This is a genomic window from Streptomyces acidicola (assembly GCF_009377235.1).
In the GTDB taxonomy this organism is placed as follows: domain Bacteria; phylum Actinomycetota; class Actinomycetes; order Streptomycetales; family Streptomycetaceae; genus Streptomyces; species Streptomyces acidicola.
In genome coordinates, this window is sequence record NZ_VMNX01000024.1 from 1 (window position 1) to 56730 (window position 56730).

General features: G+C 70.8%; 50 protein-coding genes and 2 pseudogenes (1 of these 52 only partly in view). 21 read left to right on the plus strand and 31 right to left on the minus strand.

The annotated features are described in order from the left end of the window. The 18 genes from FPZ41_RS09810 to asnB all read right to left on the minus strand — a co-directional run. Positions 1-2560: type I polyketide synthase (locus tag FPZ41_RS09810; protein ID WP_152861099.1), on the minus strand; the 2560-nt coding region annotated here is incomplete at its 3' end. A 146-nt stretch (positions 2561-2706) separates the two neighbouring features. Next, positions 2707-4317, minus strand: a complete 1611-nt coding sequence (locus FPZ41_RS09815) for an FAD-dependent monooxygenase (protein WP_322620028.1) — start codon at positions 4315-4317, stop codon at positions 2707-2709. 128 nt (positions 4318-4445) lie between these two features. Then, positions 4446-5981, minus strand: coding sequence for a multicopper oxidase family protein (locus FPZ41_RS09820; protein ID WP_152861101.1), 1536 nt, complete (start codon positions 5979-5981; stop codon positions 4446-4448). A gap of 143 nt (positions 5982-6124) precedes the next feature. Further along, entirely contained in the window at positions 6125-7615 is a 1491-nt protein-coding gene (locus tag FPZ41_RS09825) for a peptide MFS transporter (protein ID WP_322620029.1), read from the minus strand. After that, positions 7612-8652, minus strand: a complete 1041-nt coding sequence (locus FPZ41_RS09830) for a ketoacyl-ACP synthase III family protein (RefSeq protein ID WP_407698768.1) — start codon at positions 8650-8652, stop codon at positions 7612-7614. Before FPZ41_RS09830 ends, FPZ41_RS09825 begins: the two co-directional genes overlap by 4 nt. Then, on the minus strand, positions 8649-8972 hold the full coding sequence (locus tag FPZ41_RS09835) for an antibiotic biosynthesis monooxygenase family protein (RefSeq protein ID WP_152861103.1): 324 nt from the start codon (positions 8970-8972) through the stop codon (positions 8649-8651). The genes FPZ41_RS09830 and FPZ41_RS09835 overlap by 4 nt, the downstream gene beginning before the upstream one ends. Further along, positions 8969-9307, minus strand: coding sequence for an antibiotic biosynthesis monooxygenase family protein (locus FPZ41_RS09840; protein ID WP_152861105.1), 339 nt, complete (start codon positions 9305-9307; stop codon positions 8969-8971). Before FPZ41_RS09840 ends, FPZ41_RS09835 begins: the two co-directional genes overlap by 4 nt. A gap of 2 nt (positions 9308-9309) precedes the next feature. Next, positions 9310-10062 carry an SDR family NAD(P)-dependent oxidoreductase gene (locus tag FPZ41_RS09845; RefSeq protein ID WP_152861107.1) on the minus strand — a complete coding sequence of 251 codons (753 nt, stop codon included), beginning with the start codon at positions 10060-10062 and terminating at the stop codon, positions 9310-9312. After that, on the minus strand, positions 10059-10529 hold the full coding sequence (locus FPZ41_RS09850) for an SRPBCC family protein (protein ID WP_322620030.1): 471 nt from the start codon (positions 10527-10529) through the stop codon (positions 10059-10061). The genes FPZ41_RS09845 and FPZ41_RS09850 overlap by 4 nt, the downstream gene beginning before the upstream one ends. Further along, a complete protein-coding gene (locus FPZ41_RS09855) occupies positions 10526-10789 on the minus strand; it encodes an acyl carrier protein (RefSeq protein WP_131559523.1) in 264 nt (87 codons plus the stop codon). The genes FPZ41_RS09850 and FPZ41_RS09855 overlap by 4 nt, the downstream gene beginning before the upstream one ends. Positions 10790-10921: 132 nt before the next feature. Further along, the gene (locus FPZ41_RS09860; protein ID WP_152861109.1) at positions 10922-12136 is read right to left on the minus strand and encodes a ketosynthase chain-length factor; all 1215 of its coding nucleotides are present in this window, start codon (positions 12134-12136) and stop codon (positions 10922-10924) included. Continuing rightward, positions 12133-13404 (minus strand): beta-ketoacyl-[acyl-carrier-protein] synthase family protein, encoded by a 1272-nt coding sequence (locus FPZ41_RS09865; protein ID WP_152861110.1) that lies wholly within the window; start codon positions 13402-13404, stop codon positions 12133-12135. Before FPZ41_RS09865 ends, FPZ41_RS09860 begins: the two co-directional genes overlap by 4 nt. Then, the gene (locus tag FPZ41_RS09870; RefSeq protein WP_322620031.1) at positions 13401-13880 is read right to left on the minus strand and encodes a cupin domain-containing protein; all 480 of its coding nucleotides are present in this window, start codon (positions 13878-13880) and stop codon (positions 13401-13403) included. The genes FPZ41_RS09865 and FPZ41_RS09870 overlap by 4 nt, the downstream gene beginning before the upstream one ends. Beyond that, a complete protein-coding gene (locus tag FPZ41_RS09875; RefSeq protein ID WP_152861112.1) occupies positions 13877-14203 on the minus strand; it encodes a TcmI family type II polyketide cyclase in 327 nt (108 codons plus the stop codon). Before FPZ41_RS09875 ends, FPZ41_RS09870 begins: the two co-directional genes overlap by 4 nt. Positions 14204-14277: 74 nt before the next feature. Then, positions 14278-14769 carry a PNPOx family protein gene (locus FPZ41_RS09880; protein WP_152861114.1) on the minus strand — a complete coding sequence of 164 codons (492 nt, stop codon included), beginning with the start codon at positions 14767-14769 and terminating at the stop codon, positions 14278-14280. Continuing rightward, complete coding sequence (locus FPZ41_RS09885; RefSeq protein WP_152861117.1) at positions 14766-15680, minus strand: hypothetical protein; 915 nt, start codon at positions 15678-15680, stop codon at positions 14766-14768. The genes FPZ41_RS09880 and FPZ41_RS09885 overlap by 4 nt, the downstream gene beginning before the upstream one ends. A 69-nt stretch (positions 15681-15749) precedes the next feature. Continuing rightward, positions 15750-16793, minus strand: a complete 1044-nt coding sequence (locus tag FPZ41_RS09890) for a methyltransferase (RefSeq protein WP_152861119.1) — start codon at positions 16791-16793, stop codon at positions 15750-15752. A gap of 54 nt (positions 16794-16847) precedes the next feature. Beyond that, positions 16848-18710, minus strand: a complete 1863-nt coding sequence (asnB, locus tag FPZ41_RS09895; protein ID WP_152861121.1) for an asparagine synthase (glutamine-hydrolyzing) — start codon at positions 18708-18710, stop codon at positions 16848-16850. Between the two features lie 333 nt (positions 18711-19043). Between asnB and FPZ41_RS09900 the strand changes: the two genes are divergently transcribed. Together FPZ41_RS09900 and FPZ41_RS09905 are read left to right on the plus strand one after the other, a co-directional pair. Next, positions 19044-19499, plus strand: a complete 456-nt coding sequence (locus FPZ41_RS09900) for a DUF1772 domain-containing protein (RefSeq protein ID WP_152861123.1) — start codon at positions 19044-19046, stop codon at positions 19497-19499. Beyond that, positions 19496-20968: an MFS transporter gene (locus FPZ41_RS09905; RefSeq protein WP_152861125.1), complete on the plus strand. Its 1473-nt coding sequence runs from the start codon at positions 19496-19498 to the stop codon at positions 20966-20968. Before FPZ41_RS09900 ends, FPZ41_RS09905 begins: the two co-directional genes overlap by 4 nt. Positions 20969-21044: 76 nt before the next feature. Here the strand turns inward: FPZ41_RS09905 and FPZ41_RS09910 are convergent, their stop codons facing one another. Both FPZ41_RS09910 and FPZ41_RS09915 read right to left on the minus strand, forming a co-directional pair. Then, positions 21045-21920, minus strand: coding sequence for a DUF6410 domain-containing protein (locus FPZ41_RS09910; protein ID WP_152861127.1), 876 nt, complete (start codon positions 21918-21920; stop codon positions 21045-21047). A 76-nt stretch (positions 21921-21996) separates the two neighbouring features. Further along, complete coding sequence (locus FPZ41_RS09915; protein WP_152861129.1) at positions 21997-22467, minus strand: DUF1772 domain-containing protein; 471 nt, start codon at positions 22465-22467, stop codon at positions 21997-21999. A 199-nt stretch (positions 22468-22666) separates the two neighbouring features. Here FPZ41_RS09915 and FPZ41_RS09920 point away from each other — a divergent pair, with 199 nt between their 5' ends. From FPZ41_RS09920 to FPZ41_RS09930, 3 genes are all read left to right on the plus strand, one after another. Further along, the gene (locus FPZ41_RS09920; protein ID WP_322620032.1) at positions 22667-23926 is read left to right on the plus strand and encodes an acyltransferase domain-containing protein; all 1260 of its coding nucleotides are present in this window, start codon (positions 22667-22669) and stop codon (positions 23924-23926) included. Positions 23927-24249: 323 nt separating this feature from the next. Continuing rightward, the gene (locus tag FPZ41_RS09925; RefSeq protein ID WP_228022645.1) at positions 24250-26298 is read left to right on the plus strand and encodes a multicopper oxidase family protein; all 2049 of its coding nucleotides are present in this window, start codon (positions 24250-24252) and stop codon (positions 26296-26298) included. A gap of 58 nt (positions 26299-26356) precedes the next feature. Beyond that, positions 26357-27367 carry a methyltransferase gene (locus tag FPZ41_RS09930; protein WP_152861133.1) on the plus strand — a complete coding sequence of 337 codons (1011 nt, stop codon included), beginning with the start codon at positions 26357-26359 and terminating at the stop codon, positions 27365-27367. Here FPZ41_RS09930 and FPZ41_RS48125 read toward each other — a convergent pair. The 5 genes and pseudogenes from FPZ41_RS48125 to FPZ41_RS09960 form a co-directional block, all read right to left on the minus strand. Continuing rightward, positions 27264-27626: pseudogene (locus FPZ41_RS48125) on the minus strand (hypothetical protein); the annotation flags it as partial. The gene FPZ41_RS09930 and the pseudogene FPZ41_RS48125 overlap by 104 nt on opposite strands. A 205-nt stretch (positions 27627-27831) precedes the next feature. Continuing rightward, a pseudogene (locus FPZ41_RS09940) lies at positions 27832-28092 on the minus strand (SDR family NAD(P)-dependent oxidoreductase); the annotation flags it as partial. Continuing rightward, positions 28089-28964, minus strand: a complete 876-nt coding sequence (locus FPZ41_RS09945; RefSeq protein WP_152861135.1) for an NmrA family NAD(P)-binding protein — start codon at positions 28962-28964, stop codon at positions 28089-28091. The gene FPZ41_RS09945 and the pseudogene FPZ41_RS09940, both read right to left, overlap by 4 nt. Positions 28965-29490: 526 nt before the next feature. After that, positions 29491-30084 carry a carbonic anhydrase gene (locus FPZ41_RS09955; protein ID WP_152861137.1) on the minus strand — a complete coding sequence of 198 codons (594 nt, stop codon included), beginning with the start codon at positions 30082-30084 and terminating at the stop codon, positions 29491-29493. A gap of 533 nt (positions 30085-30617) precedes the next feature. Beyond that, a complete protein-coding gene (locus FPZ41_RS09960) occupies positions 30618-31283 on the minus strand; it encodes an HD domain-containing protein (RefSeq protein ID WP_228022643.1) in 666 nt (221 codons plus the stop codon). A gap of 97 nt (positions 31284-31380) precedes the next feature. On the opposite strand from FPZ41_RS09960, the gene FPZ41_RS09965 reads away from it, so the two are divergent. The 3 genes from FPZ41_RS09965 (at position 31381) to FPZ41_RS09975 (ending at position 34231) form a co-directional block, all read left to right on the plus strand. Beyond that, positions 31381-32313: a GlxA family transcriptional regulator gene (locus FPZ41_RS09965; RefSeq protein ID WP_322620033.1), complete on the plus strand. Its 933-nt coding sequence runs from the start codon at positions 31381-31383 to the stop codon at positions 32311-32313. Positions 32314-32640: 327 nt separating this feature from the next. Beyond that, positions 32641-33258 (plus strand): EF-Tu/IF-2/RF-3 family GTPase, encoded by a 618-nt coding sequence (locus FPZ41_RS09970; RefSeq protein ID WP_152861141.1) that lies wholly within the window; start codon positions 32641-32643, stop codon positions 33256-33258. Positions 33259-33553: 295 nt separating this feature from the next. Continuing rightward, entirely contained in the window at positions 33554-34231 is a 678-nt protein-coding gene (locus FPZ41_RS09975) for a GntR family transcriptional regulator (protein WP_152861143.1), read from the plus strand. A gap of 564 nt (positions 34232-34795) precedes the next feature. Here FPZ41_RS09975 and FPZ41_RS46980 read toward each other — a convergent pair. Beyond that, complete coding sequence (locus tag FPZ41_RS46980) at positions 34796-35368, minus strand: GNAT family N-acetyltransferase (protein ID WP_194236043.1); 573 nt, start codon at positions 35366-35368, stop codon at positions 34796-34798. Positions 35369-35875: 507 nt separating this feature from the next. Between FPZ41_RS46980 and FPZ41_RS09985 the strand changes: the two genes are divergently transcribed. From FPZ41_RS09985 to FPZ41_RS10045, 13 genes are all read left to right on the plus strand, one after another. Beyond that, complete coding sequence (locus FPZ41_RS09985; protein ID WP_152861145.1) at positions 35876-37054, plus strand: NAD(P)/FAD-dependent oxidoreductase; 1179 nt, start codon at positions 35876-35878, stop codon at positions 37052-37054. Beyond that, positions 37051-37308: a (2Fe-2S)-binding protein gene (locus tag FPZ41_RS09990; RefSeq protein WP_152861147.1), complete on the plus strand. Its 258-nt coding sequence runs from the start codon at positions 37051-37053 to the stop codon at positions 37306-37308. The genes FPZ41_RS09985 and FPZ41_RS09990 overlap by 4 nt, the downstream gene beginning before the upstream one ends. Then, positions 37298-38692: an FAD-dependent oxidoreductase gene (locus FPZ41_RS09995; RefSeq protein WP_152861149.1), complete on the plus strand. Its 1395-nt coding sequence runs from the start codon at positions 37298-37300 to the stop codon at positions 38690-38692. Before FPZ41_RS09990 ends, FPZ41_RS09995 begins: the two co-directional genes overlap by 11 nt. Positions 38693-38694: 2 nt before the next feature. Next, positions 38695-39624 carry a dihydrodipicolinate synthase family protein gene (locus tag FPZ41_RS10000; protein WP_131559560.1) on the plus strand — a complete coding sequence of 310 codons (930 nt, stop codon included), beginning with the start codon at positions 38695-38697 and terminating at the stop codon, positions 39622-39624. A 1-nt stretch (position 39625) separates the two neighbouring features. Next, the gene (locus tag FPZ41_RS10005; RefSeq protein ID WP_152861151.1) at positions 39626-40627 is read left to right on the plus strand and encodes a proline racemase family protein; all 1002 of its coding nucleotides are present in this window, start codon (positions 39626-39628) and stop codon (positions 40625-40627) included. A 9-nt stretch (positions 40628-40636) separates the two neighbouring features. Further along, complete coding sequence (locus tag FPZ41_RS10010; protein WP_152861153.1) at positions 40637-42082, plus strand: aldehyde dehydrogenase (NADP(+)); 1446 nt, start codon at positions 40637-40639, stop codon at positions 42080-42082. A 99-nt stretch (positions 42083-42181) separates the two neighbouring features. After that, a complete protein-coding gene (locus tag FPZ41_RS10015; RefSeq protein WP_152861155.1) occupies positions 42182-43207 on the plus strand; it encodes a sugar ABC transporter substrate-binding protein in 1026 nt (341 codons plus the stop codon). 5 nt (positions 43208-43212) lie between these two features. Next, positions 43213-44760, plus strand: coding sequence for a sugar ABC transporter ATP-binding protein (locus FPZ41_RS10020; protein WP_152861157.1), 1548 nt, complete (start codon positions 43213-43215; stop codon positions 44758-44760). Further along, on the plus strand, positions 44757-45758 hold the full coding sequence (locus tag FPZ41_RS10025; protein WP_152861159.1) for an ABC transporter permease: 1002 nt from the start codon (positions 44757-44759) through the stop codon (positions 45756-45758). Before FPZ41_RS10020 ends, FPZ41_RS10025 begins: the two co-directional genes overlap by 4 nt. A gap of 30 nt (positions 45759-45788) precedes the next feature. Then, complete coding sequence (locus FPZ41_RS10030) at positions 45789-47828, plus strand: hydantoinase/oxoprolinase family protein (protein WP_152861161.1); 2040 nt, start codon at positions 45789-45791, stop codon at positions 47826-47828. Beyond that, the gene (locus FPZ41_RS10035) at positions 47825-49537 is read left to right on the plus strand and encodes a hydantoinase B/oxoprolinase family protein (RefSeq protein WP_322620034.1); all 1713 of its coding nucleotides are present in this window, start codon (positions 47825-47827) and stop codon (positions 49535-49537) included. The genes FPZ41_RS10030 and FPZ41_RS10035 overlap by 4 nt, the downstream gene beginning before the upstream one ends. After that, positions 49534-50730 (plus strand): metal-dependent hydrolase family protein, encoded by a 1197-nt coding sequence (locus FPZ41_RS10040; protein ID WP_322620035.1) that lies wholly within the window; start codon positions 49534-49536, stop codon positions 50728-50730. The genes FPZ41_RS10035 and FPZ41_RS10040 overlap by 4 nt, the downstream gene beginning before the upstream one ends. Continuing rightward, positions 50727-51599, plus strand: coding sequence for an LLM class flavin-dependent oxidoreductase (locus tag FPZ41_RS10045; RefSeq protein ID WP_152861163.1), 873 nt, complete (start codon positions 50727-50729; stop codon positions 51597-51599). The genes FPZ41_RS10040 and FPZ41_RS10045 overlap by 4 nt, the downstream gene beginning before the upstream one ends. A 367-nt stretch (positions 51600-51966) precedes the next feature. Here FPZ41_RS10045 and FPZ41_RS10050 read toward each other — a convergent pair whose 3' ends face one another. The 5 genes in view from FPZ41_RS10050 to FPZ41_RS10070 are tightly spaced (at most 46 nt apart) and all read right to left on the minus strand, a layout consistent with a single transcriptional unit that may run on beyond the window. Beyond that, positions 51967-53232: an aminopeptidase P family protein gene (locus tag FPZ41_RS10050; RefSeq protein ID WP_152861193.1), complete on the minus strand. Its 1266-nt coding sequence runs from the start codon at positions 53230-53232 to the stop codon at positions 51967-51969. Positions 53233-53278: 46 nt separating this feature from the next. After that, positions 53279-54571: an alpha/beta fold hydrolase gene (locus FPZ41_RS10055; RefSeq protein WP_152861165.1), complete on the minus strand. Its 1293-nt coding sequence runs from the start codon at positions 54569-54571 to the stop codon at positions 53279-53281. Beyond that, positions 54568-55389 carry an ATP-binding cassette domain-containing protein gene (locus tag FPZ41_RS10060; RefSeq protein WP_322620037.1) on the minus strand — a complete coding sequence of 274 codons (822 nt, stop codon included), beginning with the start codon at positions 55387-55389 and terminating at the stop codon, positions 54568-54570. Before FPZ41_RS10060 ends, FPZ41_RS10055 begins: the two co-directional genes overlap by 4 nt. After that, positions 55386-56246 (minus strand): ABC transporter ATP-binding protein, encoded by an 861-nt coding sequence (locus FPZ41_RS10065; protein ID WP_152861167.1) that lies wholly within the window; start codon positions 56244-56246, stop codon positions 55386-55388. The genes FPZ41_RS10060 and FPZ41_RS10065 overlap by 4 nt, the downstream gene beginning before the upstream one ends. Positions 56247-56260: 14 nt before the next feature. Next, positions 56261-56730, minus strand: the final stretch of a protein-coding gene (locus FPZ41_RS10070; protein ID WP_152861169.1) for an ABC transporter permease. 520 nt of this gene lie beyond the right edge of the window; 470 of the gene's 990 nt are visible here — the last part of the coding sequence; the start codon falls outside the window, past its right edge; the stop codon is at positions 56261-56263.

A 56730-nucleotide genomic window follows, 5' to 3' on the forward strand; every position in this document is an offset into this window, starting at 1 on the left:
GACAGCGGGCGGCCTGGGGGGTGAGGGCCGGTTCGGGGCCGAGCTCCACGTAGGCGCCGGTCCCGTGCGCGTCGAGCGCGCTCACCGCGTCGGCGAACCGGACGGTGGCCCTGACGTGCCGGGTCCAGTAGTCCGGCGAACACAACTGCTCGGGGGTGGCCAGGGCACCGGTGACGTTCGACAGGACCGGGAGCCGCGGCGGCCGGTAGTCGACAGTGCGGGCCACCCGCCGGAACTCCTCCAGGACGGGCTCCATCAGCGGCGAGTGGAAGGCATGCCCGACGCGCAGCCGCCGGGTTCTGCGGCCCCGCGCGGTCCAGTGCGCGGCGACCTGCTCGACCGCCTCGACCGTGCCCGAGACGACCACGGACCCGGGCGCGTTGACAGCGGCGATGTCGACGGCGCCGGCGGGCAGGGCGGCCCGTGCCTCCTCCTCCGTCGCCTGGACGGCGAGCATCGCTCCCTCGCCCGGGGCCCCGTGCATCAGCCGGCCCCGGGTGGCGACCAGCGCGGCCGCGTCCCGCAGCGAGAACACGCCCGCCGCGTACGCGGCGGTCAGCTCGCCGACGGAGTGCCCGGCGAGCACGGCCGGTCGCAGGCCCCAGGACTCCAACAACCGCAGCAGCGCCGTCTCCAGGGCGAACAGGGCGGGTTGGGCGTGGTCGGTCCGCTGGACGAAGTCGTCCGTGTCCGCAGGGTGGAGCAGCAGGTCGCGCAGTGGCCGGTCGAGATGCGGGTCGAACTGCTCGCAGACCTCGTCCAGGGCCCGCGCGAAGGCGGGGAAGGCCGCATACAGGCCGCGGCCCGCGCCCGGCCAGTGAACCCCCTGGCCGGTGAACAGCACCGCGAGCCCGGCCCCGGCACGGGCACGGGCCCGGAGAACCGACGGATCGGGGCGCCCCTCGGCGAGCGCGTCGAGCGCGTCCGTGGGCAACAGCCCGGCGGGCACCCGCAGTACGGCCCGTTGATCGTGATGGGCGCGGCCGGTGGCCAGTGTGCGGGCGGCCGCGGAGGGGTCGGTCGCAGGGCGGCGGCGCAGGTGATCGGCCAGGGCACGGGCCTGGGCCCGCAGGGCGGATGCGGTACGGGCGGACAGCAGCCACGGCACCGGCGTGGGGCCGGGGCAGGGCATGCCGGGCGCCGCGCCAGGGGCGTGCGGTCGAGGGCGTGTCTCTTCCGACGGCGTGTCCGAGGCCGCGTGCGGCGCGTCCGCTGTGCTCTCCTCCGCCACGAGCCCCTCCTGGGCCGCGCCGGGCGCGGCCTGGACGGGCCCCCTGCCGGTGACCGCCTCCGGTGGCGGTGCGCCGAGTACGACATGGCAGTTCGCTCCGCCCATCCCGAAGGAGGACACGCCCGCGAGCGGGGGTTCGTCCGGGCGGGGCCAGTCCGTGAGGGTCGTCTGGACGCGCAGGCCCAGGTCGATGAGGGGAATGGCCGGGTTCGCGGTGCCGAAGTGGAGGCTGGGAACGAGCTGCCCGTGGCGCAGGCACAGGGCCGTCTTGAGCAGGCCCACCATGCCGGCGGCACCCTCCAGATGCCCCACGTTGGTCTTCGCCGACCCCACACGCAGCGCGTCGGCGGGTTCGCGGCCAATACCGAGGACGGCGCCCAGAGCCGCGGCCTCCACAGGGTCGCCGACCCGCGTCCCGGTGCCGTGCAGTTCGACGTACCGCACCCGGTCGGGGGCGACGCCGGCCGCCGCGCAGGCGCGGCGCAGCACCTCCTCCTGGGCCCGGCGGCCGGGCACCGTCAGCGGGTCCGGACCGCCGTCGGTGGTCATGGCCGAACCGAGGACGACGCAGTGCACGCGGTCGCCGTCGGCGAGGGCCCGGGTGAGCGGCTTGAGCACCACCAGGACGCCGCCCTCGCCCCGCGCGTAACCGTTGGCCCGGACGTCGAAGGTGTGGCAGCGGCCGTCCGGCGACAACGCCCCGGAACGCTGGGCCGCGAGGAGGCCCCCGGCAGCGAGGTTGAGGTGCACGGCCCCCACGAGCGCGGCGTCGGTCTCCTCACGCCACAGGGACGCGCAGGCCACGTGCACCGCGGCGAGGCCGGACGACTGGCCGGTGTCCACGGTGAGACTGGGCCCGCCCAGCCCCAGGACGTGGCTGATCCGGTTGGCGATGAGGCCGCGGAGCAGGCCCGGCAGGGTGTGCGGGGTGACGGCGGCGCCGCCTCGCGCGTGGGACAGCTGTGCGTAGTCGTCGGCCATCGCACCCACGAAGACACCGGTGTGCGTGCCGCGGAGCCTGTCGGGTACGACGTACGCGTCCTCCAGGGCCTCCCAGGCCAACTCCAGCATCAGCCGCTGCTGGGGGTCCATGGCGGTGGCCTCACGCGGGGAGATTCCGAAGAAGTCGGCGTCGAAACCGGCCACGTCGGACAGGAAGCCGCCGCGCGGCGCCGTGCCCGGACCGCCGTACCGCTCCGGCGGCGCTTCGGTGAGGGCGTCGCGGCTCTCGCGCAGCAGCTCCCAGAAGGCGCCGGGGTTCGGCGCGCCGGGCAGCCGGCAGGCCATGCCGATCACTGCGATCGGGTCGGGACGCACGGAGGTGCTCATGGTGGGTGCTCCCTCGTGGGTCGGGTCGCTGTGCCAGCCGATCGTGGGGGCGGGACATGGAAGACGCCTGAAGAATCGTTGGTGTGCACGGGCGCGGACGGCCCTGCGGGCGCCCGTGGCCGGCGCCCTCCCGAACACGCCGTGGTTCAGCTGCCGTCCCGGGCGAGGACACGGGTGAGGACCGTCTCCAGGGCGTGCTCGGGGGAGGGGAGCGCGGCCGTCGTACGCCAGGCGACGAAGCCGTCGGGGCGCAGCAGGACCGCGCCGGTCTCCGTCACCCCCATGGCGTCGTGCCAGGACCGCTCCCGCTCCGTGACGTCCTCGCCCAGACGCAGGACGTCGAGGGCGACACCGGTCCTCCGGGCCACCGCGTGCGCGGCGTCGTACCACTCCGCGGCCTTGGCGCCCGCCATGAGCAACGGCCGACGGCCCACCAGCGAGAGCGTGGAGACCGTACGGCCGTCCTCCGTGCCCAGCCACAGGTGCGGTGCCCGGGTGCCGGGGGCGCCCGACAGGGTGCGGGGCTCGGTGAAGTCGGCCGCGGCGTCCGTCTGTTCACCCTCGTCGGCGATCACCGCAGCCGACCGGTAGCGGTATCCGAACATGACGCTCAGGGTGTCCGCGACGGCCGCGCCCCCCGGTGCCCCGCCGTTGCCGGCCCGGGCCGCGAGCCGCAGCGCCGCCTGGCGCATGGTCGCCCGCCCCACGGGGAGGCGCTCGGTGTCGTAGGTGTCGAGCAGTGCCTGCCCGGCCTGTCCCTGCAGCACGGCGGCCAGCTTCCAGGCGAGGTTGTGGGCGTCCTGGATCCCGGTGTTGGCGCCGTAGCCGCCCACCGGTGGTATGACGTGGGCGGCGTCGCCGACGAGGAAGATCCGGCCCTCGGTGTAGCGCTCGGCGACCAGGGCGGCCATCTCCCACGGCAGCGTGCTCACGATCTCCACGGGCAGGTCGGGTACGCCGACGGCGGCGCGCACCAACTCCGTGCAGCGCTCGGGGGTGTAGGACGCGAACGGGTCGGTGCGCGGGTCGTGGGTGACGATGAGTGTGCCCCTGCGCAGGGTGTCGTCGTGCCCCAGCACCCCGTCCACCAGCGGGCTGGCGATCCGGCACACGGCGAAGCGGCGTTCGCCCAGCGGGCCGCGCAGGTCGGCGCGGAAGACGATGCTGATCTGGTGGCGCAGGGTGCCGCGGCCCTGCCGGGCGATGCCGAGGCGTTCGCGCACCGGGCTGTGGGCGCCGTCGGCCGCGACCAGGTACCGCGCCCGCACACGTCGCTCGGCGCCGGTGTCCCGGTCGTGCAGCGTGGCGGTGACGCCGTCGGCGTCCTGCTCCGGTTCGCGCAGCTCGGTGCCGAAGCGCACCTCGGCGCCGAGCTCGCGGGCGCGGCGCAGCAGGATCGGCTCGATGCGGTCCTGGCTCAGCGAGAGGACGCGGGCCACGGGGCTGATGTCGCCGACGTCCTCGGGTTCCGGGATGCGGGTCACCGAGATCTCCCGCCCGGTCAACGACTCGACCTTGCCGTTGAGGGTGTGTCCGGCGAACCCGGCCGCCTCGGCCAGCAGATCGTCGCTCGCGCCGACGGCATCGAGCAGTTCCAGGGTGCGCGGGTACAGCCCCCACGCGCGGGGATGGACGGAGGTGCCGGCGTGCCGCTCGACCAGGATGTGCCGCACGCCGTGCCAGGACAGGAACAACGACGCGGACAGTCCGACCAGGCCGCCGCCGACGACCAGAACGGGAGTGGTGTCCTCGTGCACGTCAGGCCCCTTCCGCGAGTGCCGGGCCCCGGCCGGGGCCCCAGGTCCCGGCGAGCCTGACAGCGCCCTGTGAAGGACGGCTCGAACCGCGCTCGCGCGCCGGGACCCGGGGCTCGGGCCCGGGGGCTTCACATCACCCGGAAGTTGGCCATCATCCCCATGTCCTCGTGCTCCAGGTTGTGGCAGTGGAAGACGTACCTGCCGCGGTAGCCGGTGAAGCGGGCGATGATCTCCATCTCCTTGCCGGACTCCAGGTCGATGGTGTCCTTCCAGCCCGAATCGTAGGGGCCCGGGTCGTTCTGGTTGCGGCTGAGCACCTGGAAGTGGGCGAGGTGCAGATGGACCGGATGGTGGGCGTCGCCGTCGAAGCGCCAGATCTCGGTCGCGCCGAGTTCCGGTGCGGCGTCGTCCCGCTCGGGGTCGTACGTCTTCCCGTTGATGTCCCAGCCGTCGTCGCTGCGCTGGTTGAAGTCGAACTTGCGGGTCACGGTGGCGGAGGAACGGCTGAGCGGCTCGAAGTCGACGAGTTTCGTGGGCACCCGGCTGTTGTCGGAGGCCTTGCGCACCACGTGGAACTGCATGACCTTGCCGGTGTCGCCGTCGTCCAGCTTGTTGACCATGGCTATCCGGGTGCCGACGGGGAACTTGGAGAAGTCCACCACCACGTCGAAGCGTTCGGCCGGGGCCATCTGGATCTCGTCGTGCCCGATGGGCCGGCCCAGCAGCCCCACGTCGCTGCCGACCTGCACGAAGGCGTTGCCCGACTGCGGGCCGGGGTCGAGGGCGAGCCGGTAGCGGCGGGCGTTGGAGGCGTTGAGCAGCCGGAAGCGGTAGCGGGCGGCGTCGACCTCCAGGACCGGCCAGGGCGCCCCGTTCACCAGGATGACGTCGCCGAGGACGCCCTCCATGAAGTCCTCGGTGACACCGTGCTCGCCCTTCGGACTCGGGTCGACGGCCGGGTAGTCGAAGGCGCCGTCCGCCGTGAACGAGCGGTCGCATATCAACAGCGGGATGTCGCGCTCGCCCTTGGGCAGCGGGAGGTTGTCCTCCGCCTCGTCGTGGACGAGGTGGAAGCCGGCGAGGCCGTGGTAGACCTGCGGGCCGGTGAAGTCCATCCGGTGGTCGTGGTACCAGAGGGTCGCGGCCGGCTGCTCCAGCGGGTAGTGGTACTCCCGGCTGCCACGGGAGATGTCGCCGCCGTGGGCGTCGTGCCCGTCCCAGCCGCTGCCCGGCAGGATCAGGTCGGTCGGGAAGCCGTCGTGCTCGGGCGGGGTCTTGCCGCCGTGCAGATGGACGGCGACCGGCACCTCGAGCTCGTTGGTGTGGCGTACGACGATCGGCCGACCGCTGCGGGTGGTGAGCGTGGGCCCCGGGAACTGGCCGTTGTAGCCCCAGATCTCCGTCTTGATGCCGGGCAGGATCTCCACTTGGGCGGGCTTCTGGACGATGTCGTAGTAGTCGACGCCTCCCTGTGTTCTGGAGGGCTTCAGGACGGACGGGACGGGCAGCGGTGTCTTGAAGGGGGCGGGGGTGCGGGCCCGGCTCTTGCGCAACGCGCCCGTGCTCCCTCCCTCGTCGCTGCAACCGGTCAGGGCGGACGCGACGGGCAGTGCCACGGCGGCGCCCCCGGCGAGCCGCAGCATCTTCCGACGGGTCAGGGACATCCCAGGCTCCTCACTGATGGTGGGAGCGGCCGCCGGTGTGCGTCCGACCGGTGCGCGTGCCGACGGCCGGCCCCCGCGTCACTAGACATTCTACATATAGCGCTTCTACCTATGGAGAGCCGCGGCGTATCCAGGCACTGTCCTCAGGACACGCTCCGGGTGGGTGCCGGCGCTCCGGCGTCGGCGTGCACGGCGAGCCGGGCGCGCAACGGTCCCGAGGCGGCAGCGAGCGCGGTGCCCGCCAGCAGCCCCAGCACGGCCAGCAGCAGGTAGTAGACGGCGTCCGGGACGACGTCGACCAGCTGTGCCAGCCGGCCGCCGGCGGCCGCGCCCACGGCGGCGAAGAGCCAGAACAGGCCGAGCATCCGGCCCGCGTAGCCGGGCGGGGCGACCTCGGCCGCCAGACTCAGCCCGATCGGCGCGACGGCCAGTTCACCGCAGACCAACAGCAGATAGACGACCACCAGCCACAGCGGCGACACCCGACCCTGGGCCGCGGCGGACGCCGCCGCGGCCATCGCCACGAAAGCCGCGCCGCCCAGCAGCAGTCCGGCGGCGAACTTGGCCGGCGCGCCCGCCCGGCGGCCCAGCAGCACCCACAGCGCGGCCGCGACCGGCGACAGCAACAGCAGGAACAGCGGCTGCACGGACTGGAACCAGCTGGCCGGCACCTCGAACGTCCCCAGGGTGCGGTCCACGTCGTCCCGCGCGAACAGGTTGAGCAGCGCGGGCCCCTGGGCGAACAGCAGCCAGAACACCGAGGACGCCGACAGCATCCAGGCCATCGCCCGCAGCCGTACCCGCTCCACGGGGCCGACCGCCGGTGCCCGCAGCAGCGCCCGGTAGTACAGCACCGGGACCGCCAGCACGACCAGCCCGACCAGCATCAGCACCCGCTCCAGCGGCAGCGCGCCGCTCACCGCGGCGACCGTCACCGCCGCCACGGGCAACCCGCCGAGCAGTCCGGCGTGGCACAACACCCGCCGCAACTCCCCGTCGGCCAGCGGTCGTTCCGGCCGTGCGCCCACGTCACCGAAGTGCGACCACCCGGCCGCGTAGCAGACCACGCCGATGACCATGCCCAGCGCCGCGGCGCCGAACCCCAGATGCCAGTGGACCGTCTCCCCGAGGAAGCCCGTCACCAGGGGCGCGAGGAGCGCGCTGACCTGGATGCTCATGTAGAAGAGGGAGAACGCCGCCTCCCGGCGCTCCGGGCGTCCCTGGTACAGGCGGCCGACCATCGCCGCCATACCGGGCTTGACCAGTCCGCTGCCCACGATCACCAGCCCGAGCCCCGGATACAGCCACCCCTCGGACGGCACGGCCAGCAGGCCGTGTCCCGCGGTGATCAGCAGCCCGCCGTACAGCGTGGCCCGGCGCGCGCCGAACAGCCGGTCGGCCAGCCAGCCGCCCGGCAGCGCCGACATGAAGACGAGGGCCATGTACAGACCGGACAGCGCCGCGGCGTCGGTCTCCGGCAGACCGAGGCCGCCCTCGTCCGGGTCCGCCACCAGATAGAGGTAGAGGATGGCCAGCATCCCGAAGAAGCTGAACCGCTCCCACAGGTCGACCACGAACAGGGTGCCGAACCAGCGCGGCTGTCCCAGGAATCCGGTACGCGCCCGCCCGCTCACCGCGTCTCCTCGCCGCCGGCCGTCTCCGGCCGGTGCAGCAGCTCCACGACCGCACAGGACCAGGAGAAACCGGCGCCCACCCCGGCCAGCAGGCACAGCTGACCCGGTGCCAGCGTGCCGGAGTCCACCAGGTGCCCGAAGCCCGCGAACTGGTCCCCGGCGCCCAGGTGTCCCACGCGCCGGCCCCACGACCACGTCGTCCTGTCCACGTCGATGCCGAGCGGCCCCAGGAAATGGGCCTCCAGACGGGGACGGCCCAGGTGCGGCAGCACGAACCAGTCCAGGTCCGCCGCCGTCACCCCGGCGTCGGCCAGGCAGCGCTTGAGCACCGCGCGCTGGCCGTCGTCGATTCGGCCGAGCACGGTGTCCAGGCCGGTCGCGGCCACGAAGTCGCGGCGCGGCGGCTCCAGGTCGACCGGCCGGCGGACCGCGAACGGCGCCTCGCTGAACGGGTCGTCACCCCGGTGCATCCGCTCCAGCCCCGGATCGGAGTGCGTCGCCAGGGCCCGCACCCGCGCGAAACCGCCCCGCCGCGACAGCACCAGGGCCGTCCCGCCGTCGCCGTACGGGGTGCCTGCGTCGCTGCGCCAGCGGTCGAAGCCCGGCGGGCAGAACCGGTCCCCGGTGGTGATCAGGGCCCCGGAGCGCTCCGGGGCGCCGGCGAGGTAGCCGGCCGCCAGGTCCAGGGCGGCCATCCCGCCGTTGGACATCTGGCGCACCTCGATCGCCGGGCAGGTGTTGCCCAGGGCCGTCCGTTGCACATAGGACGCGGGCGCCCACATGTCGTGGCCCTGATGGAAGGTGGTGGCGTGCAGCACCAGGTCGATGTCGGCGGGGGCGGACCCGGACTGCGCCAGGGCCGCCCGGGCCGCCCGCGCCGCCATCTCGGGCCCGGACTCCCCGCGGGAGACCCGGACCGACTCGACCTCGGTACGCCACAGCGCCCGTCGCCGGCGCGGCCCGGCGGCCTCGGCCACGGTCATCGCCGGCGGGAGCCGACGGCCGACGCCGGCGATGTAGAGGTCGGTGAGGCTCACGTGGGCGCCTCCACGAAGGCGGCGACGACCTCGTACACCTCGAAGAACCTCTCCCGCGCACGGTCCTGGTAGGGGCGCAGCGGCGAGGTGGACGGCCGGTGCTGAGTGGTCTCCTCCCAGGCCCGGAAGGCCGCGAGGCTCTCCCACTCGCTCATCACGACCAGGCTGCCCGGATCGTCCGCGGACCGCAGCAGCTCATTGCCGAACAGCCCCGGCGTGCCCGAGAGATGGCGGCTGATCTGCTCGTACGCCTGTTCCACCGCGCCCGGGTCGTCCGCGGGGGCCCGGTGCCACAGCAGCACACGGGCCCGAGCGGTCATCGGGCGCCCCCGGCGGAGGCCGAGGGCAGGAAGTGCACCCCGCTCATGATGTGCATGGCGCCGCCGCGCCGGTACGGATGCAGCTTCGTACGGTGCTCCACATGGGCGTCGCTGTGCTCGAACTCCCTGAAGTGCTTCTCGTCGACCCAGTCGCTGATCACGTAGTACACCGACTCCTCCTCGGCGCTGCGCATCAGCCGCTGGCCCAGGTTGGCCGGGTGCCCGGTGATGACGTTGCCGATGGACAGCCAGGTGCGCTCGAAGTCCGCCTCCATCCCCGGGTTGATCTCGAACCGCAGCAGGACCCGGAAGAGCTCGCCGTCGTTGTCCGGCATCCTCAGATCCCCCCGTCCACTGCGATGGCACCGCCGGTCACGTACCGGGACAGGTCGCCGACGAGGAACAGCACCACGTCCGCGACCTCGTCGGGGGCGCCGAGCCGCCCCAGCGAGGTCAGCGCCCGGTACCGGGCCTGCAACGCCTCGTACTGCTCGGGCGGGAGTTCGGCCGCCGCCTCCGTCTCGATCACGCCCGGGTCGACCATGTTGACCCGGATTCCGCGTCCGCCCAGCTCCTTGCAGAGCGACCGGGTCAGACCGATCAGGCCGGCCTTGGCGGCCGTGTAGTGAGCCCGCTGCGGGAGACCGACCGTGGCCACCCGGGAGCCCACATTGACCACCGACGCGCCCTCGCCGAGCAGCGGCAGCGCCTGCTGCGTCACCAGGTAGGCGGCCGTGAGATGGGTGTCGAGCACCCGGTGCCACTCGCCCTCGGGAAGCTTCTCGAAGGGGATGTGGCTGATGACACCGGCGTTGTTGACAACGGCGTCCAACGAGCCGTACCGGGAACGCGCCTCCTCCAGCAGCCGCCGCACCTGCGCCGGATCCCCGACGTCCGCACGGACCAGGTGGTGCTCGCCCGGTATCTCCTTCAGCTCGCGGGCGAGCGAGGAGGCCGCCTCGTTCTTCTGCCGGTGGCAGGTCAGGACGTTGGCCCCGGCCCGCGCCAGAGTGAGCACGATCGCCCGCCCGATGCCCCGGGTGCCGCCCGTCACCAGCACGTTCCGGTCCGTCAACTGCACGCTCGTCATGACCTCTCCACAGTCCGTGCGGCGGCGGCCGCCTCGACGCGTTCCTTGATGTGCGCCATCTGCACGGCGCTGTTCTTCTCCAGGTGCGCGGCCATCGCCCGGTCGTCGAAGGGCATCTCCTCCTTCACGTGGAACTCCTGGACCCAGCGCATCTCCACGCCGCCGTCGGTCTCGCGGTAGTCCCAGAACAGGCGCATGAACTCGAACGGGCCGGTCTCCACCCGGTGCGCCCGCACCGTGCGGGTCGCCGGGTCGGCCGTGCGCAGCGAGACCCAGCTGTTCACCTCGCCGTTCTCGTCCGGGTACATCGTCAGGCGGAACCGCACGGTGTCGCCCTCGCGCTCCAGGACGTCGACCCGGGCGTACTCGGTGAACAGCCGCGGCCACGACTCCACGTCGTTGGTCATGTCCCAGACCAGGTCCATCGGCGCGTCGATGCGCACCGAGCACTCGGTGCGGGCGGTCACGAGGCCACCGCCCCGGGCAGCCGGCCGCGGACGTACTCGGCCAGCTTCCCGGGCGTGGTCAGGTCCTGGACCGCGTCCTCGGGGATGGCCGTGCCGTACTCTTTGTCGATCTTGGCGACGATCTCCAGCAGGGCCAGCGAGTCGTAGCCCAGGTCGGTGAACTCGGTGCCGGCGATGTCCGACTCCAGGTCCACCGAGTCGTCGACGCCCACCGACGCGCGCATCACGCGCCGCAGGTCGTCCAGGGTGAAGTCCTGCATGGGTTCCTCCAGTTGGCGTGCCAGTGGGTGTTTCGAAAGTCCTGTGCGGTGCCCGCGGTGTCCGGTGCGCGCTCTCGGCGTGCCGGGCGCCGTGGGTGCTGTGCGGGACCTTCGAAACACCCCTAGGTGGGTTCAGTCCTGCACGGCCCGGACCACGAGGGCGGAGTTGAAGCCGCCGTGCCCCCGGGCGAGCACCAGCGCCGTGGAGACGGGCGCGCGCCGGGGGCGTTCGACCACCAGATCGATGTCGTAGTCCGGGCCGGGCTCGGTGACGTTGGCGGTGGGCGGGACGACGCCGTCGCGGATCGACAGCAGCGCCGCCACCACGTCGAGGGCGCCGGCCCCGGCGTACAGCCGTCCCGTCATCGACTTGGGCGCGGTCACCGGCACCCGGTGCGGGCCGAAGACCGCCGAGATCGCCTCGGCCTCCGCGCGGTCCAGGTGCGGGACCCCGGAGGCGTCCGCGAACACCACGTCCACATCGGCGGGGGCCACCCCGGCGTCCGCCAGGGCCCGTTCCATGGCGACGCGCAGCGTCGGCGGCCGCCCGCGCCCGGGGGCCGGGTCGAAGGTGGCGGCGTATCCGGCGATCTCGCCGTAGCGGTGCGCGGCACCGCGCTCGGCGGCCCGCCGCGCGTCCTCGACGATCAGAATGGCGCCGCCCTCGCCCGGCACATGGCCACAGGCGTCGGCGGCGAAAGGCAGATAGGCGCGGGCCGGGTCGTCGCGCCGGCTGAGGTGCCCGGGCAACTGGGCGACCAGGCCCGCCGGCGACATGGCCGACTCGGTCCCGCCCACCATGACCATCCGGTGCCCGCTCCGCAGCAGCCGGCGGCCCTGACCGATGGCGTCGAGGCCGCCGGCCTGCTCGCTGACCACGACACCGCACTGCCCGCGCAACTTGTGCCGGATCGACAACTGCCCGGTGGTCGCCGCGAAGAACCAGGCGATCGACATGTAGGCGCCCACGTCCGAGGGCGAGCCGTTCCACAGGTTCTGCAGCTCCCGCTGGCCGAACTCCACGCCGCCGGTGGCGTTCGCCGTGACCACGCCCATCTCGTACTCGGGCAGCTCGGCCGGCACCACACCGGCGTCCTCGATCGCCATCTGCCCGGCCGCCAGTGCCAGATGACTCATGGCGGAGGTTTCCACCAGCAGCCGGCTCGGCACATGGTCCGCCGGATCGAATCCGCTGACCTCGCCGGCCAGCGTCACCGGGTACGACGAGGGGTCGAACCGCTCGATTCGGTCGATGCCGCTCTTGCAGTCCAGCGTCGCCGCCCAGTACGCCTCGGTGTCCGTTCCGTTGGGGGCCATCACGCCCAGTCCCGTGACCACGGCCGTCATGCGGGCACCGCCTCGGGGTCGGCCACCACGATGGCGCTCTGGAAACCACCGAACCCGCTGCCGACGGACAGCGCGACGTCCGTGCGGTGCTCACGCGCCGTCACCGGCACGTAGTCCAGGTCGCACTCGGGGTCGGGCCGGGTCAGGTTGGCGGTGGGCGGCACCACGTCGTGCGCGACGGCCAGCGCGCAGGCAGCCACCTCGATGGAACCGATCGCGCCGAGCGAGTGCCCCACCATCGACTTGATCGAGCTCATCGGTACCCGGTAGGCGTGCTCGCCCAAGGTCGTCTTCACCGCCGCGGTCTCGTGCCGGTCGTTCTGCCGGGTGCCCGAGCCGTGGGCGTTGACGTAGTCGACGGCGTCCGGGTCGAGCCGGGCCTCGTCGAGGGCCACCCGGATTGCCTCCGCCATCTCCCGGCCGTCCGGCTTGAGCCCTGTCATGTGGTAGCCGTTGGCGCGCCCGCCGTAGCCGGCGATCTCGCAGTAGACGCGCGCGTCCCGGCGGCGGGCCGCCTCCAGCGACTCCAGGACGAAGAAGGCGGCGCCCTCCCCGAGGACCAGCCCGCGCCGCTCCGCGTCGAAGGGGCGGCAGGCCGCGTCGGGCTGGTCGTTGTAGGTCGAGGTGGCCTTGATGGCGTCGAAGCAGGCCAGGGTGATGGGGGAGATGGGCGCGTCGGTCGAGCCGGCGATCACCACATCGGCGCTGCCGTCGCGCAGTAGCGCCGTCGCGTGCCCCAGCGCGTCGATGCCCGAGGTGCACCCGGACGAGACCACCGCGGTCGGTCCCTCGGCCCCGCACGCCCAGGCCACCTCCCGCGCCAGCGAACTGGGCGCGAAGTAGTCGTACAGATGGGGCACCGCGTACTCGTGGTCGACGAGCCACTTGCGGCCGCCGTCGCTGACCACCCGGTACTCCTGCTCCAGGCCCATCGTGCAGCCCACCGCGTTGCCCACGGTGACCGCGGTGCGGGTCGGCTCCCGGGCGTCCAGGTCCAGCCCGGAGTCCAGCAGGGCCTCGCGGGTGGCCACGACGGCGAGCTGGGCGGCGCGGTCCATCCGCCGGATCTCCTGCGGGCTCAGCCCGTGCGCGGCCGGGTCGAAGTCGGCCTCGGCGGCCACCTGGCAGCGGAAGCCGGCCGGATCGAAGAAGGTGATGCGCCGGGTGGCGGTGCGCCCCGCCGTGAGCATCGACCAGAAGGCGTCACGGCCGACGCCTCCGGGCGCCACCACGCCGATGCCGGTGACGGCGACACGCGGGGCGTTCATCGCGCGCCACCGACAGGCGGGGCCGGCTCGTCCGACCGCTCCGGCAGGAACTCCGTGTCGACGTGGCCCAGTTCGGGCCGCGGCGCCAGCGGTGCCAGGTGGAAGATGACCCGGGCCGGCTCGCCGCACAGGTTGACCATGCGGTGCCGCACGCCCTTGGGCACCATGACCGAGTCGTCCGCCGCCAGGTCGATCAGCTCCTCGCCGATCCGGATCTGCAGCCGGCCGGTGATGACGTACACGAACTCCTCGGAGTACGGGTGGAGGTGCTCGCACACGTACTCTCCGGGCTCCAGCGTGAGCGAACCGCCGAAACCCGACGTCGAGTGGACGGTGCGCGGACTGAGCAGGATGCGGACGTCACCGCCGCGCTTCCGGTTCGGTTCGACCGCGGCGCGGCTGACCTTGCGCACCACAGGTGGGGGAGTCACGTTCTTCTCCTCGTCGCCGGGGACGCCGGCACCGGTGGCGTTCACCGGTTGGGCGTCCAGGTGTAGAAGGCCTCGGCCATGGCGTCCTTGGGCTCGCGCCAGTCGGGGTCGTACGGCGTCATGAACCGGGCGAGCTTGGTGTGGATGTCCTGGTAGAGGGGGTGACTGCGGGCCCGGTAGAGGTTCTCGGTGATGTCCTGCTCGGCCTCGACCAACTGGAAGTACAGGCCGTGGAACCGGAACAGGGTGCGGCGCGAGACGCCGACCATGTACGGCAGTTCGGTCGCGTCCGACTCGGCCCAGATCTTGGCCACCGCCTCGGTGTCCTCCGGGTTCATCTTCGCGACGACGAGGGTCCTGTGCGCCATTGATGCCTCCTCGTTCCTGTGGGTCGATCGTGCTGGTGGGGTCTCGAGCCCGTGTGAAGGGCGGCTGAAAGCCGTCAGCCGGTGATCCGGAACCGTCCGACCCGCACCCGCGAGCCGGCCAGCAGCAGCTCGTCACGGGTGGGCTGGCGGTCGCCGGGCAGCCCGACCCGCAGGGCGGCGACCGCGCCCGGGCCCTGCCGGCCGGCGAGGTCGCCGAGCAGGTCGGCGACCTGTGCCGGGTCCTCCACGACCCGCGGTTCGGCCGTCCGCCAGCGGCCCCGCAGGCGCAGCCGCACCGGCCGGCCTCCGCGCAGGTTCACGGGCCAGCCGGTGCCGACGCTGGTCGCGAGGATCTCGTCGCAGTCGTCGCCCCAGGGCCGGTAGGCCACCGGGATCCGGTAGCGGGTCCCGGTGCGGCGGCCGGTGTACTCGAGCAGCATCAGCCGCCGGCTGACGAGGACGTGCAGGGGCGACATCAGCAGCGGCCGCACGATCCGGTTGGCCGCGCGGGCGATCGCGACCGGCGGCGGTTTCCAGTCGTCGACGGTGTCGGCTCTCCCGCTCATGCCAGTGTCACCAGCTTGTAGAAGCCGTCGAACGCCCTGGGCCGGCCGGTGGTGGTGCTGGTGATCCACGAGCTGAGCACATAGCCACCGGGCCGCAGCGGCAGCCCCACCCGCGCCGAGCGGCCCGGGGACAGCGGCGGGGACCCGGCGGCACCGCCGATGATCGGGTACGACGGCGGTGGGGTGCCGTCGCGCAGCGCTGCGAAGAACGCGTCCACCTCGGCGGCGGTCGTGCCCGGCCGCACGGGCAGCAGCACGGCCTCGTTGAGCACACCGGAGTCGTTGACGCACAGGTGCGTGCCGTTGGCGTGCAGTTGTCCGCCGCCGGACACCCAGAACCCGGACGGGGTGTGCCGGATCACGTCCACGGGCACGGGAGGCTCCCCGCGGCCCACCCCCTCGACGGTCAGCCGGTGCGCGACCGGACGCTCGCTGCTGTCGAAGTCGTAGGCGATGAAGTAGTACGTGCCCGGCCACAGGATCTGGGTGAACACCGCGTCGATGCCGGGCTGGACCGCGGCACCGCCGAGGTTCACCGCCTCGCTCTCGACCACGGCGGCGGCCGCGGCGGCCTCGTCGGGCGTGGGCGCGTTCGTCATCGTGGTCAGGTCGTCGAGGTACTTGTCGATGGGGACCCGCAGCTGGACGAGCGGCAGCCCCATGCCGCCCTCCGTGGGCGTGCTGACCCGGAACGACACGGGTCCGGCGGGCACCTTGGCCGGCGCGGTGACCGAGCCCGCGGCGACGACGACGTCGTACACGGAGGCCTTGCCGGACCGCGCGGCTGGGGCCGCGGCTGCCCGGGAGGCGCCGGGCAGCGCGCCCAGCAGGGCGCCCGCGGTCAGGCCGGCGCCGAGGAGCATCCGCCGCCTGGACAGGCCGGTGTCGGTGCTGAGGGGCAGAGAGGTCACGGTACGGGTCTCCTTACGGGGTGGGGCATACGGCGATGGGTGACAGTCGGGGCAGGGGCTGCCGTACGGCTAGCCGGCCGTGCCGCCCTTGTGGCCGACGATCAGGGAGTCGGCGTCCGTCAGCGGCAGCGTCTCGGTGCGCTCGAAGCCCGCCTGCGCGAGCCAGCCGCGGCAGTCGGCGCCGGAGTACTCGGAGCCGCCCGCGGTGACCAGTTGCATGTTCAGGCTGAGCAGCAGGTTCTTCGGGTCGCGCCGCTCGTCGTCGATGAGGGCGTCGTAGATGAGGACCGCACCGCCTGCGGGCAGCGCGTCGTAGGCCTTGCGCAGCAGGGTCAGGCGCTGTTCGTCGTTCCAGTCGTGCAGGACGTGGCCGAAGATCAGCACGTCGGCGGAGGGCAGCGGGCCGGTGAAGAAGTCGCCGGCGTGGAAGTCGAGCCGGTCCGCGAGACCGAGCCGGGCCACGTGCTCGTCGAAGAACGGCTCCACCGGCGGGAGGTCGAAGCTGGCGCCCCGCAGGTGTGGGTGCTCCTTCACGATCGCGGCGGCGAGGTTGCCCCGGGCGCCGCCGATGTCGATGAACGAGGTGCGGCCGCTCCAGTCGAACTCCTTGGCCAGCGCGGGCCCGACCAGCGCGTTGGCGCCGTCCATGGCGATCATGAAGCCGCGGACCGCCTCCGGCTTGGAGTAGAAGTCGTCGAAACGCGTGGGCCCCTTCGTCTGCGGCGCGCCGGTGCGCAGCAGGTCCGTCAGCTGCGCCCACAGGTTGAACTGCCAGTTCAGCATCTTCAGGAAGCCGCCCCGGTAGGGCAGCTTGGCCTGGTCGAGGTAGAGGTCGGCGGCGGGGCTGTTGCGGTAGACGTCGCCCTCGCGCTCCAGCGCGCCGAGACCGACCAGCGCGTCCAGGAAGTCGCGGGTGGCGCGAGGGTGCAGCGAGAGCCGCTCACGGATCTCCGGCTCCGCTGCCGGCTTTTCGGCCAGCAGGCTGAACAGTCCGAGTTCGACGGCGCTGAGCAGGGTCTTGGACGCCCAGTAGCTCTGCCCGAGCTCCAGCAGGGCGGCGGCGTCGGGGGCGTCCGTGGCGTCGGACGCGCTGGGGGCGTGCGTGTCGGGCATGCGGAACTCCCTGGGATGTGGGGCGGATGGAAGAACGGCGGGCGGCCTGAGGGCTCACAGGGCCAGGCGGACCCGGTAGCGGTCCAGCCAGTCGTTGAGCTGGAAGAGCATCTCGACGTGGGTGCGGGCCACCCAGGCACGAGGTCCGGTGACCAGGGCCTCGGGGTCCTCGGTGAACACCCGGGCCGCCTCGGTGTCGATCAGTCCGGCGGCCGGCGCGTCACGGTCGGCCGCCAGGCGGCGCAACCCGTCGCACAGGGCGCGCGCGTACGCGACGTCCTGCGTCACCGGGTAGGGCGACTTGCGCCGCTGCAGGATCGACTCGGGCAGGACGTCGGTGAGCGCCGCCCGCAGCAGGCTCTTCTCCCGGCCGTCGAAGCCCTTCATCGACCACGGCGCGTTGAACACGTACTCGACCAGTCGGTGGTCGCAGTACGGCAGGCGCAGGGCCAGGCCCAGCGACTGCGCCACCGACTCGCTGTGCGGCAGCAGGGTCTCCAGCCAACTGGTGACGTTGAGGTACCAGATCTCCCGCATCCGGCGCTCCTCGCCGGAGGCCCCGGGCACGTGCGGGACGCGCGCCATCGCCTCCTGGTAGCGGTCGGAGCAGTAGCCGGGCACATCCAGCTTGGCCAGCAGGCCGGGCTCCAGCAGGTCGGTGCCCATCCCGTTGCGGCCGCCGCTCCACTGCGCCATCGCCGTCCACGGGAACGTCCGCGCCTTGAGCAGCGGCGGCATGGACATCCACATGGTGCCGCCGAAGATCCCGTCGGCGGCGTCGCCGAGGACCGCCACGTCGGCGTGCTCCCGGATCGCCCGGAAGAGCACGTACAGCGAGGTGTTCATGTTGCCCAGCGGGCTCGGCACGTCCTTCGCCCGCAGGGTGTTGGCCTTCACCACGGGATCCAGCAAGTCCTCCGTGCCGAGCACCACGTCGGTGTGCTCGGCCCCGACCTTTTCGACCAGTTCCCATGCGTAGGGGGCGTCCGGCGTCGACCACACCTCGTCGGCCTGGAACTCCTTCTCCTCGCGGAAGGAGGCGGTGAACGTCCTGAGCGGCGGCGCGCCCCGCTCGCGCAGCACCCGGGCGGCGAGCGCGGTCACCCCGCTGGAGTCGAGACCGCCCGACAGCATCAGGCACAGCGGCACGTCGGCGTCCAGCTGCTCGGCCACCGCCTGCTCCAGCAACTCCCGTACGGTGCGCACGGTGGTGTCCAGGTCGTCGGTGTGCTCCCGGGCCTCGAGCGCCCAGTACGTCTCCTCGCGCAGGCCCGCGCGGCTGACCCGCACCAGATGGCCGGGGCGGACCTGGTGCATCCCGCGGAAGACACCGTGCCCGGGCGTCCCGGCGTAGGAGAGGATCTCCCGCAGGCCGTCCAGGTCGACGACCGGTTCGACGAGCGGATGGGCCAGGATCGCCTTGCGCTCCGAGCCGAAGACCACTCCGTGCTCGGTGGGGTGGTAGAACATCGGCTTGTTCCCGAGCCGGTCCCGGGCCAGCAGCAGTTCCTGGGCGCGGTGGTCCCACACGGCGATGCCGAAGACGCCCACCAGCCGCCGTACGCAGTCCGCGCCCCAGCGCAGGTAGGCGGCGAGGACGACCTCGGTGTGACCGTCGCCGCGGAAGCGGTGCCCGGACGCCTCCAGCTCCCGGCGCAGCCCGGCCGCGTTGTAGATCTCCCCGTCGAGCGCGGCCACCGCCACCGTCTCGCCGTCGGAGAGGAACGCGACCGGTTCGGGCGGCGCCTTCGGGGCCACGGTGATCTGGCGGCGGTGGCCGAGCACCGCGCGCTCGCTGGACCACAGTCCCTCTCCGTCGGGGCCGCGGCAGGCCATGGTCGCGGTCATCGCGCGGACAGTGGCCCGCTCGCGCGTCAGGTCGCGACGGTGGTCGACCCATCCGGCGATACCAGACATGTGCGCTCCTCGTGTTGGGGTGTCGGCCGGGGCGGTGAAGTCGCACCGCACGCCCGGCGGCGGAGGGCGGGACGCGCTCTCCGGCGACGTACGGCGCGTACGGCGGACGCGGGCCGCACACGGCTCGGCGCGACCGGTGCCGACAGGCTGTCCGGCACCCCTCGGGCGTTTCTCGAGCCACGATGGAGCGCACCGGCCCCGCCCGGACGCGGGGCCGCTGTCGAGCCCGGCTCGAATGGGTCTTGAGGCCGCACGGGCACTGTCCAGCGACGTCGTGTCATCCGTCGCCATCAGTCGTCGTCCGCCGTGGGGCGGGCGCAGAAGTGAGGGCCCATGATCGAACTGCTGGGCACGGCTGCCGTCATCGGCAGCGGCATCGTGGCGGGAGTGTTCTTCGCCGTGGCGGTCAGTGTGCTGCCGGCGGTGCAGACGCTGCCCGCGGACCGGTACGTGGAACTCCACCGCAAACTCGGCGAGGGCTACCACCCGGTGATGCCGCTGGTGGTCACGGTGGGAGTCCTCGCCGACCTCGCCCTGCTGTTCGTGGCCGACGGCGGCACCGTCCGCGCGCTGTTCGGCGTGGCGCTGCTGGCCATGGTCGGAGTACAGGTCGTCTCCCAGTTCGGCAACGTGCCGATCAACAAGAAGGTGCACGCCCTGGACCCGGCGGCCCTGCCGGCCGACTGGCAGGACCCGCGGCTGCCCTGGCGCTCCTGGCACCGGCTGCGGACCGTGTTCGCGCTGGCCGCGCTGGCCGTCAACGCCCTGGCCGTGGCGCTGCTGTCATGAGCGCCACGCCCAGGCCCCCCGTGGCCCCGGAGGGCCCGCCGACCGCACCCGCGACCCGGCGCCCGATGCGGGCGCTGGCCGTGGTCCTGCTGGCCGCGTTCATGAACCAGTTCGACGTCATGGGCGTCAACGTCGCAGTGCCCGAGATCCAGCACGATCTCGGCGCCGGGGAGGCCGCCGCGCAGTGGGTGCTCGCCGGATACGCCCTGCCCTTCGCCCTGCTGCTGGTCACCGGCGGCCGGCTGGGCGACCTCGTGGGGCGCCGCCGTGTCTTCCTCGCCGGGACCGTGGGGTTCACCCTCGCCTCGGCGCTGGCCGCGGCGGCCGGCAGCGTGCCGCTGCTGGTGCTCGCCCGGGTCCTGCAGGGGGCCTCGGCCGCCCTGATGGGACCTCAGGTCCTCACGGTGCTCCAGCTGATGGTGCCGCCCGCCCGCCGCGGCCCGGCGATGGGCCTGTACGCTGCCGTGATCGGTCTGGCCAGTGTGGCCGGACCCGTTCTGGGCGGGGTTCTGGTGCAGGCCGACCTGTTCGGCTGGGGCTGGCGCGCCCTGTTCCTCGTGAACCTGCCCGTCGGCGTGCTGGCCGTGATCGGCGGGCTCCGCTACCTGGGGGAGTCCCGGGAACCGGACGGCCGCCGCCTCGACCTGGCCGGGGTGGGGCTCGCGGCCGTGGCGCTGCTGCTGTTCCTGTGCCCACTGACCTACGGCAGGGAACTGGGCTGGCCCTGGTGGGCGTGGGCGGCGCTGGCCGCCTCGGCACCGGCGCTGGGACTGCTCGTGGCACACCAGCGACGGCGCGAACGGGCGGGCGGTGCCCCGCTGATCGCCCTGCACCTGTTCGGCGGGCGGGTCTTCACGGCCGGCGTGCTGGTGACGTTCAACCTCGCCGCGCTGATGACCGGGTTCTTCTTCGTCTTCGTCCTGTTCCTCCAGCACGCCCTCGGCTTCGACGCCCAGCGGGCCGGACAGTGCCTGCTGCCGTGGGCGCTCGGCACCGCGCTCTCCTCCTTCCTGGCGATCCCCCTGGCCCGCAGGCACGGGCGGCGGGTGCTGATCGGCGGCAACCTCGCGGCGGTGGCCGGCGTGACGCTGCTGACGGTCACCGTCGCGGCCGCGGGACGCTCCCTCACGGTGCCTGCGGTGGTGCCGGGACTGCTGCTGTTCGGGATCGGCATCGGCCTGGTCAGCACACCCGTCCTCAACGTCACGCTCAGCGGTGTCGCGCGGGCCGACGCGGGCTCCGCGTCCGGGGTGTTCTCCACCTTCCGGCAGGCGGGCGCCGCCGTCGGCGTCGCCGTCACCGGCGGGGTGTTCTACGCGCTCGTGGACGACCCGGCCGCCGCGCGCCCGGGCGACTACGTGGACGCCGTCGTCGTGACCATGCTGGCCCAACTCGCCGTCGTCCTGGTCACGTTGGGCCTGGTGTTCCTGCTGCCCCGGGAGGACGGCGCCTCGCACGGCCGCAAGTGAGCCCCGCGGACGAACGTCGGCCCCGGCCGCCGGACGAACCGGCGGCCGGGGCCGCGGCGACGGGGGAGGAGGCGCCTCAGCCCGCCGCCGGCGTACGGCGCCGCAGTCGCCGTACGCCCCGGACGACGGCTGTGACGATGCCGATGAGCATGATGCCGCCCCACAGCATGTCCGGCACGTTCGTCCCGGCCGGGACGGCGCACACCAGGAACAGCGCGGCCAGCCCCCAGGTCCGCCGGTCCGGGCCCGGACCGGCGCGACGGGCCCGCAGCGCGAGACAGGCCGCCGGCAGCAGCAGGACCAGGGACCACCACATGGGCGGCTCGTAGCCGTCCACCGCGTCCTTGACCGGGGTTGTCACCAGCATCAGCGGCAGCACCCAGACCGCGACGAAGTAGCAGCCGGTCACCACCGCGGCAACCGTCCACCACTTCCCGCCGGGAGAGGTGCGGAAGGCGATGTCGGCCCGGTCGGCGATGTTGAACGGCGAGTACAGCCGGTGCCTGCGCCGCCCGGTCACCAGCGCCGGCAACGCCGTCACCTCGGCGCCCGCGTACCGGGTCAACGGGCACAGCACGAACCCGAGCAGCGTGTACAGGCCCAGCCCGTCGTGCAGGGCGGCCGGGCCGATGTCCAGTGGGTAGAGCAGCGACGGCAGCAGGAACAGCGCGGTGCCCGTCCACGGGCTCACTCGGTCCAGCAACCGTGCCGACAGCAGCCGGTAGGCCACCGTGTAGGCGACGGCGACCAGGACGAAGCACAGCACCGTGCGCAGGAAGTAGGCCCCGTCGAACCGGCTGTCACGGTCCACCCGGTACCACACGGCGACGGCCGCGAACAGCAGCCGCAGCGCCCGTCCCGCCGCCGGCATGTCCAGGCCGACGACGGGACGGCCGTCCGCGTCGGGGACGTTCTCGGGCGGCCGCAGGGCCGCCCGTGGTTCGCTCGTCATTGCGCACACCTCCGGAGTGCGGAAAGGGAAGAGCCCCGCGGCAGAGGGGGCGGGGCCCGGAGCGCGGCGACCGGGCCTAGACCAACACGCCGATCGCCACGCCGTTGACGCCGAGCGCGACGAGGGTGAAGGAGGCGCGCACCAGGTTCCAGTTGCGCCAGCGCACCCGCCGGTGCACCAGCCGGTCGAAGTCCGGCGGCAGGGAGTCGGGGTCGAGCGTCTTGAGCCACTTGTTGATCGGGACGTTCCGCGTCAGCGAGACGAGGACGGTACCGGTCAGCAACACGACCGCCACGGCGTACAGCGCCTGCGCGGCGTCCCGGGGGGCCACCACCGCCAGCGCCAGGTTCGCCGCCAGCGCGGTGAGCAGACACGCCGGCATGAAGGGGTCGAACCGTGTCACCAGCAGCTGGTGCAGGGCGACGTATCGCTGCGGCGGCAGCGTCAGCAGAAGGGGCGCGCCGAGCACGGCGATCATCATGCCGCCCGCCGCCATGCCGCCGGCGACCACGGCCACCGGCACCAGGATGTGCGTCCACCAGTCCATGACTCAGACCTCTCCGTCCACCCGGGCCTCACGGCCGCCGACCTGGGCGCCCAGCCTCGGGGGGCGATCTCGAGCACGCGCGGAGGATCGCTGGAGAGACGCGCCCCCGGGCCGCCCGAGCCGGGGGTTCAGGACGCCTCCACGGGTATTCGAGAGGCCGTGCCCAGGCTTCGTCCGGTCGAGCCTGGAGGTGAGCGCGGTGGAACCCACGCGAACGGCCCCGTATCTGCTGCTGTGGTCGGCGCCGGACGAGAAACGCGAGAGCCGTCGGCGGTACGCGATGCGCCGGTACCTGACCCTGGACGACACGCCGGACCGGCTGCCGCGTGCGGTCCGGCTCGTCGCCGACCGGCGCGGCACGGGCCTCGTGCGGGGCGCCGCCGTCGCCGGCACCGTCGACGAGGCCGTGGGGGCCCTGAGCGGCGGTCACCCGCCCCGCCCCCCGCGGCACCGCCCCGTCGTCCTGCTCTTCCCCGGCCAGGGCACGCAGCACCTCGGCATGGCCACCGGGCTGTACGGCTACGAGCCGCTGTTCACCCAGGCACTTGACCGGGTCTTCGCCGCACTCGGACCCGAGGGACACCGGCTGCGCGACGAATGGCTCTCGGGTGACCCGGACGTGCCGCTCGACGACGCGACCCGCGCCCAGCCGCTGCTCTTCGGCATCGGGTACGCGCTGGGCCGCATGGTGCTCGGCTGGGGCGTCACCCCCGCCGCGCTCCTCGGACACAGCGTCGGTGAGCTCGTGGCGGCCACCGTCGCGGGCGTGTTCACCCTGCCGGACGCCGTCCGTGTGCTGCGCGACCGGGTCGACGCGGCGGTCGCGACCGGGCCGGGCGGCATGCTCGCGGTCGCCGCGTCCGTGGACGAACTCGCCGGATACCTGCCGACCGGCGGCCAGGTGGTGGCCGCCGCCGTCAACGCGCCCCGGCAGACCCTGCTGGCCGGCCCCGACCCGCAGTTGCGGCAGGTCGAGGAGAAGCTGCGCGCCGACGGCCTGACCTGCCGTCGGGCGGCCGCGCGGCAGGCGTTCCACAGCCCCGTCATGAAACGGGCCGCAGAGCGGGGCCGCGACCTGGTGGCGGCGGTCCGGCCCGGGGCACCGGCCTGGCCGCTGTACTCGGGCTACACCGGCGGTCCGCTCGACGCCGCCCACGCGGTCCGGCCGGAGTTCTGGGCCCGGCAGCTCGCGGACCCCGTGCTGTTCTGGCCCGCCCTCGACGCGCTGCTCGCCACCGGCGGCCACCTGCTGCTGGAGGCCGGCCCCGGGCAGGGCCTCACCGCCATCGCCCGCCAGCACCGCTCGGTCCGCTCCGGCGCCAGCACCGCCGTACCCCTGCTTCCGGCCCGGCCGGGCCCGCCGGAACGCGACCGGCGCACACTGCTGACGGCGGCCGGACAGCTGTGGACCGAGGGCCACGCCCTGGAACCGCTCGCCCCGGACACGGTTTGCCCGTGACACCGGTACGGACGCGGCGGTGCCGTCGAGGTGAGTACGGACGGGCGGCAGGCGGCCGGGGCGAACGTACGGGTCACGTTCGTGACGCCGGTGCCGACACGACGGCGTGTTGCGGCACCGGGCGCGCGCGTGTGGCTGACCGGCCCGCGTCTGCGCGCGGCCGGTGCGCGACCGTGCCGCCCTTCCGCCCGTGCCGTCCGGCCGGTCCTTGACCGTCCTCCTTCCGCCCCGTTCCGGTCGGCTCTTGACCGTCGGCCCCACCGTCCCGTCCGGTCAGCCTTCGACCGTTCCGCCCCGCTTCAGGAGAAGCCACCGTGTTCGAGATGCTGCTCAACGCCGACATGCAGGCCGCGGCGCTCAACGTACTGATCTGGACGACGGCCGCGCTCTGCGCGGGGCGGTGGCCGGTGGAGCGGTCCCGGCGGCGTGGCCGGGCGCGGGCCGTGACGCTGCTGGCCCTCGTGGGGATCGGCATGCTGGTCGTCCTGATGAGGATCACCACCGTCACGCTGATGGGCCGGGAGGCCTGGCTGTTCGCCGTCGACCGGGTCGCCGTGGCCCTGCCGGCGCTGGCCGTGCCGGCCGCCGCGGCCCTGGTCGGCACCCTGCCGCGCCTGGTGACCTGGGTCCGGCGACCGTCCCTGGAGACCCGTATCGCGGCCTTCGCGCCGACGGCCGTCGTGCCCCTGCAGACCGGCGCACTGGGAGCACTCGTCGGGCTGTGGACGGCGCTGTTCACCGTCCTGGCCCCGCCCCTGCTGGGGCCCGCGCTGCTGATCCACTCGGCGGTGGTGCTGTTCGCCGCCCTCGCCTGGTTCTGCCAGACCCGCCGCTGGCTCGCCGCCCGCTCCCGACCGCGCCGCCGGGCCTCCCGCCCGGTGCGGGCGTTGCGGGCCGTGGCCGCGGTGACCGCGGTCGCCGTCGCCGGCACCGCGACGGTGAACCTGGCCGCCGCGAGCAGCAAGCTGCCGGACAGCATGAGCATGGCGCCCGCCGACGGCGCGGCGGGCGGACACCACGACGGCGGGGAGTCCGCGGCCGCAGGCGGCACGACCTCCGTGACCGCCCTGACCGGCCCCCGCGACGAGCGCCCCGACCGCCGCTTCACGCTGGTGGCCGCGGAGAAGACCGTACGACTCGCCTCCGGCCGAACCGTGCGTGCCTGGGCGTTCGACGGCCAGCTCCCGGGGCCGACCCTGCGGGTGCGGCAGGGCCAGCTGGTGGAGGTCACCGTACGGAACGAACTGCCCGGTGCGAACGTTGCCGTCCACTGGCACGGGGTCGACGTGCCGAACGCCGAGGACGGTGTCCCCGGCGTCACCCAGAACGCGATCCGTCCCGGCGGCACCCATGTCTACCGCTTCCGTCCCGACGAGTCCGGCACCCACTGGTACCACTCCCACCAGCAGACCTCCGTGCAGCAGATGAAGGGGCTCTTCGGCGCGCTGATCATCGACCCGCCGAAGCCCGCTCCGGTGGACCACGACTGGTACCTCGCCATGCATTCCTGGAAGACCGAGGACGGCGCCACCGTGCCCGCGCTCGGCCTCGCCGACCGCCTGGAGCGCCGCCGGGCAGCGCCGGGCGAGCGGGTGCGGCTGCGGCTGCTCAACTCCGACCGTCTCACCCACGAGTTCTCCCTCACCGGCACCTCCTTCCGGGTCACCGCCCTCGACGGCAACGCCGTGCGCGGTCCCACGCCGGTGAGCGACCGGAAGCTGGCCATCGGCGCGGGCGGCCGCTACGACGTCGAGTTCGTCATGCCGGACCGGCCCGTGCGTCTCACCGAGATCCAGGACTTCGTGGGAGCCCGCGACCGGGGCCTGCTGATCAGCGCGGACGGGCGCGGCGAGGTGACACCGGACCTCCCCTCGCGCGAGTTCGACCCCACGCCCTACGGCACGCCCGCGCCGACGCCGTTCGGCCCCGGCAGCCGCTTCACCCGTACCAAGACGATGGTGTTCGACAACGAGATCGGCTTCTACGACGGCCGGTTCCGCGTCACCTGGACGGTCAACGGCATGGCCTTCCCCGATGCCCCGAACCTCACCGTCCGCGAGGGCGACCTGGTCCGGCTGCGGTTCGCCAACCGCAGCCACTTCGACCATCCCATGCATCTGCACGGCCATCACGTCCTGGTGCTGAGCCGCAACGGCCGTCCGGTGACCGGAAGTCCGGTGTGGCTGGACACGGTGAACGTCCGCGTCGGCGAGGTCTGGGAGGTCGCCTTCCGGGCCGACAACCCCGGCATCTGGATGGACCACTGCCACATCGGCGACCACGCCGTGCTGGGGATGATGATGCATCTGTCGTACGAGAACGTGACCTCGCCCTACCGGGTCGGGCGGGCCACTGGCAACCGGGCCGAATGACCGGCCGCGCGGACCGCATGCCCACGATGCCCACGAGACGAGAATCAGGAGAGCGGACGTGACGGATACGCACGACGGGCCCCGCGACGCCGGCCGGCGGTTCTCGCCCGGTGCCCTGCCCGGCATGACCTCCGGCCACCAGCTGATGTTCTTCCCGGTGGCTGCCGCGGTCAGCCGCGCGATCTGGGCGCTGGCCCGGCTCGGCGTCGCCGACCGCCTGGCCGACGGCCCGCGCGACGCGACCGACTTGGCCGAGGCCGTCGGCGCCGACCCCGACGCGCTCGCCCGGGCGCTGCGGGCGGCCGCCGCGCTGGGCGTTTTCACCCAGGGGCCGGACGGCCGCTTCGGCCTCACCCCGGCCGCGGAACTGCTGCGCTCGGACGTGCCCGAGTCCCGCCGCGACCAGGTGCTGCTGTACGGCGACCCACTCACCTGGCTGCCGTACCGCGACATCCTCGACACCCTGCGCACCGGCGAACCGGCCTTCCCGAAGATCTTCGGGCAGCCGTACCACGACCATCTGCGGGCAGACGCAGACGCCGCCGGACGCGTCGCCCGGGCCGTGGCGAGCACCCACCGTGGCAACCTGGACTACCTGACCTCGCTGATCGACCTGGGCCCCATCTCCCGCGTGGCCGAACTGCGCGGGGACGGCCTGTTCCTCCAGGCGCTGCTGGACCGCCACCCACACTGCTCCGGGACCGTGGCCGACGACACCGCGACCGTGCCCCCGGACACGCAGGCCCTCGTACTCAAGCAGGTGCTGCACGACCTGCCCGACGCGGACGCGGTGCGTGTGCTGCGGACCGTGCGGGAGGCATTGGGACAGGATCCCGAGCGGCGGCTGTTCGTCCTGGAGCGGGTGGTCGGCGCGGCCTCCCCGGATCTCGCGGCCGTCGTGGACCTGGACATGCTGCTGATCACCGGCGGTCGCGAGCGCACCGCCGTGGAATGGGGCGAGTTGTTCACTGCCGGCGGCTTCGACCTGCTCGCGGCCCCGGCCGGGAGCGGCTGGACAGCCTTCGAGTGCCGACCGGTCCACGGTCCGACCACCGCCCCTGCGGGCTGACTCGGCGAAGGACTGAGCCTGAGCTTGACTCTGTAGGGATCTTGCATCGATCGGGGAACTTGTATCTGTCGGTGTCAGTCGCTGACGGCTCGCGGCAGCGGCGCATGCCCTGTCCATGGGCGAATTCGTTGACGGTCCCCTCCACTTTGGAGCGAACCGCATACCGGGCTTGCCACTTGGGCGTCTGCTGCTCGGCACGGACGCATACGCGCAGATCGCGGATTTCTCGCGGCGGGAAGCCCACATTCCGGGCACTTTCGCGGGAGGTTGTGCACCGGGTTCGGACCGCGCACGGTGGGCACTGCCCCTTGGTGAAGGTGGACGCTCAGGGGCGCCAGTTCCGCGTGGAGGGTCTCGGTGCATCCCTTGACGGCGAACTTCGTGGAGGCGTGGATGCCCCAGCCCGGCACGGTGGCGAAGCCCGCGATGGAGCTGATGGCGGCGAGCAGGCCGGCGCCGGCGTTGTTGACCAGGATGTCGATGCATCCGAACCGTTCGACTGCTGCGTCGACAGCCGCCTGGTCACTTTCGAGGTCGGTCACGTCCAACGGCACGGCCGGCAGCGCGTCACCGGCGTCGCGGAGTTGCTCGCGGACGGCCTTCGCCTTCCGTGCGGTTGCCACCACCTGATGTCCTGCCGCGAGCGCCGCGCGCGTGATTTCCAGGCCGAAGCCCCGGAACGATCCAGTGATGCACCAACGCTCATTGTCCTGTCCAGCGTTCAGGCAGTGTGCAGGTCGAAGGCCGCGCGGTTCCGGGCGATGAAGCCCTCGACGTCGAGGGGGTCGCTGCCGCCGATCGTCTTCACCAGGTCGTCGGTGCCGGCGAAGACGCCGTTGCGGTAGTCGACGGCCACGGCGAGCAGGTGCTGGATCAGGTGGTCCGGCGCGCCGCGCCCGCGCAGGATGGCGGCGAATTCGTCGAGTTCGATGGGAACGTAGGTGACTTCACGGTCCAGAGCCCGCGACATCTTCTCGGCGATCTCGTAGTGGTTGAGCTCCTCGGCTCCGTACAGCGGGTAGATCTGGCCGGCGTGCGGGGCGGGGTCTTCCAGGATGGCCGCGATCACCTTCGCCTGGTCGCTTTCCGCGATGGGGGCGTGGCGTCCGTCGGCGAACGGCAGGCGCAGTTCGCCGGTTCCGTCGGCCCAGGTGTCGATCAGCCATTGGGCGAAGAACGTCGGGCGGATGTGGGTGACGGGGACCGGGAAGTGGTCCAGGACGCGTTCGGCCACCCAGTGCTGGCGTGCCGCGTTGCTGGCGGTTTTGCGGCGGGCGGAGACCTGCGACATGTTCACGATCGCCCGGACCCCGTTCTCCTCCGCCGCCTGGGCCACGTTCGCGGTGGCGTCCATCAGGCCGGGGCGGATCGGATAGGTGAAGTACAGGGCGTCGATCCCCTTGGTCGCCTGGGCCAGGGAGTCCAGGTCGAGGACGTCGCCTTCCACGACGTCCGCTCCGAGGGCGGTGAGCCGCTCGGCGCGGACGTCGAGACCGCGGACGAGTGCGCGGACGCGGTGCCCACGCTGGAGCAGGAGTTCGCTGGTGTGGCCGCCGGTTTTACCGGTGGCCCCGATCACGAGGAGGTTGCGTTCCATGATGGTGATCTCCCTTTCTTGAGAGGGAGCTGGTGGGAACTCCACTGTCACTCCTTCGAGTGGGTGCCGCACGAAATGAGTGAGAGGCGGTGCGATGCCCGTCCAGCAGGAGGCTGTGGTTGTGGGCCCGCCCTGAGCAGCAGCGGCTCTGTGGTCAGGGTGTGTGGCGGGGCCGGAGCGCGAACAGCGCGGTGGCAGCGGCCAATCCGGCGCGAGCACGGCGCTGCCGGTGGCTGCGTGTTCGGGTGCGAGGGTGCCTCCGGCGGCGAACAGCCGCCGGAGGCCGAGCCAGTCGCGCTCGCCCACCTGCGCGCCGCCGCGTTCCGGGGCGGAGAACTGCTGGACCAGGCAGCCTGCGAGTCCACACCCCTGCGTGACGCGTACTGCGGAGTGCGGACCCTCTCAAGCAAGCTCCGGAGCTTCTGGCCGACGGAGACCTGCGCTTACTCAACTTCTTGCCGACCCGCAGCCCCGTTCCACCTCGTCATGCCCGGTTTACCCTCCCGCTGCACCTGCCCACGGATTGCTACGCAACCTTGGCAGGAACGTCGCGAACGACCTCGGTCAGCTCGCCGGAACCGATGTCGTAGAAAAGGCCGTAGATCTCAATGTGCTTCGGGGTGCCCGGGCTGTTGCGGATCAGGCTTACATCGTAGTTGAGTGATTTTTCGAAGTCGGCGATGGAGATGCCGTCCCAGTCGTACAGTGACGAGATGTCGGTGTGATGCTCATGTTTCCACGCAGCGGAGATTCCCTCTGCCGTGAAAGAGGTGGCGCCGCAGAAGGAGTGGTGTACGACGACAACCCGCTCGATTCCGAAGAGGTGCTGGGAGACCGTGATCGAGCGAAGAGCGTCCGCTGCGCGTCCACCCCCGACGATGAGGGGGAACACCGTCGCTGTGGAACCTATCTTCCTGTCGGCCTCGTCGAGAACAAGGTCACCAGGGTAAACCTCGTCACCGAAGTAATCGGCCACCGCTTGCGCGGCGTCAGCCGCCCGAGGGTCAAAGCAGTAGATAGCGATCGTCCGGACGGGAATTGAACTGGTGATGACCTCCCGAGCTGTCGGCTCGCTGTAGCCTGGCTGCCCTCGGAAAGTGAATTCGACAAAATTCGACATAATTAACTCCGATTCTCGCGATACAGTCCCGCGCTTTTCACGCAAAGCGCGGGATACTCAAAATGTGCGATAGAGGTATAGCGCCGCCTCTGTGACCTTCCGGTGGGCGATGCCGACTGAAGTGCGTGCAATGGCGCGCCAGGCGATGCCGATGCATCGCTCCTCGACGCCACGCCCACATGACCTGACTGATACCCGAGCCGTGCTGGGCTTTCCTGGAAACAGGACACGCAGCGCCGGACGATTGCGGCGGGTGGACGCCGGGATACTGGGGACAGAGGCGCCGACGGTCACTTGGATTGGAGGTCGCCTACGACGTCGAGAGCGTACGGCCACCGGCCACCGGCCTGCTGCCGATGATGGTCAGAACGTTCGTAACCAGGGCGACGCCTTCGGCAAGGTGAATGCTGCGCAGGTCGAGCGTCACCCGGGGCTCAGAATCGAGGAGTCCGGTCGGGGCTACGCGGATGGCGTCGGCGCCGTGCAGGTTGCTGACCCAGCCGACGAAGAGTGACTTAGCGAGGGCCTCTCACCTACTCCCCCCACGGGCCATTGGCTACGCCACGCTCCATGAAGGTGACTCCATCTGCTTCCCGCTCACGCGCCAGGTGGTAGGCGAGCGCGTAGGGGGGCGCGGCGGTCTCGGAGCGGGCTCCGTGGGCGAGGACTTCGTCGGCAAAATGGCGGACCCATTCGAGCCGTGGGTAGGCGGCATGGATCTGCCTCTGTTCCTTGGCCACGAGGTCGAAATGTTTGCCGAAGTCTATCCAGATGCCTTCGTAGGTGAGGTGGGTCAGCAGTCCCATTCGTTCGGGGATCTGCGGAGTGCTGTGAAGAGCGATCGCCTCCCAGACCCGGTCGACGTCCCGGGCGGGAGTGCCGAGATCGGTCAGCAGCGTGGCGGCAAGATCGGCGCCTTCCATCTCGAACCGGAGCCGGCCGGGTGCGTCGGGGCCTGTTCCCAGGTCGTGCATCACATGGGCGGCGAAGAGGAGTTCCTCGTCGTAGTCCGCGTCGTTCAGGACGCCTTTGTGGGCGGCGAACAGACGGGCCCAGTAGAAACCGCGAATGCTGTGGTTGAGCACAGACGGATGCACCGCCGCACGTGCCGCGGCGAGGCTTGCCTCGATCAGCGGCCCAGTAGGAAGAGCGAGTACCTCGTTCTGCAGCCCTTCCGAGAGGGCGGGAGTGCCGGTCATGTCTCGACGTTATGAGACCGGCCCTCCTGCCGAAAGTGGCACGGATGCCAACCAGCGCTACAGTCGTGCCACTATGACAAACAGACACCACGTTGCAGTGCTCGTATTGCCCGGTGTGCTCCCGCTCGAGTTCGGTACCGCGACGCAGATCTTCGCAATGGACCCCCACTATGAGATGACCGTGTGCGGTGACACCGACACCGGCCTGGTGCCGGGGTGCGGCTTCGCGATCACCGTCGCGGCCGGCCTCGAGGCGCTGGACGATGCAGACACTGTGATCATTCCGGGTTATGACGACATTGACGCGACCCCGTCAGCTGAGCTTCTTGTGGCGCTACGAGCAGCTCACGCCCGAGGCGTCCGACTCGTCTCCATCTGCACCGCGGCTTTCGTCCTTGCCGCGGCCGGGCTGCTCGACGGGCGCCCCGCGACCACACACTGGCGGCACGCCGGGCAATTGCGTCAGCGCTACCCACACGTCGATGTCGTGCCAAATCAGCTCTATGTCGACGACGGAGATATCCTCACGTCCGCCGGCGTGACTGCGGGAATTGACTTGTGCCTGCACCTGATCCGCACCGACCTGGGCGCCGCAGCAGCGAACACACACGCACGCGGTCTCGTCGCGCCGCCACGGCGACGGGGAGGCCAAGCACAGTTCGTCGAACAATTCCGCCCCGAAGCGAGCGCAGATGAACTTGCACCTCTGCGGGAGTGGATGCTTGACAACCTTGCGAAGCCCCTGACCATCGGCCACCTCGCAGAACGCGCCCATATGTCGCGGCGGACCCTGATCCGCCGCTTCAGCGAGGAGACCGGCACTCCGCCCATAACCTGGCTGACCGACGCACGCATTGACCGAGCACGCGAACTCCTGGAGGCGACCACCGTGCCCATCGAGCAGATCGGCCGCCTGACCGGTCTCGGTGCCCCCGCTTCCTTGCGGGCCGCATTCCATCGGCGCGTTGGCACCTCCCCTCAGGAGTACCGGACCCTGTTCCGCCACAAGGACGTGATGGCGGACGCATGACCGTCAAACCTTGGCCGCAAGACGGGCATGCATCACTCCTGCCTTCACTTGAGTCCTCGTAGATTCGCCGAAGGTGACGGCTGCCCCCAGACACGTTCCCTGCCAACCAGTCATCCGCTGACTGGACGGCGAGTTGCCGAAAGGCACGTCGGTAGGCGGCTGGGGTAGTGCCGAGAGCCAAGTGGAAGTGTGCGCCTCGACGACTGCCGGGTCCACGGAACGGATCCCAGAAAGGGTCGGGGTCATCCCCCAGGGCAGGGTCCCACGTCATGGCCCGCCGCCTCACCGGCACGAACCCCCCACCTGACGCGAAGTGGCGGTGAGCGCATGCCACGGCCGCGGGCCGGCGGGGAGACGGCCCTGCGGTCCGAGGTGGAGGCAGCGGAAAAGCCGTTCCTGATGTGTGTCGAGGATGTCTTCCAACGGCACCAGGGCCGGATGGTCATGCTGACGGGCCGGATCGAGCGCGGGTGGGTACGCGAGGGTGACGAGGTGGAGATCGTCAGTTTCGATGGCGGCGCGACCGCCACCGTGGGAGACATTGAGACGAGCTGTCGGCGTATCGACGAGGCGAGCGCAGACATGAACGTGGGCCTGTTGCTACCTGGCGTGGCGGCGGGCGGGGTCTGGCGGGGACAGGTGATCGCAGCGCCTGGCTCGGTCAGCGCGCATGTCGGCTTCACAGCAGAAATCTCGCTGCTGTCCGGGGACCGTGGCGCTGCCGAAGCACGTACCGGTGAGCGTCTTCAGCTTCATCTCCGCGCCGCTGTGGTTCTGGGGGCTGTAGCGCCGGCTCAGGAAGGGGACGCGCTGCAGCCACTTCACAAGGGCTTGGTGACGGTCGCGCCTGATCGGCCCGTCGCGCGGGAGGAAGGCCAGTCATTCGCTTTCCGGCACCACGGTCGTGCCGCTGGCTGCGGGATCGTGACCTGGCTCATGCTCTGAGTCTCATCAGCAGAGTCACAGCGGGATCGCTGCGACGGTGACCGCGCCGTGGAAGACATGGACGGGCTTGTCGAAGCGTGTCGAGGTAGGGCCGGCGGACGGCAGTGTGGCCGTCGTGCCCGCAGGGCGGGGAGGCGTACGGGCGCCGTCGACCTGGACCGGCGCCGACCGGCGGCCGTTGAGTCGCAGCGTGCCGAAGCTCGTCCAGGTGGCAGGCGTCCCCGCGGCAGGCCTATAGAATGTGCTATTGCACTGAGGAGGGTGCAAATGGCCGTTGGTGACAAGGGGGAAATTCATGGCGAACGCGAACCACGGGCCTCTGGGGTCCGTCGTGCCCGCCAGCAGTCTGCGTGAGCAGGCCGAGGAGGCGATCGCCGCTGCCATCGTTTCAGGTCAGATGCCTCCGGGTGAGGTGTTCTCCGCCCCAAGCCTGGCCGCCCGCTTCGGTGTCTCGGCCACGCCGGTCCGTGAGGCGATGCTCAACCTCTCCAAGCGCGGCATGGTGGACATCGTGCGCAACAAGGGGTTCCGTGTTACCGCGGTCAGTGAGGACGAAATGCGCGCGATCGTCGACGTGCGCCAGTTGTTGGAAGCCCCGGCTGTCGGGCGGCTCGCGGGGGTGCTCTCCGGGGCCGAGCTGGGCCGTTTGCGGGGTTTGGCCGAGGAGATCGTACGCGGTGCCCGCGACGCCGACCTGGCCCGCTACCTGCAGGCCGACACGACCTTCCATCTCACGCTGTTGAAGCTGGCCGGCAACATGCGGCTGCATAACATCGTGGCTGACCTGCGTGCACAGACTCGTCTGACGGGCTTGGCCGAGTTGGTGGCAACGGAGGAACTGCGGGCGTCCGCTCGCGAACACCTGGAGCTGCTGGAGCTGCTGGAAGCGGGAGACGCCGAGGAGTGCGAGCGATTGATGGTCAGGCATATTGGGCACGTGCTGGGCTGGTGGGCTGGCCACAGGGAGACGTAACGCCCTCGATGTGCGCCGCGCCAGCATGTCCCGCCGCGTGCGGGCGTTGGCGTGCCACTAACGTCCCGGGTCTCGCTTTCGCTGGGTAGGACGGCCTGGCAGTAGGCGTGTACTCGCGGTGAAGCGGTTCTCGGATGTAGAAGAGGCACGAGCCTGAGCGATCATGGCGTTCTCGGCGATCGGTGATCACCGGAGGGCTCGTGCCTGTCCAGCCGTCATGCCTGCTGGCCCCCTGCGGGACCAGCTCGCGTCCCTCCGCTCATCGCTGACCTGTCGTCTTTGAGGGGATGTGATCGCCGTTCCGGTGCACGGCTCCGGCTACGAGTGCATCGGCGGTTTCGGATGTTCGGACCGCACATCCGACGCCGTCTTGTACACCGGTGCGCGCTAGGGGCAGCCGAGTAGCTTCAGGCCCCGGCGTTGGAGGCATGCGACCGGATGATGCCTGGAACTGGACGAGCTGTCCGTGGACGGCTGCACAGCAATTGAGACCTGGGCCCTGGTATCGGGCGGAGCAGCCTTGAAGCGCGCGGTGCTCCCGGGCAACGAACCCGCCATCGCCCTCTACCGGCGCAACGGGTTCATCACCACGGGAGAGCCCGGCGACGTGTTGCCCGATGGGACGACCAGGGAACAGATCATGGTGAAGGCACTTCGCCGGGCGTGATCGGCAGGCTTGATCCACTCCGGAGATACCGTCCGAGGCCGACCACCGCCGTTCCAGCGAAACTTCACGGTCAGAGCACCAGGCAGCTTCCAGGGTCGAGACGAGCATTGAGTGTTGGCTCCGGCGGAGACGATGCCGAGCGGGATGCCGCAGGCCCCGGTGGCCATCGAGTGCTTAAGCTCTTCGATTCCATGGCCTCGCGCCTCAGAGCTGACCCAGACGGACCTCAACTCCCTGATGTCAGCGGCGCCGGGAAGGCCGCTGGCCACGCCAACGGCGTGCCCATCCAGCAGCGCGGCAACGTGGTAGGCGCCGGGAAGCTCCAGGCGGGCACGCCAGCGTTCTTCTTTGCCTCTGTCCCAGTCGGCGAGCCGGACTTTGAACGCGTTCGGCGCATCGGTCAGCGCCGCAAGGCGGAGTGTTCGCCACAACGGCCAGACGTCTGTCGTGAGAACCCGCGGAGTCACCATGCCCGCGAGTCTCATCGCAGGTAGGCGTGGAGAGCCCGCATTTGTGCGGTGTGGTTGGGTGGTTGGAGTTGGCGACGGTGAACTGGCGAAGTGGGCCGAAGTGGGCCTCGATGAGATTGGCCCAGGAGGCGTAGATCGGGGCGAGGCAGCATTCGACTTTGTTCTACTTTGCCAGTGGCGGTGTCCGCACCGCGGTGTGGGCGGAGGGTCAGGATGATGTGGATCGGGGAAGCCGTCGGAGTCGGGCGGCATGGATCGACTTCAGTGCGGCCAGGCTGCGGGCGGTGCCCTTGCGCTGGAGGTTGACGCCCCGGCGTGTGTTGTCGCCGATGGAGTAGCTGCCGTGGAAGTCGGCGACGCCGTGGCGTAGGAGTAGACACCGTAAAGCCTCACGATTGATGCGCAGGCGGTTGTCTCCGGCCGGTGCTTCCGTCAGGCGGGCGGGGGGCTCAAGGTTCAGTGGCGACGTCATTGCCAATAAAACATGGCATGTGACATAGTACTGAAATGGAGAGTTCGGACGTCGTCATTGTGGGGGCCGGCATCGTCGGGGCTGCCGTGGCCAGGCGGTTGGCTCTGGGCGGGTTTCGGGTCACCGTACTCGACCGTGGTGCTTCCGCCGGTGGAACGTCCTCCAGTGGCGAGGGGAATCTGCTCGTCTCCGACAAGGGTCCCGGCGCTGAACTGGACCTCGCGGTGCTGTCCGGCCGTCGGTGGGCCGAATTCGCCGCTGAGCTCCCTGCCGAATTGGGCCCCGGCTTCCCTGATATCGAGTTCGAGGCCAAGGGCGGCCTGGTGGTCGCGACGACCGCGACGGGGGCGGACGCTCTGCTCGCGTTCGCCGATACGCAGCGGAGCGCGGGGGTGGACGCCCGCCCGGTGACCGCCGCCGAGGCCGCCGAACTGGAGCCCGACCTCACGCCGCGCGTCGCCGCGGCTGTCTTTTATCCCGATGACGCCCAGGTGCAGCCGAGTGTCGCGACTGAGGCTCTGCTTGCCTCGGCTCGCAGGCACGGTGCGCGGCTGCGGCAGGGTGTCACTGTTCTCGGTGGCGTCGTTTCCGGGGGGCGGCTCGTTGGCGTGGACACCACTGCTGGGCGATTCGGTGCCGAGCACACAGTCGTGGCCGCCGGGCCTTGGTCGGCTGAGGTTGCCGGGAATTTCGGCGTCCGTCTTCCGGTGCTGCCCCGGCGCGGGACCGTGGTGGTCACCACGCGGATGCCGCGCCGCATCCGGCACAAGGTGTACGACGCCGACTACGTCGGCGCCGTCGAGTCGGAGCTGGCCGCCTTGCAGACTTCCAGCGTCGTCGAGTCGACGGCGGCCGGAACCGTTCTTATCGGGTCGTCGCGGGAGCGGCGTGGTTTCGACGAGCGGATCGAGGCCGCGGTGGTCGGCGAACTGGCCGCCAAGGCGCTGATCCTTTTCCCTTTCCTGGCCGACGTGCCGGTCATGCGGGCATACGGCGGGTTCCGGCCGTTCGTGCCCGATCATCTTCCGGTCATCGGGCCTGATCCGCGCCTGCCTGGCCTGTGGCACGCGACCGGGCACGAGGGCGCGGGTATCGGACTCTCGGTCGGTACGGCGGAGTTGATCGGTGCGCTCATGACCGGGGTGGAGCCGGAGATCCCGGCCGCTCCCTTCGCCGTGACGCGTGAATCGCTGAGGAAGGTGACGACCGGATGAAGATCTCCGTGACTGTGGACGGCGAGCGGCTGGGCGCCGTGGCCGGGCAGACGGTTGCCGGGTTGCTGATGTCGCGTGGCCGTGTCTCCTGGCGGACGACCTCGAGGACGGGCCGGCCTCGCGGCCTGTTCTGCGGTATCGGCGTCTGCTTCGACTGCCTGGTGACGGTGAACGGGCTCAGCGATGTGCGTGCCTGTCAACGCCGGGTGGCCGACGGTGATGTCGTCGAGACGGGGGCGGTCGATGAGCGTTGACGTGCTGGTGATCGGAGCCGGGCCGGCCGGGCTGGCCGCTGCCCGAGCTGCTCGTCGAGCGGGTGCTCGGGTCGTGTTGCTCGACTCGTCGGACGTGCTGGGTGGTCAGTTCTGGCGGCAGCCGCTCGCGGGGGGCTCTGATGCGGACATCCGCGCGTTGCAGCACAAGTGGGACCGGTTTGTCGCGCTGCGGCGGGTGCTGACGGACGATCCGGATTGCGAGATTGTCACCGGCGCCCAGGTCTGGGCGGTGGATCGCCGTGACGACGCGCCGCCGGTCGTGCACGCGCTGGTCGGCCCGGCTGACGGCGGGGACCGTCGGCGCCGGGTTTTCGTGCCACGTGCTCTGGTGCTTGCCACCGGGGCGCACGAGCGCACGCTGCCGTTCCCGGGCTGGGACCTGCCGGGTGTCTATACGGCCGGCGCTGCGCAGGCGATGGCCAAGGGCGAGGGTGTCGCTGTGGGCAAGCGGGTGCTGGTCGCGGGCACCGGGCCGTTCCTGCTTCCCGTTGCCGCCAGTCTCCTGCATGTGGGCGCGACCGTGGTCGGTGTCGTTGAGGCGAGCAGTTGGCGGCGGATCGCCCGGGGCTGGGTGCCGCGCCCCCACGAGTTGAGGCCGAAGGACCTGATGTCCAAGTCGGCCGAACTCGGCGGGTATGTACGTGCTCTGGCCGCGCGCCGCGTTCCTTACCGTACGGGCGCGGCAGTGCTGGCCGCGCATGGCGACAGCCGGGTGACCGCGGTGACCGTGGCCCGGATCGCCGACGACTGGACGCCTCGTCAGGGCACCGAGCAGCGTGTCGAAGCCGACGCTGTATGCGTCAGCCACGGTTTTGTCCCGCGTACGGAGATCGCCATCTCCGCAGGCTGCGCGCTCGCCGCCGACGGGAGCGTGCGCGTCGACGAAGAGCAGCGTACGTCGGTGCCTGGTGTCTACGCGGCCGGTGAGATCACCGGTATCGGCGGCGCCGACCTGGCCCTCGCCGAAGGGGAGGCTGCCGGGCGGGCGGCGGCGGGCCGCGCCGGAGGCGCCGCCGAGGTGGCCCGCCACCGCGCCTTCGCCGACCGTATGCACAGCGCGCACGGCATTCGTCCCGGCTGGAAGGCCTGGGTCGGCGACGACACGATCGTCTGCCGCTGCGAGGAGGTGACCGCCGGGCAGCTGCGCACTGTGCTCGCCGCGACCGAGACGCGTGGTCTGCGCTCACTCAAGCTCAGCTCACGCGCCGGTCTCGGCATCTGCCAGGGCCGCATCTGCGGCCGAAACGTTGAGGACCTGCTCCCTGACGCTCCGCTGGATCCCGGACGAACGGCGAATCGACCGATCGTTGTCCCGGTCCGGCTCGGCGAAATCGCCGCACCCCCTGTCGAACGAGAGGTATGACCATGACCAGCAAGCAATTCGATCTCGGCGGCGTCATCGTCGCGACGGCACTGCCCTACAAGGCGGACAGCTCCGCCCCCGCAGGCCTCGCCGTCGACTACGACCGCTACGCCGAGCACTGCGACTGGCTGATCAGCAATGGCTGCCGTGGCGTCGGGCCGAACGGCTCCCTCGGCGAGTACTCGTCGCTGACCGACGAGGAACGGCGCCGCGTAGTACAGGTCGCCGTCGAGGCAGTAGCCGGACGCGGCCTTGTGGTGGCCGGCGTGCACGGCGCGGGCTGGCACCAGGCCAGGCACTGGGCCGAGCTGGCCAAGGAGGACGGCGCCGACGGCGTGCTGGCCCTGCCGCCGACCCTTTACCGGGCCAGCGACGAGCAGGTGGTCGACCACTACAAGCACATCGCTGAGGTCGGCCTGCCGATGATGATCTACAACAATCCGTTCGACACCAAGGTCGACCTCGTGCCGCAGCTGGTGGCGGAGCTCGCCGAGATCGACGAGGTAGTGGCGATCAAGGAGTTCAGTGGGGACGTCCGGCGGGCGTTCGAGATTCGCGAGCTGTGCGACATCGACGTCATCGCGGGCGCCGACGACGTGCTCTTCGAGCTGATGGTCGACGGTGCGGTCGGCTGGTTCGCGGGTTTCCCCAACACCTTCCCGGCCGAGTCCGTCGCGATCTACGAGCACATGGTGGCCGGTCGTTACGACCAGGCCCGTGAGCTCTACAAGCAGCTCGTCGCCGTGTTCCGGTGGGACTCGCGGACCGAGTTCGTACAGGCCATCAAGCTCGGCATGGACATGGTCGGTCGGTTCGGCGGCCCGTGCCGCCCGCCGCGCGGCCCGCTCACCCCCGCGCACGAGAAGCAGGTGCGCGCCGACATGGAACGCGCGATCGCCGGGATCGCGGCGTTGTCCCCGGCGGCGGTCTGACATGCGGGCGAAGCGCCTGTTCTCGGCAGTCGACTCGCACACCGAGGGAATGCCCACCCGGGTGGTCACCGGCGGGATGGGCGTCATTCCCGGCGCGACGATGAACGAGCGCCGACTGCACTTCATGGAGCATCTGGACGACGTTCGGCGGCTGCTGATGAACGAGCCACGCGGGCACGCCGCGATGAGCGGGGCGATCCTGCAGCCGCCAACCCGGCCGGACGCCGATTTCGGCGTGCTGTTCATCGAGGTTTCCGGTTGCCTGCCGATGTGCGGCCACGGGACGATCGGGGTGGCCACGGTGCTGGTCGAGACCGGCATGGTCGCGGTCACCGAGCCGGTCACCACGATCCGGCTGGACACCCCGGCCGGGCTGGTGGTGGCGACCGTCCAGGTCAGCGACGGGCACGCCGACTCGGTGACGCTGGAGAACGTGCCGGCGTACAGCGACCGGCTGGACGCGACGATCGACGTGCCGGGGGTCGGGCGGGTGCCGTACAGCCTGGCCTTCGGCGGCAACTTCTACGCGATGGTCGACCTGGACGCGGTCGGGCTCCCGTTCGACCGGGCCCGTAAGACCGAGATCGTCACCGCGGGGTTGGCCATCATGGACGCGATCAACACCCAGACGCCGCCGAAGCATCCGGAAATCGCCGGCCTCGACCACTGCCATCACGTCGAGTTCATCGCACCCGGCTCGACGGCCCGGCATTCCCGGCACGCGATGGCGATCTTTCCCGGCTGGTTCGACCGGTCACCGTGCGGCACGGGAACGTCCGCACGGATGGCCGAGCTGTGGGCCCGCGGCGAGCTGGCGATCGGCGCCGACTTCATCAATGAATCGTTCATCGGCAGCCGGTTCACCGGGCGGCTGATCGGCGAGACGACGGTCGGCCCGCACCCCGCCGTCGTGCCGACCATCACCGGCCGCGCCTGGGTCACCGGGTTGGGGCAGTACATGCTCGACCCGTCCGACCCGTACCCGGCGGGCTTCGAGTTCTGAGGAAGACGCATGGACCTCACCGAGAGCTCGCCGGCCCAGCGGACAGGTCTGCTCAATGCGATCGCGGACGAGCTGACGGCCGCGGCCGACGAGCTGGTACCGCAGGCGATGGCCGAGACCGGGCTGGCCGAGGCGCGGCTGCGCGGCGAGCTGAAGCGCACGGTCGTGCAGCTGCGGTTGTTCGCCGACGTCTGCGCCGAGGGGGAGTTCCTCGATGTGCGCATCGACGAGGCCGACCCGGGGTTCGTGCTGGGCCCGCGTCCCGACCTGCGGCGGTTCAATCTGCCGGTGGGCCCGGTGCTGGTGTTCGCGGCGAGCAACTTCCCGTTCGCGTTCTCGGTCGCAGGCGGTGACACGGCCTCCGCGCTGGCCGCCGGATGTCCGGTGATTCTCAAGGCGCACCCCGGACATCCCCGGCTGTCGGCACTGACCGCCGAGAAGGTACGGGGTGCGCTGCTCAGGGCCGGCCTGCCTGCAGAGACCTTCGAGGTGGTCTTCGACCAGGAGGACGGCGTACGGCTGCTGCGCGACGACCGGATCGCCGCGGCCGCGTTCACCGGTTCTTTCGAGATCGGCCGGATGCTCGCCGGGATCGCCGCCGGGCGGGAGCGCCCGATCCCGTTCTACGGTGAGCTGGGCAGCGTGAACCCGGTCGTGGTGACGCCGGCTGCGCTGGCCGAACGGGCCGACGAGGTCGCGTCCGGCTTCGTCGCCGGCGTCTCGGGATCGGCCGGCCAGCTCTGCACCAAACCCGGCTTCCTGTTTCTGCCGGACGGCCACGGCCTGGCCCGGACGCTCGGCTCAGCAGCGGACGCGGTGCCCGGCCATCCGCTGCTGCACGAGGGCATAGCCGCCGCCTACACCGAGCGCCGCGCCGCCGTGCTCGCGGCTCCGGGAGTGGCCGTGCTGGCCGAGGGAGCCGTCGAGGCGGCCCCGGACGGCTGGTGCCGGGCCACTCCGACCCTGGTCGAGGTGGGACTGGACGATCTGCTGAAGCAGCGGAGCGCACTGCTGGACGAAGCGTTCGGTCCGCTGTCGATCGTCGTGCGCTATGACCCGGACCGCCCGGACTTACTGATGGACGCGATCGGCAGGCTGTTCCCAGGTGCGCTGACGGCCACGGTGCACAGTGCCGCCGGGGAGAACAACGAGTGGCTGCGAAGGCTCGTCGCGTTGCTGCGTGAACGCGTGGGCCGCTTGCTCTTCAACGGCTGGCCGACCGGTGTCGCGGTGACTCCCGCGATGCAGCACGGTGGCCCCTACCCGGCCACCACCGCCCCGGCGACGACGTCCGTGGGTACGGCCGCGATCCAGCGTTTCCTGCGCCCGGTAACCTTCCAGAACTGCCCACCGGAGCTGCTCCCCCCTGCGCTGCGTGACGACAACCCGTGGCGGGTGCCGCAGCGTCGTTCGGCCGCCGGAGCGTCGGTGAACTGGGGAAACCCCGTCTCCTGACGCAGGGACGAAACAGATTCTTTACCGGTGACACCCTTCCCCCCGTAGTGCGGTGTGACATATTACTGCGCCATAGCGAACAAAAGCGGAGGTACTCCGATGAACAGATTCCGCACCCGGATCACCGCCACTCTGGCCCTGACCACCACCACCGCCCTCCTGCTCACCGCCTGCGGAGCGGCCGACTCGGCCAGCTCAAGCGGCGGCACACGCAAGGTCGCCGTGCTCGCAGCCTCCAGCCAGAACGGTTACAACCAGGCCGTCTACAAGGGCGTCCAGCAGGCCGCGGCCGCATCCGGTAAGAAGATCACCCTGAAGCTCCTTGACGGCCAGTTCGACTCGAACACGCAGTTGTCGCAGCTGCAGAACGTCACCAGCACCGGCGACTACGACGGTGTCGTCGTAGTGCCCAACGACGGCGTCGGCCTGGCCGCGGCATTCCCGCTGTCCAAGAAGATCCCGGTCGCGACGGTGCTCAACCCCATAGGGCCGGACATCAACAAGATGGAGCCGCAGGTCGACGGCGTGGTCACCACCGTCGGAGTGCCGCCCGCCGCGGCTGCGCAGAAGCAGGCCGAGGGTGTGGTCACCTACTGCGCCCGCATCAACCCCTGCAAGGTCGTGCTGCTGGTCGGCAACCTGTCGACGCCGCTCGACGTGGCCCGCCGCAACGCCTACAAGAAGGTGCTCGGCGCCCACTCCAACATCGAGGTGGTCAGCACGGTCGAGGGCCAGTACGACCGGGACACCTCGCTCAAGGCGATCAGCAACGTGCTCCAGGCCCACAAGGACATCAACGTCATCCTCTCGAACGCCGACCAGGAGGCCGCCGGCGCGCAGATCGCCCTGCAGAACGCGGGCATCAAGCCGAGCAGCGTCTACCTGACGGGTGCCGGCGGCACCAAGGACGCCGTGGCGGCCGTCCGCTCCGGCGCATGGAAGGCCGCGTACATCAACTTCCCGCTGAGCATGGGCAAGGCCGCGATGGAGCAGCTGATCAAGGCGATGGACGGGGGCACGCCCAAGGCCGTGGTGGACTCGGACGGGATCGGCGGAGTCGAGCCGTACGCGACCAAGGAAACCCTGGCCAGGACCCCGGATTTCACCGGCGAATGGAACGGCTGACACCGATGGCCACCGCCCAGCCAGTCATCGAGCTAGCCGGCATCACCAAGCGGTTCGGCGGAACAGTGGCCCTGGAGGGCGTCGACCTGGTCGTGCACGCGGGCAGCGTGCACGCCCTGGTCGGGGAGAACGGGGCCGGAAAGTCCACCCTCGGCAAGATCGCAGCCGGGGTCTACTCACCCGATTCGGGGCGCATCGCCGTCGAGGGACAGCCGGTCGGGCGCTGGGACACCGTACGGGCACAGCGTCGCGGGATCGTGATGATCGCGCAGGAGCTGTCGCTCGTGCCTGACCTGACGGTGGCACAGAACGTCTTCCTCGGCATCGAGCAGAGCAGCTTCGGCATCCTGCGCCGTAACCATGGCCGCCGGTTCGCCGAGCTCGACGAGATCGCAGGCTTCGGCCTCGACCCGGATGCGCGGGTGGGCGATCTGCGCATCGCCGACCAGCAGAAGGTCGAGATCCTGCGCGCCCTGGCCCGGGAGGCCAAGGTGATCGTGATGGACGAGCCGACCTCGTCGCTCACCGCGCACGAGACCCAGCGGCTGCACGATGTGATCCGTCTCCTTACCGCGCAGGGACGGGCGATCGTCTACGTGTCGCACTTCCTCGACTCCGTGCTCGAGGTCAGCGACACCGTCACGGTGATGCGCGACGGCCGCAAGATCCGCACCGCGCCCGCGGCGGAGCAGACCAAGTCGTCCCTGGTGGAGGCGATGCTTGGCCGGGAGCTCGCTGTCTCGTTCCCGTCTCTGCCGCCCGCGCCCCACCCGGACGTCGAACCGCTGCTCAAAGTGGAGGCGCTGGCCAGTGACGGGGGAGTGGAGCGGGCCTCGTTCGAAGTACGGCCGGGCGAGATCGTCGGGCTGCTGGGGCTGGTCGGCTCCGGGCGCACGGAAATCGCCCGAGCCCTGATAGGCGCGGACCGGGTCACCGCCGGAAGCGTCACGCTGGACGGCCGCACGCTCGGCCGGATGACACCGCGGCACAGTCGCGATCTGGGCCTGGTACTGGTCCCCGAGGACCGGCACGGGCAGGGCCTGGTACTGCAGCGCAGCGTCACCGAGAACATGACACTTGCCTCTCTGGGCCGCTTCTCCCGGTTCGGCGTCATCGACCGACAGGCAGTCAGCAGGCAGGTGGACGAGCTGGTCCGCCGCCTGGAGCTGCGCCCGGCCAAGCCCGAACTGCCGGTACAGAGCTTCTCCGGTGGCAACCAGCAGAAGGCGCTGATCGCCAAGTGGCTGGTCGGCGATCCGAAGCTGGTGATTCTCGACGAACCGACCCGCGGTGTCGATGTCGGCGCCAAACTCGCCATCTACGAGCTCATCGCCGACCTGGCGGCCCGCGGCATCGGAGTGCTGCTGATCTCCTCGGAACACGAGGAAGTGCTCGGCCTCGCCCACCGCGCCCACCTGGTCAGCCGCGGCGAGGTGCTCGACGAGGTGGACCCGCGCGGGCTTGCTGTCGAAGACGTCCTCCGGCGGCTGTTCGATGTCGCGGACACGGCCGGAACAGGCGAAGCAGGAAAGGCAAAGGAGTCCATGCCATGACCGCCACCGAAACCGCGCCCGAGGCCGGCGCAGGCGTTGCCGTCCACGGCGGCACCCCGATCGGCCCCCGCGTCATCGCCTTCGCCCGGGACTACGCCGCACTGATCCTGCTGGCCGCGATCTTCGTGACGCTGTCGATCATCTCGTCGTCGTTCCTGTCCTTCACCAACGTCATGAACATCCTCAACCAGAGCACACCGCTCGCGATCATCGCCGTGGCCGGCACGTTCGTCATCGTCTCAGGAGCGTTCGACCTCTCCACGGCGGCGATGTACGCGGTGGTCAGCGTGGTCGCCGCATCGATCGCCACGTCCACCGGCAGCACATGGACGGCCTTGCTCGCCGCGCCCGTGCTGGGCCTCGTCATGGGTGCGCTCAACGGACTCGCCGTGACCCGTCTGAACGTGCACTCGTTCCTCGCCACGCTCGCCTCCAGCCTGGTCTACAAGGCGGTCGCCGTGCTGGTCACCGGGGGCTCGCTGATCACGGTGACCACGAGCGGCTTCTCCGATCTCGGGCGCGGTCAGGTCGCCGGGATCTTCTACTCGGTCCTCATCCTGCTGGTCGTCTTCGCCCTCGCATCGCTCCTGCTCAACGGCACGGTCTTCGGCCGGCATGTGTTTGCCGTCGGAGGTAACTCCGACGCGGCTCATCTCTCCGGCGTGCGTGTGGACCGGGTCAAGGTCACCGTGTTCGCGCTCAGCGGCCTGGCCGTCGGCATCGCCGGCGCGATCGGAGTCTCGCGCCTCGCATCAGGCCAGCCGCAGGCCGGCAGTGGCCTCGAACTGCAGGCCATCGCGGCGATCATCCTCGGCGGCACCAGCATCTACGGAGGCATCGGCGCGGTCTGGCGCTCGCTGGTCGGCGTCTACCTGATCGCCTTGATCGGCAACGGCTTCGACATTCTCAACGTCAATCCGCAGATGAAAGACCTGGTCACGGGTGTCATCATCCTGGCCGCGGTGGCGCTCGCGGCCGCCGACCGGCGTCGGCTCTGACCCGTCCCCCCAGCGCAGAAAGGTTTCGACATGGCTGAAGTACGCGTCGCCATCGACGTCGGTGGCACCTTCACCGATGTGGTGAAACTCGTCCCGCAGACCGGGGAGCTGCGGTTCGAGAAGGTGGCCACCACCCCGGCCGAGCCCACCAAGGGGGTGCTCGCGGCCTTCGCCGCCGCCGAGGCCGCGCTGCACGAGGTGACCACCTTCAACCATGGCTCCACACTCGGCCTCAACTCACTGCTGACACGCACCGGAGCCAAGGTGGCCGTGATCGCCACTGCCGGCTTCCGCGATGTCTACCTGCTCGGGCGAACCGACCGGCGACCCATGTACGCGCTCACCTACCGCAAGCCGGAAGCCCTGCTCAAGCGGCGGGACACCTTCGAGGTGGTGGAGCGTTCGCTGTTCGACGGCAGCGTTGCGACACCGTTCGACGAGTCCAGTGCGCGCTCGGTCGCCGCCGAGATCGCAGCCGGCGGCTATCAGGCGGTCGCTGTCTCCTTCCTCCACGCGTACGCGAACCCGGCGCACGAACTCGCCATGCGGGACGTACTGCACGAGATCGCGCCCGGCGTCGAAGTGACCCTGTCGCACGAGCTGTCCGGCGAGTACCGCGAGTACGAGCGCACCTCGACGGCCGTACTGGATGCGTACATCAAACCGATCATGCGGACATATCTCGAAGCCCTGGCGAAGCGGCTGGACGAGGGCGGCTTCGCCGGCCGGTTCCTGATGTCGCGCTCCGGCGGCGGCGCGATGACCGCCGCCGCGGCAACCCGGCAGCCGGTCAACCTGATCCTGTCCGGTCCGGCCGGCGGTGTCGTGGGCGCCGCTTCACTCGCCAAGGTGATCGGCACCCCCAACATGATCACCATCGACATGGGCGGCACCAGCCTGGACGCCTCACTGGTGCTCGACGGTGAGCCAGTGCTGCACCAGGGCGCCGAGTTCGAGGGCCTGCCCATCAACACCACCTCGCTCAACATCCACACCATCGGCGCGGGCGGCGGCTCGATCGCCTGGCTGGACGCGGCCGGCGCCCTGCAGGTCGGCCCGCAGAGCGCCGGAGCCTCCCCGGGCCCGGCCGCGTACGGGCGAGGCGGCACCCAGCCCACCTTCACCGACGCAGCCCTGATCCTCGGCTACATGGGCAGTGACTCGCCGCTCGGCGGCTCGCTGCGCCTCGACGACGATCTCGCCGCCAAGGCGCTGCAGCCGATCGCCGACCGACTCGGGATGAGCCTGCGCACGCTGGCCCGCGGCATCGTGCGCATCTCGACGATCAAAATCGTCGGCGCGGTCCGGGCGATCACCGTCGAACTCGGCCGCGACCCGAAGGACTTCGCGCTGCTCTCGTTCGGTGGAGGCGGCGGCCTGGTCGCCGTGGACGTGGCCCGCGAACTCGGCATCCCGACGGTCGTCGTGCCGCCGGGACAAGGCGCGTTCTCGGCACTGGGCATGCTCATGGCCGACGTGCAGCACGACTATTCACGCACCGACGTGCTCCCCCTGGCCTCGACCCCACAGGCGTACTTCGAAGAGGCGTTCGCCGCGATGGAGGCCGAGGCGAACACGGTCCTGGGCGACGAGGGCTTCGGCCCCGAACACCGCAGCCTGCACCACTCGGTCGACCTCCGCTACGCCGGCCAGGAGCACGCGGCGACCGTGCCCTACCCGGCCGAGAACGTCACCGACAACCTCGCGGACAGCTTCCGAGCGCTCCATGAACGGCTGTACGGCCACGTCATGGACGACGCGGTCGAGATCGTGACGCTGCGCCTGCGAGCGGTCGGCCTGGTCGACAAGCCCGCATGGCCCCGGCACACCGAGCGCACCATCGGCGAGCCGCCGGTGCTGGGTGAACGCCAGGTCTTCACGCAGTCCGACACAGGCGTTACCTACCGCCTTGTCAGCCGGGAGTCACTGATGGTCGGCGACATGATCGACGGCCCCGCGGTGGTCGCCGAGCACACGGCCACGACCGTGTTGCACACCGGCGACCGGCTGCGCGTGGCCGAACACGGTGAACTCGTCATCAGCGTCCACGCGGAGGAGAAGAACCAGTGACCGACGCGATCACCCTTGAGGTCATCCGGCACGCCCTGCTGGCTGCCGCCGAAGAGATGGCCCGCAACCTGTGCCGGACGGCGTACAACACCGTGGTCTACGAGATCCACGACTACGGCATCGGCCTGCACGACGCGAACGGCGACGTGGTAGCCGACGCGCCCGGCATCGCGATCTTCACACGGGGCAACGACCATGGTATCCACCGGGCGATCGAGCACCTCGGCGCCGACAACATGGCGCCCGGCGATGTGTTCCTGCTGAACTACCCGTACTGGTCGTCAGCGCACACACTGGACACCCTCGTCTTCGCACCGATCCGCGTCGACGAGCAACTGATCGGCTTCGCCTCGTGCCGCATCCACGTGCTCGACCTGAAGCAGAAGAACCCCGGGTACGTGCTCGACTCGACCGACATGTATCAGGAAGGCATGTTCTTCCCGGGCTCGCGCCTCTACCGCGCGGGCGAGCCCAACCAGGAGATCTTCGACATCATCCGGTTCAACTCCCGGATGCCCGAGCGGACCGTCGGCGACCTGCAGGCCCAGGTCTCGGCCTGCGTGACGGGAGTACGGCGTGTCCAGGAACTGGCTGCCAAGCACGGCGCCGACGTGCTGGCCGCCGCGATGCGGTCGATCAACGACCACGGCGAACGGCTGGCCCGGCTGGCCCTGGCCGACCTGCCGCGCGGCACCTGGAGCGCCACCGACATCGTTGACTCCGACGGCGTCGACACCGACCGCGAGATCCTGCTCAAGGCCACGGTCACGATCACCGAGGACGAGTTCGTCGTCGACTGGACCGGCAGCGAACGCGACGTACGCGGCCCCATCAACCTGCCGGTGGGCCAGACGATCGCGCTCTCCAGTCTCGTGTTCAAGGCACTGACCACGCCGGACACCCCAGTGGTGGCCGGCAACTTCGCTCCGCTGAAGGTGATCACCGATCCCGGCAGCGTCATGCACGCCGTGCCGCCGATGCCCACATTCACTCTGTGGACCGGTCTGCTCGCCGGCGAGGTGATCCTGAAGGCGCTCGCCCAGGGCATGCCGGAGCGCATTCCGGCCTGCTCCGGCGGCGACGTCTCGTCAATGATGGGACTCGGAACGAACCCGCGAACAGGCCAGCCGTGGCTGGAAGCGACCAACGAGGCCGTCGGGTTCGGCGGGCACGCCGACGGCGACGGAGAAGACGGCATCATGCACATGTCCGAGCCGGGCTGTCGCAACAATCCGGTCGAGGTACTGGAACAGAAGTCGCCCATGTTCATCGAACATTATGGCTATGTGCCGGACACGGCAGGTCCGGGCAGGCATCGCGGCGGCGTCGGCGTCCAGCGTGTCTACCGGTTCGCCGCACCGTCCACCGGCATCGCGCTGGTCTACCGCACCAAGTCGGCACCGTGGCCGATCGGTGGCGGCCGGCCTGCGACTCCCGCCCGGATCGTGCTCAACCCGGGCACCGAGCGCGAGGTCGTCACCCGGGGCAGCTACAACTCGCTTGCGGCGGGAGACGTCCTCGCCAACGTCACCGGCGGCGGGGGCGGCTACGGGCCCGCGTTCGAACGCGAGCCGGCGAAGGTGCTGGAGGACGTGATCGACGGCTTCGTGTCGGTCGAGGCGGCCCGGTCCGCCTACGGGGTCGTGATCACCGAGCAACCGTGGGCAGTCGACGAGTCGGCCACGGCACAGTTGCGGGCGGCCCTGTGACCACGGCCGACCTCGTCATTACGGACGCGCTGCTGCACGAAGACGAGCCCGTCGAAGCCGACGTGGTCGTACACGACGGGCGGATCGTGGCCGTCGGACCCGGTGCGGGCAAAAACCACCCGGCGTCGCGGACACTCGCTGCCGCTGGAGCGTCGCTCCTGCCGGGCCTCATCGACGCGCATTTCCACGCCTACGCGACAAGCCTCGACGCGTGGCAGTTGGAGAACACACCGCTCAGCTTCGTGGCACTGGCAGGCGCCCGGAGGCTGAGCCGGGCGCTGCGCCGCGGGTTCACCACGGTCCGTGACGTCGCGGGTGGCGACGCCGGCCTGGACCAGGCGATCGCCACAGGACTGATCGAGTCCCCCCGCTATCTGTGGACCGGCCCGGCCATGAGCCAGACAGGCGGTCACGGCGACCCGCGCGCCGCCGACACCGACATCTGCTTCCACTCCGGGCCCATGAACCAGGTGGTCGACGGGGTGGACAACCTGAGGGTCGCGGCGCGCGACCGGTTCCGTCGCGGCGCACACGCCCTCAAGATCATGACCTCCGGCGGCGTGGTGTCGCCCACCGACCCGATCCGGGTGCCGCAGTACTCGGCCGAGGAGATCCGGGCGGTGACCGAGGAAGCCCGACGACGCGGCAGCTACGTCGCCGCCCACGCCTACTCACCCGAGGCGATCCAGCACTCGATCGCGGGCGGGGTGCGCTCCATCGAGCACGGCAACCTGTTGGACACGGACACGGCCGCAGCGATGGCCGCCGCCGGGGCGTTCCTGGTACCGACGCTGGCGGCCTACGACGCGATGGCCCGGCGCTGGCGGGAGGTAGCCCTGAGCCCCGTGCAACGCGCCAAGAACGCCGAGGTGCTGGACTCAGGCGTCAGAGCGGTACGACGCGCACAAGAGGCCGGGGTGCGCGTCGGTTTCGGGACCGACTTGATGGCCGACCTGGAAGACGATCAACTGCGCGGACTGAAACTGCAAGCCGAAGCAATCGGCTGGCAGGCGGCCCTGCGCTCGGCAACCAGAGTGAACGCAGAGCTCATCAATCGGCCCGACCTGGGCCGCGTCGCGGTGGGCGCGACCGCCGACCTGCTTCTGCTGGACGGCCGACTCACCGATGACGAGACGTTGCTGTGGGACGAGAAGCGGAGCCGCACCGTGATTCAGGGTGGAGTGCCGAAATGACAGTTCCTGACTTGTCCTGCCTGGTCCTGCCCGACCGGGCCCCGGCGGAGTTCCTGGCCAGGGTCCGTGACGCGGAGCAGGCGGGTGCGCGTACGGTCTGGACGTACGATCACTTGTCCTGGCGTGACCTGGCCGACGGCCCCTGGTTCAGCACGGTGCCGCTGCTCGCGGCGGCGGCTGGGGCAACATCCACCGTGCGCCTCGGTGCGCAGGTGGCGACGCCCAACTTCCGGCATCCCGTGCCGTTCGCGAAAGAGGTCATGACCCTCGACCACATGGCCGCGGGGCGGCTGGAGCTGGGTGTGGGAGCGGGCGCGGAAGACGCGGACGCACGCGTGCTCGGCCAGGCGCCGCTGACTCGCAAGGAGCGCAGCAACCGATTCGAAGAGTGGGCGACGCTGCTCGCCACTCTGCTGGAGCAGGACCGCACGACCTCCCGTGGGTCCTTCTACAGTGCCGAAGATGCGCGAATGATCCCGGGCTGTGTGCAGCAGCCCCGGGTGCCGCTGACCGTCGCCGCGACGGGCCCACGGAGTATGCGACTGGCGGCACTCCTGGGCTCGGCCTGGGTGACCTATGGGCCGTATCGCCAGTCACCGGGGCCGCAGGAGTGGCTGGCGGCGATCGCGGAGCAGAACAAGAGTCTGGGCAAGGTGATCGCCGAGGTGGCGCCAGGCAAACAGATCCGCCGCATCGCGCAGGTGGCGCTCGACGAAGCGCGCCCCTTCGGGGACGCGGACACCTACCGGCAGTTTGCCGAGGACGTGGCGGCAGCGGGATTCGACGAACTCACCGTGCACTGGCCACGCCCCGACGGCCGAGGCGTGCCGGCCGCCGCCATCGACATGGTCGTTGCCACTCATGCCTGAGCCGTTCACAGGACTGGCCCACCATGGGCCAGTGCGGTGGCCGGCGGTGTTGGCGGGTCGGGCTCGTCGGCCGACCCGGGCGCAGGCCGGACGCACTGCTGGTGGACCGCGGCTACGGCCACGACAAGTACCGTCGACGGCTCCGGCAGCGCGGCGTCCGCCCCGTGAACGCCGAGCGAGGCGAACCACACGGCCCCGGCCTGGGCATCGTCCACTGGGTCGTCGAGCGCACCACGCCAACCTCCTGCCTGCACTGCTTTCGCCGCCCGCGCATCCGCTGGGAAAGCGCGACGCCGTCACATTCGACGCCGTGGTCAGGTCCTCCTACAGAACGTGGAACACAGGCAGCAGCGCAAAGTCACATTGCTCAGTTGCCAGTCATCCATCGCTCCAGCCCGGACGCGTCCAACGGCAGCGCGTCGGACAACACCTCCGCGCCTTCAGAGGTGACCAGGATGTCGTCCTCGATGCGCACGCCGATGCCGCGCAGTTCCGGCGGCACGGTCAGGTCGTGCGCATGGAAGTACAGGCCGGGCTCGACCGTGAGCACCATGCCGGGGGCCATCGTGCCACCTTGGTACGCCTCGTCGCCGGCCCGCGCGCAGTCGTGCACGTCCAGCCCCAGGTGGTGGCCGATGCCGCAGACCAGGTAGCGACGATGGTGCTGGCCCGTGTCGGACAGCGCCTCGTCCACGGAGACCGGCAGCAGCCCCCAGTCGGCAAGGCCGTGCGCGATCACCTCCATGGCGGCGTGGTGGAAGTCGGTGAACGGTCGGCCCGGGCCCACTGCCTTGAGCCCGGCCCGATGGGCCATCTCCACCAGGTCGTGCACCCTCCGCTGGGTGGGGGAGAACCGACCGGAGGCCGGGAAGGTACGGGTGACATCGGCGGTGTAGTGGCTGTCCACCTCCACGCCCATGTCGAGCAGGAGCAGTTCGTCCGGGAGTACCGGGCCGTCGCAGCGGACCCAGTGCAGTGTCGGCGCGTGCTTGCCGCTGCCGACGATCGACGCGTAGCCCGGGCCGTTGCCGTACGCGTGGGCGTACCGGTCGAAGGTGCCCTGCAGCCATCGTTCCCCCGGGCCCTCGATTGCGGCCGGGATCTCGCGCACGACCGCGGCGAAGCCCTCGACCGTGCGGTCCACGGCTCGGCGGAGTTGTCCGACCTCCCACGCGTCCTTGTACATGCGCAGCTCGGCCAGGGTCCGGCCGACTTCCTCGTCGACCGTCACGTCCTCGCGGAGCTCCGAAAGGGGGCGCACGTCGATGCCCAGAGCATCTGCCCAGTCATCGAGGCCCGGTGCGGCCCCGATCCACAGCTCGCCATACCTGGCGTCCCGCCAGAAAGCCTGCTCGCCGGGGTGGGCGGGAGGCGGTATGTAGAGCGTGGCGTCGCCGGCCCGCAGCACCACTACGGCGTTCTCGATCGCACAGCCCGTCACCCAGTAGAAGTCGCTGTCCGGGCGGAAGTCGTACGTCGTGTCGTTGCTGCGGACAGGAGCCTCCCCCGCACTCAGCACCACGGTCCTGCCGGGAAGCGCGGCAGCCAACCGCGCCCGGTGATCGGCGGCGGCCTCGGCGGCGCCGGGGACGACGGATGGCGTACGGTCGGGAGTGTCCCAGCCCGTGACCATGTACGCGTTGAATGCGGGGACGTCGGTCAGCTTCGGGGGCTTGCCGTCACGCACCGGTGATTCCTCCTCCTGCGTCCTGCATCAGCTCGGTCAGCCGGGCGAAGACCCGCTCGTCGCCGATGCCGTCGTGTTCGTACTCGTTGGTGACCCAGGTCAGGCTGTTTCCGACCCGTGAGACCGTGTCCAGTTGCAGGCCCGCGTCCACGTACATGTCGTCGTGGTAGACGGCGGCGACGACCGGAACCTCGTTGGCGGCCAGTCGGTCGAGGTCGTACAACGGAGGCCACTTCTCGCGGGCGGCCAACAGCTCTACCGCCCCCTGGAACGGGCGTAGTTCGGCGATCTCCCGGAACATCCAGGGGTAGATCATCTCCCCCGTGAACAGCAGCGGTCTGGCGTCCTCCGCGAACTGCGGGTGCCGGGCCCGCTCGGTCTGCGCCGCCCACGCGGTCGCGCCGGCGCCGTGCCCGTAGATACTCTCCTGCAGCGCCGCGAAGAGCGGGTTGTCGCTGTACGAGGTCCGGGTCAGCACCTGGTGCAGGAACGCGACCGACAGTTCGTTCCCGTTGAACGCCTCGTCGAGCAGCCAGTGCAGGCGCTCGTGGCCCGGCTTCATACCGAGGTCGATGCCGAGCGACTGCAGCCGCCGGATGGTCAGCACGTCGCCGTCGGGGAGCCGCACATCGCCCTCGGACAGCCGGTCGGCGATCCGGCCGACGTGTTCGACGTGTTGCGGGTATCGCCGGTAGAACGCCTCGTTCTTCGCTTCGACCCGCGGGTACGTACGCCCGTAGACCTCGGCGGCCGACGGTTCGAGACCGGGCAGTCCTCCGGTGACGTAGCAGACACTCAGCCCCTCGGGGGCCCGGGACAGGTACGTCAGAGTGAGGAAGCCGCCGTACGACTGCCCAAGCGTGGACCAGCGCGTGCCGTCGTAGACGGTCTTCCGCAGGTACTCGTGGTCCGCCACGATCGAGTCGGCCCGGAAACACGTGAGGAAGTCCGCACCCTCCTGGGCCGTCGCGAACGCGCTCATCCGGCGGGCGTCGATCCGGGTACTGCGGCCTGTGCCGCGCTGGTCGACCATGACCACCCGGTGCGTCCTGAGGGCCTGGCCGATCCATCCGCTCCGGTCGAGCGGGCGTGGACCTTTCCCGCCGGGGCCGCCTTGCAGATAGACCAGGCAGGGCAGGTCCTCGTCCTTCCGCGTGGGAGCGGTGAGTTCACGGGCGAAGAGCTGGATCGTCCCGTGGGCCGGATCGGACCAGTCGAGCGGGACGTCCACGAGGTGCTCCCGCACGTGCATGCCGGGAATCGTGTAGGTGACGGTGCCGGTCATGCGGTGGCGGCCCTCCTTCGGCGGTCCCACTCCGGGTTGATCCGGGGAACGGCAGCCAGCAGCGTTCGCGTGTACGGGTGGCGAGGGTCGTCGAAGACCTGGCCGCGCGGCCCTTGTTCGACGATCTTTCCCCCGCTCATGACCGCCACTCGGTGCGCGATCCGCCGGACCACGGCCAAGTCGTGGGCGATGAAGATGTAGCTGAACCCGCTCTCGCGCTGAAGGCGCAGCAGCAGCTCAAGGACCTGTGCCTGAACGGACACGTCCAGCGCGGAGACCGCCTCGTCGCAGATCACCAGTTTCGGATTGACGGCGAGCGCACGGGCGATGCCGATCCGCTGGGCCTGGCCGCCGGAGAACTGCGCGGGATACCGCTGGGCGTGGTCGGGGTTGAGACCGACCCGCTCCATCAGCTCCCCGGTGTACGCTCGCCGGCCTCCGCTGGGTGCGATGCCCTGGTAGTCGAGCGGCGCCATCAGGATGCGCTCGACGGTGTGCCGGGGGTTGAGCGAGGAGAACGGATCCTGGAAGACGACCTGCACGTCGGCGCGGTAGCGGGCGAGTTGCGCGCCTGTGGCGTGGGTGACGTCCTCGTCCTCGAACTCCAGGGTGCCCGCACTCGGCTCCATCAACTTGGCGACGATCCGCGCGCTGGTGGACTTGCCGCTGCCGGACTCGCCGACCACGGCGAGGGTCTCCCCCCGGTGTACTGCGAAGCTGACGCCGTCCACGGCGGTGAACTCGCTCTTGCGGCCGAACGTGCCACGGGTGGTGAACCGCTTGGTCAGGTCGCGGGCGCTGAGCAGTACGTCGGTCACAGAACCACCTCGTCGGCGGAAAGATCATCAGTGATGCGCGGGATGCTCTCCAGCAGCCTGCGCGTGTAGGCGTGCTCAGGTGCCGAGAAGACCTGCTCGGCAGTGCCGTACTCGACCTGCTCGCCCCGGCACATCACGAGCACACGCGTCGCGATCGAGCTGATCACGGCGAGGTCATGGGTGATGAAGACCATCCCGGTGCGGGTCTGCCGCTGCAGGTCGGCGAGCAGACGCAGGATCTGGGCCTGCACCGTCACGTCCAGGGCCGTGGTCGGCTCGTCGGCGATGAGCAGCCCGGGGGAACAGACCAGCGCCATCGCGATCATGATGCGTTGTCGTTGCCCGCCGGAGAACTGGTGGGGGTAGTGCCCGGTCCGTCGCTCCGGTTCCGGGATGCCGACCCGCTCCAGCGCCTCGACGGCGACCTTCCTGGCCTCCTTACGCGAACCGCCGAGGTGCGCCCGGTACATCTCCTCGATCTGCAGGCCGACCGTGTAGTACGGGTTCAGCGAGGACAGCGGATCCTGGAAGATCATGGACGCCTGCGCGCCGCGTATCCGACGCATCTCGCGGTCGCCCAGGCCGAGCAGTTCGACGCCGTCCAGCCGGACGCTGCCGGTCGTGAGGGCCCCGCGCGGCAGCAGGCCCATGATGGCCAGGCTGGTCATCGACTTGCCCGAGCCGGATTCGCCGACGATGCCGACGGTCTCGTTCCGGCCCACCGTGAAGGACACGTCCTTGACGACGGCCACGGGACCGCGCGTGGTCGGCAAGGTGACGGTGAGGTTCTCCACGACCAGCAGTTCGCTCGTCACGTCCGGACCCGACGCGGCTGCGCTCATCGGATCCTCGCTCATCGGACCCTGGCCCCTCATCGGATCCTCACTCTCGGGTCGAGGGCGGTGTACACGAGGTCGACCACGACGTTGCCCACCACCACGAAGAAGGCCGCGAGGAGCGTGACCGCCATGATCACCGGCTGGTCGTTCTTGGCTATCGAGTCGGCGGCCATTTTCCCGATGCCGTTGAGACCGAAGACGGTCTCGGTGATCAGCGCGCCGCCCAGCAGCGCGGCGAAGTCCATGCCGAAGATCGTGACGATCGGCGTGAGCGCGGGTCGCAGCGCGTGCCGCCGCATCGTGAGGACGGGTGCCAGGCCCTTGGAACGGGCGGTGCGGAAGAAGTTCTCGGCCAGCGTGTCGATGACGTTGGCCCTCGTCAGCCTGGCGTACAGGCATGCGGCGCCGGTGGCGAGCACGATCCACGGCATCAGGTACGACTGGAACCACAGCCAGGGGGCGTCAGTGAAGGCCACGCTCGACGGGAACGGCAGGATCTGCA

Bases quoted from the DNA above. Each gene is read 5' to 3' on its own strand.
- FPZ41_RS10015 (WP_152861155.1), top strand. From the start codon at position 42,182: ATGAACAGATTCCGCACCCGGATCACCGCCACTCTGGCCCTGACCACC.
- FPZ41_RS09915 (WP_152861129.1), bottom strand. From the start codon at position 22,467: ATGGACTGGTGGACGCACATCCTGGTGCCGGTGGCCGTGGTCGCCGGC.
- FPZ41_RS09845 (WP_152861107.1), bottom strand. From the start codon at position 10,062: ATGACGAGCGTGCAGTTGACGGACCGGAACGTGCTGGTGACGGGCGGC.
- FPZ41_RS09905 (WP_152861125.1), top strand. From the start codon at position 19,496: ATGAGCGCCACGCCCAGGCCCCCCGTGGCCCCGGAGGGCCCGCCGACC.
- asnB (WP_152861121.1), bottom strand. From the start codon at position 18,710: ATGTCTGGTATCGCCGGATGGGTCGACCACCGTCGCGACCTGACGCGC.
- FPZ41_RS09970 (WP_152861141.1), top strand. From the start codon at position 32,641: ATGCCACGGCCGCGGGCCGGCGGGGAGACGGCCCTGCGGTCCGAGGTG.
- FPZ41_RS10025 (WP_152861159.1), top strand. From the start codon at position 44,757: ATGACCGCCACCGAAACCGCGCCCGAGGCCGGCGCAGGCGTTGCCGTC.
- FPZ41_RS09880 (WP_152861114.1), bottom strand. From the start codon at position 14,769: ATGAGCGGGAGAGCCGACACCGTCGACGACTGGAAACCGCCGCCGGTC.
- FPZ41_RS10005 (WP_152861151.1), top strand. From the start codon at position 39,626: ATGCGGGCGAAGCGCCTGTTCTCGGCAGTCGACTCGCACACCGAGGGA.
- FPZ41_RS09910 (WP_152861127.1), bottom strand. From the start codon at position 21,920: ATGACGAGCGAACCACGGGCGGCCCTGCGGCCGCCCGAGAACGTCCCC.
- FPZ41_RS10045 (WP_152861163.1), top strand. From the start codon at position 50,727: ATGACAGTTCCTGACTTGTCCTGCCTGGTCCTGCCCGACCGGGCCCCG.
- FPZ41_RS09975 (WP_152861143.1), top strand. From the start codon at position 33,554: ATGGCGAACGCGAACCACGGGCCTCTGGGGTCCGTCGTGCCCGCCAGC.
- FPZ41_RS09990 (WP_152861147.1), top strand. From the start codon at position 37,051: ATGAAGATCTCCGTGACTGTGGACGGCGAGCGGCTGGGCGCCGTGGCC.
- FPZ41_RS46980 (WP_194236043.1), bottom strand. From the start codon at position 35,368: ATGGTGACTCCGCGGGTTCTCACGACAGACGTCTGGCCGTTGTGGCGA.
- FPZ41_RS10010 (WP_152861153.1), top strand. From the start codon at position 40,637: ATGGACCTCACCGAGAGCTCGCCGGCCCAGCGGACAGGTCTGCTCAAT.
- FPZ41_RS09865 (WP_152861110.1), bottom strand. From the start codon at position 13,404: ATGAACGCCCCGCGTGTCGCCGTCACCGGCATCGGCGTGGTGGCGCCC.
- FPZ41_RS09985 (WP_152861145.1), top strand. From the start codon at position 35,876: ATGGAGAGTTCGGACGTCGTCATTGTGGGGGCCGGCATCGTCGGGGCT.
- FPZ41_RS09860 (WP_152861109.1), bottom strand. From the start codon at position 12,136: ATGACGGCCGTGGTCACGGGACTGGGCGTGATGGCCCCCAACGGAACG.
- FPZ41_RS09925 (WP_228022645.1), top strand. From the start codon at position 24,250: ATGCTGCTCAACGCCGACATGCAGGCCGCGGCGCTCAACGTACTGATC.
- FPZ41_RS09955 (WP_152861137.1), bottom strand. From the start codon at position 30,084: ATGTCGAATTTTGTCGAATTCACTTTCCGAGGGCAGCCAGGCTACAGC.
- FPZ41_RS10065 (WP_152861167.1), bottom strand. From the start codon at position 56,246: ATGAGCGAGGATCCGATGAGCGCAGCCGCGTCGGGTCCGGACGTGACG.
- FPZ41_RS09820 (WP_152861101.1), bottom strand. From the start codon at position 5,981: ATGTCCCTGACCCGTCGGAAGATGCTGCGGCTCGCCGGGGGCGCCGCC.
- FPZ41_RS09960 (WP_228022643.1), bottom strand. From the start codon at position 31,283: ATGACCGGCACTCCCGCCCTCTCGGAAGGGCTGCAGAACGAGGTACTC.
- FPZ41_RS10055 (WP_152861165.1), bottom strand. From the start codon at position 54,571: ATGACCGGCACCGTCACCTACACGATTCCCGGCATGCACGTGCGGGAG.
- FPZ41_RS09900 (WP_152861123.1), top strand. From the start codon at position 19,044: ATGATCGAACTGCTGGGCACGGCTGCCGTCATCGGCAGCGGCATCGTG.
- FPZ41_RS09890 (WP_152861119.1), bottom strand. From the start codon at position 16,793: ATGCCCGACACGCACGCCCCCAGCGCGTCCGACGCCACGGACGCCCCC.
- FPZ41_RS09945 (WP_152861135.1), bottom strand. From the start codon at position 28,964: ATGGAACGCAACCTCCTCGTGATCGGGGCCACCGGTAAAACCGGCGGC.
- FPZ41_RS10000 (WP_131559560.1), top strand. From the start codon at position 38,695: ATGACCAGCAAGCAATTCGATCTCGGCGGCGTCATCGTCGCGACGGCA.
- FPZ41_RS09995 (WP_152861149.1), top strand. From the start codon at position 37,298: ATGAGCGTTGACGTGCTGGTGATCGGAGCCGGGCCGGCCGGGCTGGCC.
- FPZ41_RS10030 (WP_152861161.1), top strand. From the start codon at position 45,789: ATGGCTGAAGTACGCGTCGCCATCGACGTCGGTGGCACCTTCACCGAT.
- FPZ41_RS09875 (WP_152861112.1), bottom strand. From the start codon at position 14,203: ATGGCGCACAGGACCCTCGTCGTCGCGAAGATGAACCCGGAGGACACC.
- FPZ41_RS09840 (WP_152861105.1), bottom strand. From the start codon at position 9,307: ATGCCGGACAACGACGGCGAGCTCTTCCGGGTCCTGCTGCGGTTCGAG.
- FPZ41_RS09835 (WP_152861103.1), bottom strand. From the start codon at position 8,972: ATGACCGCTCGGGCCCGTGTGCTGCTGTGGCACCGGGCCCCCGCGGAC.
- FPZ41_RS10050 (WP_152861193.1), bottom strand. From the start codon at position 53,232: ATGGTCACGGGCTGGGACACTCCCGACCGTACGCCATCCGTCGTCCCC.
- FPZ41_RS10020 (WP_152861157.1), top strand. From the start codon at position 43,213: ATGGCCACCGCCCAGCCAGTCATCGAGCTAGCCGGCATCACCAAGCGG.
- FPZ41_RS09855 (WP_131559523.1), bottom strand. From the start codon at position 10,789: ATGCAGGACTTCACCCTGGACGACCTGCGGCGCGTGATGCGCGCGTCG.